41 protein-coding genes and 1 pseudogene (2 of these 42 running past the window's edge) are annotated in these 57,671 nt (G+C 73.7%); 17 read left to right on the forward strand and 25 right to left on the reverse strand.

The annotated features are described in order from the left end of the window. Window positions 1-298, reverse strand: partial view of a mannitol dehydrogenase family protein gene (locus ACH436_RS13805; protein ID WP_430560766.1) — the 5' portion only. Its footprint begins 1,190 nt before the window's first position; only the first 298 of its 1,488 coding nucleotides appear in the window; the start codon lies at window positions 296-298; its stop codon lies off the left edge, out of view. Window positions 299-454: 156 nt separating this feature from the next. Here ACH436_RS13805 and ACH436_RS13810 point away from each other — a divergent pair, with 156 nt between their 5' ends. Then, window positions 455-1,810 (forward strand): M20/M25/M40 family metallo-hydrolase, encoded by a 1,356-nt coding sequence (locus ACH436_RS13810; RefSeq protein WP_430560767.1) that lies wholly within the window; start codon window positions 455-457, stop codon window positions 1,808-1,810. Window positions 1,811-1,815: 5 nt separating this feature from the next. Further along, on the forward strand, window positions 1,816-3,297 hold the full coding sequence (locus ACH436_RS13815) for an MFS transporter (RefSeq protein WP_430561026.1): 1,482 nt from the start codon (window positions 1,816-1,818) through the stop codon (window positions 3,295-3,297). Here ACH436_RS13815 and ACH436_RS13820 read toward each other — a convergent pair. From ACH436_RS13820 to ACH436_RS13835, 4 genes are read right to left on the reverse strand one after another with little or no spacing between them, the layout of a single operon-like run. Beyond that, window positions 3,269-4,444: a VanZ family protein gene (locus ACH436_RS13820; protein ID WP_430560768.1), complete on the reverse strand. Its 1,176-nt coding sequence runs from the start codon at window positions 4,442-4,444 to the stop codon at window positions 3,269-3,271. The genes ACH436_RS13815 and ACH436_RS13820 overlap by 29 nt on opposite strands. A gap of 18 nt (window positions 4,445-4,462) precedes the next feature. After that, on the reverse strand, window positions 4,463-5,218 hold the full coding sequence (locus ACH436_RS13825; RefSeq protein ID WP_430560769.1) for a GH25 family lysozyme: 756 nt from the start codon (window positions 5,216-5,218) through the stop codon (window positions 4,463-4,465). A 57-nt stretch (window positions 5,219-5,275) separates the two neighbouring features. After that, window positions 5,276-6,187, reverse strand: a complete 912-nt coding sequence (locus ACH436_RS13830) for a carbohydrate ABC transporter permease (protein WP_430560770.1) — start codon at window positions 6,185-6,187, stop codon at window positions 5,276-5,278. Next, window positions 6,180-7,124 (reverse strand): carbohydrate ABC transporter permease, encoded by a 945-nt coding sequence (locus ACH436_RS13835; protein ID WP_430560771.1) that lies wholly within the window; start codon window positions 7,122-7,124, stop codon window positions 6,180-6,182. Before ACH436_RS13835 ends, ACH436_RS13830 begins: the two co-directional genes overlap by 8 nt. Window positions 7,125-7,331: 207 nt before the next feature. Between ACH436_RS13835 and ACH436_RS13840 the strand changes: the two genes are divergently transcribed. From ACH436_RS13840 to ACH436_RS13850, 3 genes are read left to right on the forward strand one after another with little or no spacing between them, the layout of a single operon-like run. Beyond that, window positions 7,332-8,630 (forward strand): ABC transporter substrate-binding protein, encoded by a 1,299-nt coding sequence (locus ACH436_RS13840; protein WP_430560772.1) that lies wholly within the window; start codon window positions 7,332-7,334, stop codon window positions 8,628-8,630. Continuing rightward, window positions 8,627-10,627, forward strand: a complete 2,001-nt coding sequence (locus ACH436_RS13845) for a DUF6807 family protein (RefSeq protein WP_430560773.1) — start codon at window positions 8,627-8,629, stop codon at window positions 10,625-10,627. Before ACH436_RS13840 ends, ACH436_RS13845 begins: the two co-directional genes overlap by 4 nt. 11 nt (window positions 10,628-10,638) lie before the next feature. Beyond that, on the forward strand, window positions 10,639-12,774 hold the full coding sequence (locus ACH436_RS13850) for a hypothetical protein (RefSeq protein WP_430560774.1): 2,136 nt from the start codon (window positions 10,639-10,641) through the stop codon (window positions 12,772-12,774). Window positions 12,775-12,799: 25 nt separating this feature from the next. Here the strand turns inward: ACH436_RS13850 and ACH436_RS13855 are convergent, their stop codons facing one another. Both ACH436_RS13855 and ACH436_RS13860 read right to left on the reverse strand, forming a co-directional pair. Beyond that, entirely contained in the window at window positions 12,800-15,784 is a 2,985-nt protein-coding gene (locus tag ACH436_RS13855) for a fibronectin type III domain-containing protein (RefSeq protein ID WP_430560775.1), read from the reverse strand. Window positions 15,785-15,957: 173 nt separating this feature from the next. After that, entirely contained in the window at window positions 15,958-16,965 is a 1,008-nt protein-coding gene (locus ACH436_RS13860) for a LacI family DNA-binding transcriptional regulator (RefSeq protein ID WP_430560776.1), read from the reverse strand. A 168-nt stretch (window positions 16,966-17,133) separates the two neighbouring features. Here ACH436_RS13860 and ACH436_RS13865 point away from each other — a divergent pair, with 168 nt between their 5' ends. After that, window positions 17,134-17,553, forward strand: coding sequence for a transferase (locus tag ACH436_RS13865; RefSeq protein WP_430560777.1), 420 nt, complete (start codon window positions 17,134-17,136; stop codon window positions 17,551-17,553). A 46-nt stretch (window positions 17,554-17,599) separates the two neighbouring features. Here the strand turns inward: ACH436_RS13865 and ACH436_RS13870 are convergent, their stop codons facing one another. Both ACH436_RS13870 and ACH436_RS13875 read right to left on the reverse strand, forming a co-directional pair. Next, complete coding sequence (locus tag ACH436_RS13870) at window positions 17,600-17,875, reverse strand: GlsB/YeaQ/YmgE family stress response membrane protein (RefSeq protein WP_430560778.1); 276 nt, start codon at window positions 17,873-17,875, stop codon at window positions 17,600-17,602. 131 nt (window positions 17,876-18,006) lie between these two features. Then, the gene (locus ACH436_RS13875) at window positions 18,007-25,839 is read right to left on the reverse strand and encodes a DUF5979 domain-containing protein (protein ID WP_430560779.1); all 7,833 of its coding nucleotides are present in this window, start codon (window positions 25,837-25,839) and stop codon (window positions 18,007-18,009) included. Window positions 25,840-26,106: 267 nt separating this feature from the next. Between ACH436_RS13875 and ACH436_RS13880 the strand changes: the two genes are divergently transcribed. Together ACH436_RS13880 and ACH436_RS13885 are read left to right on the forward strand one after the other, a co-directional pair. Beyond that, window positions 26,107-26,532: a hypothetical protein gene (locus ACH436_RS13880; protein ID WP_430560780.1), complete on the forward strand. Its 426-nt coding sequence runs from the start codon at window positions 26,107-26,109 to the stop codon at window positions 26,530-26,532. A gap of 56 nt (window positions 26,533-26,588) precedes the next feature. Continuing rightward, complete coding sequence (locus tag ACH436_RS13885) at window positions 26,589-28,475, forward strand: alkyl/aryl-sulfatase (RefSeq protein ID WP_430560781.1); 1,887 nt, start codon at window positions 26,589-26,591, stop codon at window positions 28,473-28,475. Window positions 28,476-28,497: 22 nt separating this feature from the next. Here the strand turns inward: ACH436_RS13885 and ACH436_RS13890 are convergent, their stop codons facing one another. Beyond that, window positions 28,498-28,866, reverse strand: a complete 369-nt coding sequence (locus tag ACH436_RS13890) for a DUF202 domain-containing protein (protein ID WP_430560782.1) — start codon at window positions 28,864-28,866, stop codon at window positions 28,498-28,500. Window positions 28,867-28,875: 9 nt separating this feature from the next. After that, window positions 28,876-29,238, reverse strand: coding sequence for a YidH family protein (locus ACH436_RS13895; protein WP_430560783.1), 363 nt, complete (start codon window positions 29,236-29,238; stop codon window positions 28,876-28,878). Window positions 29,239-29,340: 102 nt separating this feature from the next. On the opposite strand from ACH436_RS13895, the gene ACH436_RS13900 reads away from it, so the two are divergent. The 6 genes from ACH436_RS13900 (at window position 29,341) to ACH436_RS13925 (ending at window position 34,156) form a co-directional block, all read left to right on the forward strand. Beyond that, complete coding sequence (locus ACH436_RS13900) at window positions 29,341-30,126, forward strand: isocitrate lyase/phosphoenolpyruvate mutase family protein (protein WP_430560784.1); 786 nt, start codon at window positions 29,341-29,343, stop codon at window positions 30,124-30,126. Window positions 30,127-30,255: 129 nt separating this feature from the next. Continuing rightward, window positions 30,256-30,915: a fasciclin domain-containing protein gene (locus ACH436_RS13905; RefSeq protein ID WP_430560785.1), complete on the forward strand. Its 660-nt coding sequence runs from the start codon at window positions 30,256-30,258 to the stop codon at window positions 30,913-30,915. A gap of 203 nt (window positions 30,916-31,118) precedes the next feature. Beyond that, window positions 31,119-32,030 (forward strand): DUF4397 domain-containing protein, encoded by a 912-nt coding sequence (locus ACH436_RS13910; protein ID WP_430560786.1) that lies wholly within the window; start codon window positions 31,119-31,121, stop codon window positions 32,028-32,030. Beyond that, the gene (locus ACH436_RS13915) at window positions 32,027-32,716 is read left to right on the forward strand and encodes a class F sortase (RefSeq protein ID WP_430560787.1); all 690 of its coding nucleotides are present in this window, start codon (window positions 32,027-32,029) and stop codon (window positions 32,714-32,716) included. The genes ACH436_RS13910 and ACH436_RS13915 overlap by 4 nt, the downstream gene beginning before the upstream one ends. A 140-nt stretch (window positions 32,717-32,856) precedes the next feature. Next, entirely contained in the window at window positions 32,857-33,396 is a 540-nt protein-coding gene (locus ACH436_RS13920; RefSeq protein WP_430560788.1) for an RNA polymerase sigma factor, read from the forward strand. Then, window positions 33,380-34,156, forward strand: coding sequence for an anti-sigma factor domain-containing protein (locus ACH436_RS13925; RefSeq protein ID WP_430560789.1), 777 nt, complete (start codon window positions 33,380-33,382; stop codon window positions 34,154-34,156). The genes ACH436_RS13920 and ACH436_RS13925 overlap by 17 nt, the downstream gene beginning before the upstream one ends. A 15-nt stretch (window positions 34,157-34,171) precedes the next feature. On the opposite strand, the gene ACH436_RS13930 is transcribed toward ACH436_RS13925, so the two are convergent. From ACH436_RS13930 to ACH436_RS13955, 6 genes are all read right to left on the reverse strand, one after another. Further along, window positions 34,172-36,304 (reverse strand): beta-galactosidase, encoded by a 2,133-nt coding sequence (locus tag ACH436_RS13930; RefSeq protein WP_430560790.1) that lies wholly within the window; start codon window positions 36,302-36,304, stop codon window positions 34,172-34,174. A 53-nt stretch (window positions 36,305-36,357) separates the two neighbouring features. Continuing rightward, window positions 36,358-37,281, reverse strand: coding sequence for a carbohydrate ABC transporter permease (locus ACH436_RS13935; RefSeq protein ID WP_430560791.1), 924 nt, complete (start codon window positions 37,279-37,281; stop codon window positions 36,358-36,360). Next, a complete protein-coding gene (locus ACH436_RS13940; protein ID WP_430560792.1) occupies window positions 37,278-38,231 on the reverse strand; it encodes a carbohydrate ABC transporter permease in 954 nt (317 codons plus the stop codon). Before ACH436_RS13940 ends, ACH436_RS13935 begins: the two co-directional genes overlap by 4 nt. An 8-nt stretch (window positions 38,232-38,239) precedes the next feature. After that, entirely contained in the window at window positions 38,240-39,571 is a 1,332-nt protein-coding gene (locus ACH436_RS13945; protein ID WP_430560793.1) for an ABC transporter substrate-binding protein, read from the reverse strand. Next, window positions 39,568-40,707, reverse strand: a complete 1,140-nt coding sequence (locus tag ACH436_RS13950; RefSeq protein ID WP_430560794.1) for a LacI family DNA-binding transcriptional regulator — start codon at window positions 40,705-40,707, stop codon at window positions 39,568-39,570. Before ACH436_RS13950 ends, ACH436_RS13945 begins: the two co-directional genes overlap by 4 nt. 194 nt (window positions 40,708-40,901) lie before the next feature. Next, on the reverse strand, window positions 40,902-41,948 hold the full coding sequence (locus tag ACH436_RS13955; RefSeq protein WP_430560795.1) for a S66 peptidase family protein: 1,047 nt from the start codon (window positions 41,946-41,948) through the stop codon (window positions 40,902-40,904). A 170-nt stretch (window positions 41,949-42,118) separates the two neighbouring features. Here ACH436_RS13955 and ACH436_RS13960 point away from each other — a divergent pair, with 170 nt between their 5' ends. Then, window positions 42,119-43,627 carry a DUF222 domain-containing protein gene (locus ACH436_RS13960; protein WP_430560796.1) on the forward strand — a complete coding sequence of 503 codons (1,509 nt, stop codon included), beginning with the start codon at window positions 42,119-42,121 and terminating at the stop codon, window positions 43,625-43,627. Between the two features lie 36 nt (window positions 43,628-43,663). Here the strand turns inward: ACH436_RS13960 and ACH436_RS13965 are convergent, their stop codons facing one another. The 6 genes and pseudogenes from ACH436_RS13965 to ACH436_RS13990 form a co-directional block, all read right to left on the reverse strand. After that, window positions 43,664-44,119: a DUF2255 family protein gene (locus tag ACH436_RS13965; RefSeq protein ID WP_430560797.1), complete on the reverse strand. Its 456-nt coding sequence runs from the start codon at window positions 44,117-44,119 to the stop codon at window positions 43,664-43,666. 60 nt (window positions 44,120-44,179) lie between these two features. Then, window positions 44,180-45,442 carry an arginine deiminase gene (locus ACH436_RS13970; protein ID WP_430560798.1) on the reverse strand — a complete coding sequence of 421 codons (1,263 nt, stop codon included), beginning with the start codon at window positions 45,440-45,442 and terminating at the stop codon, window positions 44,180-44,182. A gap of 49 nt (window positions 45,443-45,491) precedes the next feature. Next, complete coding sequence (locus ACH436_RS13975; protein ID WP_430560799.1) at window positions 45,492-46,940, reverse strand: basic amino acid/polyamine antiporter; 1,449 nt, start codon at window positions 46,938-46,940, stop codon at window positions 45,492-45,494. 643 nt (window positions 46,941-47,583) lie between these two features. Continuing rightward, window positions 47,584-48,579 (reverse strand): annotated as a pseudogene (locus tag ACH436_RS13980) (proton-conducting transporter membrane subunit); the annotation flags it as partial. Window positions 48,580-48,592: 13 nt separating this feature from the next. Then, the gene (locus tag ACH436_RS13985) at window positions 48,593-49,432 is read right to left on the reverse strand and encodes an SDR family oxidoreductase (protein ID WP_430560800.1); all 840 of its coding nucleotides are present in this window, start codon (window positions 49,430-49,432) and stop codon (window positions 48,593-48,595) included. 46 nt (window positions 49,433-49,478) lie between these two features. Then, window positions 49,479-50,018 (reverse strand): hypothetical protein, encoded by a 540-nt coding sequence (locus ACH436_RS13990; RefSeq protein WP_430560801.1) that lies wholly within the window; start codon window positions 50,016-50,018, stop codon window positions 49,479-49,481. Window positions 50,019-50,120: 102 nt separating this feature from the next. On the opposite strand from ACH436_RS13990, the gene ACH436_RS13995 reads away from it, so the two are divergent. Both ACH436_RS13995 and ACH436_RS14000 read left to right on the forward strand, forming a co-directional pair. Continuing rightward, window positions 50,121-51,461 (forward strand): MFS transporter, encoded by a 1,341-nt coding sequence (locus ACH436_RS13995; RefSeq protein WP_430560802.1) that lies wholly within the window; start codon window positions 50,121-50,123, stop codon window positions 51,459-51,461. Continuing rightward, on the forward strand, window positions 51,458-54,097 hold the full coding sequence (locus tag ACH436_RS14000) for a family 78 glycoside hydrolase catalytic domain (RefSeq protein WP_430560803.1): 2,640 nt from the start codon (window positions 51,458-51,460) through the stop codon (window positions 54,095-54,097). Before ACH436_RS13995 ends, ACH436_RS14000 begins: the two co-directional genes overlap by 4 nt. Here ACH436_RS14000 and ACH436_RS14005 read toward each other — a convergent pair whose 3' ends face one another. Next, a complete protein-coding gene (locus ACH436_RS14005) occupies window positions 54,098-56,854 on the reverse strand; it encodes an HAD-IC family P-type ATPase (RefSeq protein ID WP_430560804.1) in 2,757 nt (918 codons plus the stop codon). Between the two features lie 33 nt (window positions 56,855-56,887). After that, window positions 56,888-57,671, reverse strand: partial view of an FAD-dependent oxidoreductase gene (locus tag ACH436_RS14010; RefSeq protein ID WP_430560805.1) — the 3' portion only. Its footprint extends 965 nt past the window's final position; 784 of the gene's 1,749 nt are visible here — the last part of the coding sequence; its start codon lies off the right edge, out of view; the stop codon is at window positions 56,888-56,890.

Consider the following 57,671-nt stretch of genomic DNA (forward strand, 5'->3'; position numbering starts at 1 on the left):
CCTCGAGCGTGCCGTCCGGGTGCTTGAGGACCAGCGTGTACAGGCCGTCCTGCGAGGTGAGCGCGTCGCGCATGCGCGCGTCGTGGGGCAGCACGCCGACCCCGCAGATCGCCCAGTCGAACGCCTCGCCGGCGTTCATCAGCCGGTCCAGGTACATCGCCTGGTGCGCACGGTGGAAGCCGCCCACCCCGAGATGCACGATGCCGGCGCGCAGGCGGCTGCGGTCGTAGGTCGGCACGGCCAGGTCGAGCTCGCGGCCGGTCAGGGTCGCCACGGTCTCGTCGCTGAGTGCGGTCATGGTGCGTCCTCGCTCCCGTCGGGGTCCGACTCACCGTACCAAAGCGACGACAGATGAGCGGATCACGCGCCGCAGATGAGCGCGTGGGATCGACCGGGTGAGACCGAGTACCAGAACTGTGACTCCGGCGTGACACGGAGGCTCTACGGTGTGCCCATGAACCAGCCCGTCGTGACCCAGGTCACGCCTCGCCCCGGCGCCGCCGAACGCCTGTCGCGCCTGATCCAGCTGCCCACCGTCTCCGCCGAGCTCGAGACCCGCGGGCTCGGCCCGTTCCGGGAGCTCGTCGCGCTGCTGCCCGAGCTCTACCCGCTCGTGCACGAGCACCTGGAGCTCGAGCGGCACGGCGACCTCGGCCTCGTCTACCGGTGGCGCGGACGGGCGGAGGCCCCGGACGGGCCGCTCGTGCTGATGGCGCACTTCGACGTCGTCCCGGTCGACGAGTCGGACGACTGGACCTACCCGCCGTTCGAGGGGCGGATCGCCGACGGCTGGGTGCACGGGCGAGGCGCCCTGGACGACAAGGGACCCCTGGTCGTCGTGCTCGAGGCCGTCGAGAACCTGCTGGCCTCCGGCTTCGTCCCGGCCCGCGACGTCTACCTGTCGTTCGGGGGCAACGAGGAGTCCCACGGCGCCGCGGCCGCCGCGATCGCCGCGACCTTCCGCGAGCGCGGCATCGTCCCCTGGATGGTGGTGGACGAGGGCGGCGCCGTGGTCGACTCCCCGCTGCCGTTCGTGCCCGGCACGGCCGCGATGGTCGGCGTCGGCGAGAAGGGCGTGATGAACCTGCGGCTCAAGGCGCGCGGCGACGGCGGCCACGCCTCCATGCCGCCCACGACGACGGCGGTGCGCCGGGTCGCGCGCGCGGTCGACCGGATCGGCCCGCGCACGTTCCCCGCCCGCACCCCCCGCGCCATCACGCAGATGCTGCGCATCTTCGCCGGGCGGGCGCAGGGGCCCGCCCGGGCGGCGCTGAACGCCATGGCCGCGGTCCCGGCCGCGACGGCCCAGGCCTTCGTCGCCCGGGGAGGCGAGACCGCGGCGCTCGTGCGCACCACCGTCGCGCCGACGATGCTCTCCGGCGGCACGGCCGCGAACGTCCTGCCGTCGCAGGCGTCCGCCACGGTGAACCTGCGCATCGCCCTCGGCGAGACCGTCGCCTCGACCGTCGAGCGGCTGCGCCGCCGCATCGACGACCCGCTGGTCGAGATCGAGGTCATCGAGTCCAGCGAGCCGTCGCCCGAGTCCCCCACCGACGACGCGCGGTTCGGTCTCCTCGCCGAGGCCGTCGGCGTCTCGCACCCGGACGCGCTCACCGTGCCGTACGTGGTCATGGCCGCCACCGACTCCCGGTACTTCCACGAGTTCTCGCCCGCCGTCTACCGGTTCGCCCCGCTCGCCATGTCGACGGCGCAGCGCAAGTCCATCCACGGCGTCGACGAGCGGGTGGAGATCAGCGAGCTCGGGCGCGGGGAGCTGTTCCACCGCACGCTGCTGGAGCGTCTCCCGTGAGCCTCCTGCGCCGCCCCGTCCCGCCGGCGGGCCCGGGCGCGCGAGCCGCCGGGGTCGCGGGCGGGACGCTGGCGACCGTCGTCGGCTTCCTCGCGTTCGTCGAGCTCACCAGCGGCGTCATCCAGGGCTACTACACGCCCATGCTCACCGACATCGCCCGCCACCTCGGCGTGCACGACGCCGACGTGAACTGGCTCGAGGGCACCCAGCTCATGGTCTCGGCGCTCGTCGTCCCGGTGCTGGCCAAGCTCGGCGACATGGTCGGCCACCGGCGCATGCTGCTCGTCTCGTCGGGCGTCACCGCCGTCGCGACGCTCGCCCTGCCCTTCATGCCGTCCTTCGGCCTGTTCCTCACGGCGTGGGCGATCCAGGGCTTCTACTCGGCGTGGCTGCCGCTGGAGATCGCCCTCGTGTGGAGCCGTTCGCGCGGGCTGCCGAACAGCGCCGCGCTCACCGCGCAGGCGGCGGGCATCCTCGTGGCCGCGCTGGAGATCGGCGCCATCACCGGCGCCCTCACCGGCGGCGCGCTCGTCGACGCCCTGCCGCTGCAGGTCGTGCTGCTCGTGCCCGGCGTGCTCGTCGCGGCCTGCTTCGTCGTCGTCTGGTTCGGCGTCGCGGAGACCCCGGAGCCCACGGGCGGGCGCCTCGACCTGCGGGGCCTGGTGCTGCTGTCCCTCGCGCTGCTGGCCTTCACCGGCGGCCTCAGCATGCTGCGGCTCAACGGGGTCGGGTCGGCGTTCGCGTGGGCCGTCGTCGCCCTCGGCCTGCTGCTCCTGTGGCCTTTCGCGCGCTGGGAGCTGCGCCAGACCGACCCGCTCGTCGACGTGCGGATGTTCCGCTCCCCGGCCCTCGGCCCGGTGTTCCTCACCGCAGGCCTGTTCGGGGTGTCCGTGCTCGGTGCCCAGGCGCCGCTGTCGACGTTCGCCCGGACCGACCCGACCGTGCACGGCTACGGCCTCGGCACGACGGGCTTCCAGACGTCGCTGCTCATCGGCATCTACCTGGTCGCGATGATCGTCGGGGCGCTGACCTTCCCCCGGGTCGCGCGTGTCGTGACGCCCCGCATCACGCTCGTGGGCGCGGCCGGGTGCGTCGGCGCCGGCTTCCTGCTGTTCCTGCCGTTCCACGGCACCTACCTGCAGGTCGCGGTGAACATGGTGGTCGTGGGTATCGGCTCCGGGGCGCTGATCGCGGCGCTGCCGTCGGCCGCCGCCGCGGCCGCCCCGCCCACGCAGACCGGTGTCGCCACCGGTCTCACCAACTCGGTGAAGACGCTCGGCGGCGCGGTCGCGTCGTGCGTCTTCGGCATCGCGCTGCTGGGCACGGCGGGGGCCAACGCCGCGGGAGCCGCCGAGAGCACGGCGGGCTCGTTCGCCGGCTACCTCACCGTGTGGGTGGTGTGCGGCGCGACGGCGCTGGTCGCCGCGGCGCTCCTGCTCGTCGTGCCGAAGCAGGCGTTCACCGACCGGGCGGCCCACCCGGTCTGACGGGCTCGGGCACCTCGACGGGCGCGCGGGAGTCGACCATCCGCGCGCCCGTCAGCACGCACGACAGGCCCCGCCGGTCGGGGGTGACGACCACGCCGACCAGGGCGGCGAGCATGACGACGCCCTGGAGGGTGCCGGCCCAGGCGTTCGACGCGTCACCGGGAGGCACGGCCTCGACGATCCCGAGGGCCCCGTACAGGCCCAGCAGCACGTACCCGCGGGCCAGGCGCCGCACGAGCGACCCGCGCACCAGCCGGCCCGCGCCGTCGGGCCAGCGTGGCTCCAGCCACACGGCACGCTGCCCCAGCGACGCGCCCGACCCGCGCCACGGCGGCACGCCGAGCACCAGGACGGTCGGCAGCACCGTGCCGAGCAGCACGTCCGCCCAGGTGACGGTGGCCGGCAGGTCCCGCCCGGTCACCGCCAGCCCCACGCGGTAGGCGAGCTGGAGCGCCGCCCCGAGCACCGTGACCGCGGCGAGGTCCGTGACCATCCCCAGGAGCCGCCGCCAGGCGCTCACCGGGCGGGGCTCCAGCCGCGCGGCCGCGAGCTCGCGGGACTGGGGCATCCAGCGCAGCACCACCGGCGCGACCAGCGCGCCGAGCAGCCCGCCGAGGGTGTTGGCGAGCACGTCGTCGACGTCGGCCACGCGGTACGAGCACGGGATGAGGCCGAGCACGCCGGTGTACTGCACGGTCTCGACACCGATCGACGCCACGCACGCGCTCAGGGTGGACGCGAGCACCCCCCACCCGAGGTACCGGCGGGCGAGCACGCCCCACGGCACGAAGAGCAGCACGTTGAACGCGACCTGGAGCACGGCCACGCTGCGCAGCGTGGCGAGCGTCCCCAGCCCCGCCGTGTCCCGGCGGATGTCGTCCCACGAGTGCCCGGGCACCAGCTCGGCACCGGCCACCCCGTGCTCGGCGCACCACTGGGTGAGGTCGCCCGAGGGCAGCGGCAGCAGCGTGTAGGCAAGCAGCGTCACCACGTACACCGCGAGCGCCGCCGCGCCGAGCACCCGCCGGGCGTCGAGCCGCCCGTACCGGCGCTGCTGCACCAGCAGCACGGGGACCAGCACCGCGACGAAGGCGGCCACCCCGAAGCCGACGCCGATCACGGCCGGCCACGTCCATCGATCGATCACGCCGCCGACGGTATGCGCCTACGGCTGGGTCAGCGCGCGGAGGTCCTCGAGCGTGCCGTCGAACACGTTCATGTCGATGTGCTCCTCCTCGCCGGCGTAGCCGGGAAGGGTGTCGCGGTCGGAGTACTGCCAGAACTCCCAGTCCCGCCGGGGCACCTCGGGGGTGGCGGCGACGGACCGGATCCACAGCGGGTACCGGTCGTAGTCGTCGCCGAGGTAGTCCGCCCGGATCTGCTGCGTGGTGTAGATGATCGGCGGTACCCCGTAGTGCTCCTCGAGACCGTCGAGCATCGGGTCGAGGATCCCGCGCAGCTCGTCGACCGTCGGCGGCGCGGCGGCGAACTCGCCGTAGTACTCGACGTCGACGACGGGCGGCAGGGTGCCGGTCGCGGCGGGCACGACGTCGATCATGTGCGCCGCCTGGTCGGCGCCGGGGCTCTCGAAGCTGAGGAAGTGGTACGCGCCGACGAGCAGGTCGGTGGCCCGCGCCCCCTCCCAGCTCGCGACGAACCGCTCGTCCACGTGCGCGGAGCCCTCGGTGGCCTTGACGAACGCGAAGTCCAGGTCCTGCGCCGCGAGGACGGGCCAGTCGATCTCGCCCTGGTAGGCGGAGACGTCGACGCCGCGCACGGCGTACTTGTCGGCGGCCAGCCGGTTGGGCCAGAGCACGCCGTTCCACACCAGCAGCGCCAGCACGCCCAGCAGCACGACGACGGCCCCGGCAGTGATCCCGAGGACCCGCCAGGTGCGACGTCGGGGGCGTTCGTCGCTCACCCCGTGATCCTGCCGCACGGGTGACGGCGAGAGCCAACCCGCGCCGTCACCCGGCCGTCACTTGATCCCGGTCGTGGCGATTCCGCGCACGAGGAACCGCTGACCGAAGAGGAAGACGAAGAACACGGGCAGCAGCGAGACGATCGACATCGCGAACATGGCTCCCCAGTTGCTCTCGCCCTGCGAGTCGACGAACAGCCGTAGAGCCACCGGCACGGTCATCATGTCGGTGTCGGTGAGGTAGATGAGGGCGCTGAAGAACTGGTTCCAGGCGCCGATGAACGTGAAGATCGCCGTCGTCGCCAGCGCCGGAGTCATCAACGGCAGGATGATGCGCAGGAAGATCCGCGCGTGACCCGCGCCGTCGATCCGGGCCGCCTCGTCCAGTTCCTTGGGCAGCCCCCGGATGAACTGGACCATCAGGAAGATGAAGAAGGAGTCGGTCGCCAGCATGTTCGGCCCGACCAGCGGCCAGAACGTGTTCACCATGCCGAGCTGGGAGAACAGCACGTACTGCGGCACCAGCGTGACGTGCCCCGGCAGCATGATCGTGATGAGCATGATCGCGAACAGCAGCGTCCTCGCAGAGAAGCGCATCCGCGCGAACGCGTAGGCAGCCATCGAGCACGAGACGAGCGTGCCGAGCACGGACCCGGCCACCACGACCGCCGAGTTGAGCATGTAGCGGCCGAAGGGGTGGCTGAGCGCGTTCCACCCGTCGGGGTAGTGCGAGAGGTCGACGTCGCTCAGCCACAGGCCGGGCTGGCTGAAGATGAGGTGGTCCGGCCGCAGGGACGAGACCACCATCCACAGGAGCGGGTAGATCATCACGGCGCCCGTGACGATGAGGACGAGGTGCTTGAGGACACTCCTCAAGGGACGGGAGGAGCGCCGCCGTGGCGCACGGACCGGGGCGGGCTCCTGGGCGGCCGGGGCCGCGTCGACGTCCCGCTGGATGGTGTCAGTCATCGTAGTAGACCCAATACTTCGAGGCGATGAAGTTGACGGCGGTGAGGGCGCCCACGATGAGGACCAGCAGCCACGCCATCGCGGAGGCGTAGCCCATCTCGAAGTCCTTGAACCCCGTGTTGTAGAGGTACATCGTGTAGAAGAGCGTCGAGTCGGACGGGCCGCCGATCCCGCCCGAGATGATGAACGCCTGGGTGAAGGACTGGAACGCCCCGATCGTCTGCAGCACGATGTTGAAGAAGATGATCGGCGTGAGCATCGGCATGGTGATGCGCCAGAACTGCTTCGCCTTGGTGGCCCCGTCGACCGCGGCGGCCTCGTAGTACATCGTCGGGATCTGCCGCAGCCCGGCGAGGAAGATGATCATCGGCGACCCGAACGTCCACACGTGCAGCAGGATGATCGTGCCGAGCGCGGTGTCGGGGCTGGAGATCCAGCCCATCCCCTCGATGCCGAACAGCCCGAGCACCTGGTTGACCAGGCCGGTGGTGCCGAAGATCTGCCGCCACAGGATGGCGATGGCCACCGAGCCGCCCAGCAGCGACGGCAGGTAGAACACGGAGCGGTAGAACGACAGCCCGCGCATCCCCTTGTTGAGCGCCACCGCGATGAGGAGGGCGACGACGAGCTGCAGCGGGACGCCCACGACGACGTACGTCAGGGTCACCTTCAGCGACTGGTGCAGTCGCTCGTCGCTCAGCATCCGGAGGTAGTTCTCCGCGCCGACCCAGTTCGGGTCCTCGAGCAGGTTGTAGTCCGTGAAGGACAGGTAGAACGACGCGATCATCGGTCCCGCCGTGATGATCACCAGCCCCAGGAGCCACGGGAGCAGGAAGACGAGGGCCGCCTTGTTGTCCCGGCGCGCTGCCTTCCGCTCCCGCGGGTCCAGCGCGCGACCGCTTCGCCTCAGCTTCGAAAGCTCGGTGATCGCGCTCATCCGGGCGAGCCCGTCGGCACCTTGGAACGATTCATCGCGTGGACCTCCTTGACCACGGAGTGCTGCGCTCCAGCGCGCAACTTTTGGGGTAACCGTTGACCACAGTATCGAATTCTTCGTAGTCTGGGAAGCGCCTTCCCGCTCGCCGACGCCGACCGTCGCGAGCCTTCCAGGGGACGGGCTGCTCGTACAGGGAGGTACGACACCATGCAGAGACACAGCTTCAGGACGACCGTCGCGACGGCCACCGCCGCCCTCGCCGTGCTGACGGTCGCCACCGGGTGCGCCGTCGACCAGCCCGGGGCCGACGCCGCCCCCTTCGACCCCGACGAGGAGGTGACGATCACCTTCGCGTGGTGGGGCGGCGAGGAGCGCAACCAGATCACCAAGGAGGCGATCAAGGGGTTCGAGGAGGATCACCCGAACATCACCGTCGAGACCCAGAGCAGCGACTTCGGCAGCTACTGGGACATGCTCGCGACGCAGGTCGCGGGCGGCGACGCCCCCGACCTGATCACCATGGGCGGCTCCTACCCGAGCGAGTACGCCGGCCGCGGCGCGCTGTTGGACCTCGCCACCGTGTCCGACCACCTCGACACCTCGAAGGTGCCGGCCGACACGCTCGAGATCGGCCAGATCGAGGGCAAGCAGTACACGGTCCCGTCCGGCGTCAACGCACTGGCCGCGTTCCTCAACCCGGCCGTCTTCGAGGCGGCGGGCGTCGAGCTCCCTGACACGTCGACCTGGACGTGGGACGACTTCGCCGCGGTCACGCAGCAGCTGTCCGACAAGAGCCCGAAGGGCACCTACGGCACCGTGCCGTTCGCCAACTCCTCGCTGCTCGACGCCTGGGCGCACCAGCACGGCGAGGCGATCTTCGCCGAGGACGGCACCGTGGGCGTGAGCCCCGAGACGGTGTCGGCCTGGTTCCAGCTCTGGCTCGACGCGCAGAAGAACGGCGCCACCCCGGAGGCCAGCATCTTCGTGGAGGACTCGACGGCCGTGCCGGAGCAGTCCTTGTTCGGCACCGGGAAGTCGGGGATCACCTTCGCCTGGAGCAACTTCAAGGCCGACGCGCTCGGCGACTCGGTCATCGAGGCGAACCTGCCCGGCGAGGCCGAGGCGCGCGGCAACCGCGTCGGCTCGACGATGGAGTACGCCATCACCTCGAAGACCGCGCACCCCGAGGCCGCGGCGATGCTGCTCGACTACCTCATCAACGACCCGCGGGTGGTCGACGCGATCGGCACGGACCGCGGCGTCCCGGCGAACGAGGAGGTGCGCGACCACCTGCGCGGGAGTCTCACCACCGTGCAGCAGAAGGAGGTCGACCTCATCGACGAGATCACCGCCTCCGACGCTGGCGCGCGCATGCCCGCGCCCGAGGGCGCCAGCAGCACCGGGGACATCTTCACCCGGCTGATGCAGGACGTGCTCTTCGAGCGGACGACGCCGGACGACGCCGCCGAGCAGTTCATCTCCGAGGTCGAAGGCTCGCTGAAGTGACCGCCCCCGGCGTCGCCCTCGTCGGCGGCCACGGCTACGCGACCCGCCACCTGGAGCACCTGCGGAGCGCCGAGCGCTCCGGACGGGCCCGGCTGCTCGGTGTCGCGGACCCTCGTCCGCCCGAGGGCGACGCCGGCGGCGTCCCCTGGTTCGACTCGCTCGACGACCTGCTGGATTCCGGCGTCGAGCCCGACGTTGTGGTGGTCTCGACCCCGCCGCACACCCACGCCCCGCTCGCGCTGCGCGCGATCGCGGCCGGCGCGGACATCTACGTGGAGAAGCCGCCGGTCGCGTCGTGGGCGCAGTACGTCGAGCTCGAGCGCGCGGCCCACGGCGCCGGCCGCGTCGTGCAGGTCGGCTTCCAGAGCCTGGGGTCCGAGGCGCTGGGCGTCATCGACGACGCCGTCCGCGCGGGCGAGATCGGCGACGTGCTCGCCGTGGGCGCCGTCGGCACCTGGTCGCGCACCGTGGGCTACTACGACCGCTCCCCGTGGGCGGGCAAGCGGGTCCTCGACGGCGTCGACGTGGTGGACGGCGTGGCCACCAACCCGCTCGCGCACGCCGTCGTCACGGCGCTGCGCCTCGCGGGCGCCCGACGGGCGGACGACGTGCTCGGCGTCGACGCCGACCTCTACCGGGCGCACGCGATCGACGCGGACGACACCTCCGTCGTCCGCGTCCGCACGACGAGCGGCGTCGCCGTGACCCTCGGCCTCACGCTGTGCGCGCAGGAGCAGGCCGCGCCGGTGATCCGCGTGCGCGGCACCCGCGGCACGATCGAGCTGAGCTACACCACCGACGAGCTGACCATCGACGGCGTCGGCGGGCACCGCGTCCTCACCACCGGCCGCGCGCACCTGCTCGACGACCTCCTGGACCACCGTGCGACCGGCGCGGAGCTCCTCAGCCCGCTGGTCGACTCCGGCGCCTTCATGCGCGTGCTCGAGGCCGTGCGCGTGGCCGACCCGCCCCGGCCGATCCCCGCGGACGCCGTGACGTGGACCGGCGACGGACGCGACTGCCGGCCCGTCGTGCACGACGTCGACGCGATCCTCGCGCGGGCGGTCACCGCGCAGGCGACGCTCGCCGAGCTGGGCGTGCCGTGGGCGCGGAGGCGACCCGCGCGCGACGTGCTCGACGTCGGCGGAGTGCCGGTCACCGAGCTCCGCGACGGCGCCGAGGTCGCGGCGGCCCTCTCGCCGCGGCCCTACCTGCACCCGGTCTCCACGCTCGACGGCGTCGTTGTGACCGACCACCTGCCCGCCGACCACGCCTGGCACCTCGGCGCCGGCATGGCGATCCAGGACGTGGACGGCACCAACCTCTGGGGCGGCCGCACGTTCACGGCCGAGGACCGCGAGTACGTCTGGCGGGACGACCACGGGCACGTGCGCGTCGACCGGCACTCCCGCGACGGCGGGGTCGTCGAGCAGGCGCTGACCTGGTGCGACCCCGCGGGCGCCGCCCTGCTGACGGAGCACCGCCGGTGGGAGGCGTCGCCCTCCCCCGACGGGTGGTGGCTCGACCTGCGGACCGAGCTCCGCAGCGCCACCGGCTCCCCGGTCTCGCTCGGCGGCCCCGGCAGCAACGGCCGGTCCGGCGGCGGCTACGGCGGCTTCTTCTGGCGGGTCGCGCCCTGCACCGATGTCCACGTGCGGACCGCGGACGCCGACGGCGAGCAGGCCGTGCACGGCACCACGTCCCCGTGGCTGGCCTGGACCGCCACGTTCGCCTCGGGGCCCGCGACGCTCGTCGTCGTCGCCGCGCACGACGACGACACGGACCCGTGGTTCGTCCGCGTCGCCGGCTACCCCGGAGTCGGCCTCGCGCTCGCGTGGGACCGCCGCACCACCGCGCCGGTCGACGAGCCCCTGCGCCGGCGCGTCCGCGTGCTCGTCGCCGACGGCGTCCTCGACGACGACCGCGTCGCGCGGCTCGCCGCCGACGCCCTGGCGCGCGACCTCGCGCCCGCACCGCTCGCCGCCCGACCCGCCTGAAGGGGCCCACCGTGCACTCCCAGCCCATCGACCGGCGCGCGCTCGTGCGCCGGCACGACGTCGTGCAGACCACCCTGGACCCGCGCAGCCCGGTGACCGTCGGGAACGGCGAGCTCGGCTTCACCGTGGACCTCACCGGCCTGCAGTCGATGCCCGCCGAGTACCCGGTGCACAAGCGGGGCCACGAGCCCGACCGCGACGTCCCGGGCACGCTCCTGGGCACGCAGTCGCAGTGGGCCTGGCACTCGATCATGGGCGAGCGCGAGTACTCGCTCGAGGAGACCACGCGGCGGTACGAGGTCGACGGCCGCCTCGTGCCGTACCTCGAGGAGAGCCGCCGGGGCAACCCGGGGTACGACGCCAACCGGTGGTTCCGGGCCAACCCGCACCGCCTGGACCTCGGCCGCATCGGCTTCGTCGCCATCCCCGAGGGCGAGAACGACGGCGACGGCGAGCACCTCGCCGCGCTGCGCCCGCACGACCTCGCCGACACGCGCCAGGTGCTCGACCTGTGGTCGGGGACGGTGGACAGCGCGTTCTCGCACCGGGACGTCCCGGTCCGGGTACGGACCGCCGTCCACCCGACCCGGGACCGCATCGGCGTCACGGTCACCTCCGCCCTCGCCGCCGGCCTCGCGATCGCGCTCGACTTCCCGTACGGCTCGTCGGACTGGCACAACGCCGCCGACTGGGACTCCCCCGACGCCCACACCACGACCGTGACGGCCGCGCCCGGCGGGTGGGTGGTGGACCGACGGCTCGACGACTCGACGTACCAGGTGCACGTCGTCGCGACCGGCATGGAGCTGGACCACGTCGCGCCGCACCGCGTCGTCCTGCGACCCACGGCGGACGACGTGGACGTCGTCGTCGAGCTCACCACGGACGGCCAGGGCGACATGGTGCTGCTGCCCTCCCGGGCCGGGAACGCGGACACCGCGGCGACCGCGGGCGACGCCCGCGAGGTGCACCGGGCGAGCGCCGCGCACTGGCAGCGCTTCTGGGAGTCCGGTGCGGCGCTCCAGCTCGCGGGGACGGACGACCCGCGCGCCCGCGAGCTCGAGCGGCGCGTGGTGCTGTCGCAGTACGTCACGGCCGTGAACAGCGCGGGATCCCTCCCGCCGCAGGAGACCGGGCTGGTGTGCAACTCGTGGCGCGGCAAGTTCCACCTCGAGATGCACTGGTGGCACGCCGCGCACTTCCCGATGTGGGGGCGCCCGGAGCTGCTCGAGCCGAGCCTCGGGTGGTACCGGCACGCGCTGCCGCTGGCCCGCGACACCGCGCGCGCCCAGGGCTACGCCGGGGCCCGCTGGCCCAAGCAGCTCGGCTCCGTGCTGCGCGAGACGCCCAGCTCGATCGGCGTCCACCTCGTGTGGCAGCAGCCGCACGTCGTCTACCTCTCCGAGCTGGTCCACCGGGTCACCGGCGACGACGCGTTCCTGCGCGAGCAGGCGGAGGTCGTCTTCGCGTCGGCGGAGTTCATGGCCGACTTCGCGCAGGAGGGTCCGGACGGGTTCACCCTGGGGCCCCCGCTCGTGCCCGCGCAGGAGAGCTACGCGGGCGAGCGCGCCCGCCTGTCCAACCCGCCGTTCGAGCTCGCGTACTGGCGCTGGGCGCTGCGCACCGCCAACGCGTGGCGCGAGCGGCTGGGGCTGCCCGTCGAGGAGCGGTGGGCCGAGGTCGCCGAGGGGATGACGGCGCCGCACGTGCGCGACGGCGTCTACACCGGCGTCGACGTCGAGCCGTACACGATCCGCACCGACCACCCCTCGATGCTGGGGGCGCTGGGCATCGTCCCCGACGTCGGGCTGGTCGACGCCGACGTCATGCGCGCCACGTACCTGGACGTGCTGCGCGACTGGGACTGGTCGTCCACCTGGGGCTGGGACTACCCCATGATGGCGATGACCGCGACGCGCCTCGGCGAGCCCGGCTGGGCGGTCGACGCCCTCATGGACGCGGCGGGCAAGAACGTCGTGCTGCCGAACGGGCACAACCACCAGACGGACTCGCTGCCCCTGTACCTGCCGGGCAACGGCGGCCTGCTCGCCGCCGTCGCGCTCATGGCGCGCACCCACCTCGACGGCGGGGCGGGGTTCCCCTCCGGCTGGGACGTCCAGCTCGAGGGGTTCCCCGCCACGGTCTGACGCCGGTCCTGGCCGGCGCCGCGCCTCACTCGCTCAGCGTGCGGACCTGCAACGGCTCCGACGGCGCCGACGTGCCGGCCGCGTTCACCGCCACCACCCGGTAGGTGTACGCGGTGCCGGGCTCGAGGTCCCGGTCGTAGGTCGTGTGCACCTTCGCGGAGCCGACCTCCTGCAGCTCGCCGCCCGCCTCGGACCGCAGCACGCGATACTCCGTCGCTCCGCCGGCCGAGGTCCAGACCAGGCCCATGAACGTGTCGCCCTGGCGGCCCACGCGCAGGTCGGTGGGCGGCGCGGGCGCCGGCAGCGCGACGGCGACGGCCTCGCTGCGGTCCGACTCCCCGAGCTCGTTCACCGCCGTGACGGCGTAGTCGTACGACGCGACCGACGCGCTGATCCTGTCGTCGGTGTACCCGGGCTCGGTGGTGGTGCCGACCAGAGCGAACGCGCCCCCGCCGTCCCGCCGGTACACCCGGTACGTCTCGGCGCCCGGCACAGCCTCCCACCCCAGCGCGACCTCCGTGGCCGACGTCTCCAGGGCCCGGGCCTCCCCCGGAGCCCGGACCGGGTCGAGCGGCCCGCCCGTCGTGGCGGCGACCGGGGCGGAGCGCTCCGACTCCCCGCCCGGCGAGAACGTCGTCACGGCGTAGCGGTAGGACGACGACGGCTCCGCGGTGTCGTCGGTGAACCCCGGGTCGGGCACGTGGGCGAGCAGCTCGAACGTGCCGCCGTCCGCGGGCGCGCGGTAGACCCCGTACGCGGTGGCGCCGTCGACGGTGGACCACCCCAGGTCGACGGAGTAGCTCCGCTCGGCGGTGACGGCTGCGTCGCCGGGGGCGGGCGCCGTCGTCGTGCCCGAGGTGACAAGCACCCGCACATCAGCTGACGCGTCCGAGGCCCCGCCGGGCCCGACCGCCGTCACCTGGTACCGGTACGGCACACCGGCCTCGACGTCGGCGTCGCGGAACGTCGTGCCGGCGGTGCTGCCGACGACCCGCATCGCGGGCTCGGACGGCGACCCCCGCGCCACGAGGTAGGCGGTCGCGCCGCCGGACCCGGTCCACACGAGGTCGACCCCGGGGTCTCCCGCGGTCCCTGAGGGCTCGGCCCGGACGTCGGCCGGGGCGGTGGCCACGGGCGGGGCCTCGCCCGTCACCGGGTCCACGGCGACGAAGTAGTTGAGCACCGTGCCGCCCGCGTTGGCCCCGGTCACCACGTGCGACCCGGCGGGGAACCGCGCCTTGAACAGCTTCCACGACCCGCCGTGGTCGTCGCCCACACTGAGGTCCGTGGCCTCGTAGACCTCGGTCAGCCAGGCCGGGCGGGGCGAGACGCGCGTGTCGTGCGCGACCCAGACGTCGGCGTCCACGGGCAGGTAGAAGGAGAGCAGGTCGTCGTTCGTGGCGGCGCGGGACTCGACGGCCGACCGGACCCACTCGAGCCCCTGGATCTCCTCCGGCACCGACGTGAACCGGTAGGCCTTGCTCCCCGTCATCCGGTCGCCGGCGACGAAGTCGCCGACCTGCAGGTCCTGCTGGATCGACCAGAGCGCGGCGTTGGCGGCGCCGTTGCTGCTCGTGTCCGTGACGACGGCGCTACGGATCGCCTCGCCCTCCAGCGGCGCCGCCGGGGCGGCCTCCGGGGCCTCGGGCACCGGCGGCTCGAACACCTCGCCGGACCACTCCACCGGCGTCATCGGGTAGCCCTTCGGGAAGCCCGGCGCCGCGAGCTCGTTGAGGTACTCCTCGAGGTTCGTGTACCTGTCGCCGTCGTCGTCGCCGTTGCGGTCCTCGGGGTCGGTGGGGTCGAGCCCCCGCGCGAGCTCCCAGTCGTCGGCCATGCCGTCCCGGTCCGCGTCCTTCGCGGGGGTGCCCTCGTCGAGCTCGGGGTAGCCGCCGACGTCGGACTCGTGCCCGATGATCGCGCCGGTCTGGTGGCGCACCTCGTCCACGACCCGCGCGTCCACCGCGTCGCGTACGACGGAGGCGCCGGCGTGGTCGAGAGTCAGGTCGAGCGCGCGGCGCGGGCTCTGGGTGTGCACGGGCGGGTAGGCGAAGCGTTCGTCCACGCGGACGGCCGGGCGGGCCGCCTCGATCATCCCCGATCCGGTGTTCCGGCCGTTGAGCACGCCGTCGCGGTTGCTGTCGATCCGGTTGTCGTCGAGGAAGACCTGGTAGTTCTCGTTACCCCGCACCACGGCAGAGGTGGGGTTCGCGGAGTTCACGCCGGCGACGAAGTAGTTGCCCACCACGTTGCCGTACCCCTTGGTGCCCGACTCGCCGCCGGCCACGTAGGGGAAGTCGCCCCAGTTGTAGACGACGTTGTTCACGAAGTCCATGACGCCCTTGGTCTTCGGGTTCCGGTCATTGTTGTGGGCGTAGAGGTTGTGGTGCATCGAGATGGTGTTCATCTCGACGAGCCCGCCCATGGAATGGGTCAGTCGGCCCTCCGACATGATCGACCACTGCACCGTGATGTTCTTCGACCGCGGGTCGTCGTAGTCCTTGCTCTTGATCGAGAGGACCTCGTCCCCCGCCCAGGAGAACGACGAGTGATCCACGATGACGTCCTGCGAGTCCTCGATGTACATCGCGTCGTCCGAGGAGGCGGAGCCGAGCCGGAACCGCATGTTCCGGATGACGATGTCGCTGCTGTCGACGAAGCGCACCGTGTTGCCCCGGATCGTCACGCCGTCACCGGGCGCCGTCTGGCCGGCGATCGTGATCCCGTGCTTGTCGCGCGCGACGATCGGCGGGATCGTCACGTCCCCGGCGATCTCGAAGACGATCGTGCGCGGCGTGTCGCCCGCCGTCGTCAGCGCGTCGTGGAACGTCCCCGGGCCCGTCAGCTCCTTGCTCGTGACGTGGTAGACCTCCCCGCCGCGGCCGCCCGTCGCGGCGTACCCGAACCCCTCCGCCCCGGGGAACGCCGGCAGGGCGTCGTCGCCCGCCGACGCCGGCGCCGCGGGGACCGCGACGGCCAGGACCGCCGCCACTCCAGCGGCGGCTGCCACCGCGGATCGTGCTGCTGACCGTCGTGCCCTCATCGTCCGTACCTCTCTGTACGTGCGCAACATTGTGGGAATGCGGTTTCCTGAACGTAGCGCCGACGGTTGTGCTCGTCAACAGGAAGGCGTGGTGCTCGTCGACAGGAACGCAGGTGGGAGGGCCGTCGGCGGCCCGCGCGTCAGAGACCCGACGTCGTCGAGCCGCGCGGCACCAGCTCGCACGGCATGGCGACGACCCCGGGCTCGAGGCCGCCGCCCGCGAGCGCGCCGTGCAGCAGCCGCGCCGCCTCGCGCCCCATCTCCTCGAGCTTCATGTCCACGCTCGTGGTCGCCGGGTCGGAGTTCCAGACCAGCGGGCCGAAGTTCTCGTACCCCACGACCGCGACGTCCTCCGGCACGCGCAGCGACTCCCGCCGGAGCCGGTCGATGACGCCGAGCGCGATGGCGTCGGAGTCGCACACCACGGCGTCGACGCCGTCACGACCGACGCTCTCGAGGATGCGGAGCATCGCCGCGCGCCCCCAGAGCGCTGTCCGCGGGCCGTCGGCGAGCTCGGCGACGAGGTGCAGCCCCAGGGCCTCCGCTGCCTCGGCGACGCCAGCCTTGCGGTCGGCGGCCACCCGGTACTGCGGCCGGCCGCTGACGTGCGCGACGCGGGTCCGCCCGAGCGCCGCGAGGTGCTCGACCTGGAGGCGGCCGCCCTGCGCGTCGTCCACGACCAGCGAGGTGTCCCGGGGGTCCCGGGATCGGCTGTGCACGTAGACGACCGGGACGGGGAGGTCCTCGCCGACCGGGTCGCGCTCCTCGGTGCGCCCGCCCACGACGATCAGCCCGTCCACCCGGCGGTCTAGCAGGGCGTTGAGCTGGTGCCGCTCGCGCAGGCGGTCCCCGCGGGCGTTGACGAGGTGCACGAACGAGGACGACGAGCTCAGCCCGTCCTCCAGCCCGTCGAGGATCGGCAGCGAGAACCGGGACTCGAGGTCGGCGGCGAGCACCCCGACGGACGTGACCGGCTGCCGCCCCGGGCCGCTGCTGGCGACGAAGCCGAGCTCGCGCGCGCTGTCGAGGATGCGCCGCCGGGTCGCGGCGGAGATCCTGCCGCGCCCGTTGATGGCCTTCGACGCGGTCGACATCGACACACCCGCGGCCTCGGCGACGTCCGCCAGCCTCGCACGATGTCTGCGCACGCCAGCGCTCCTTTTCGTCGACGCGCCACCTGGGAGCGTTCTCGCTGAGGACCCGACCGTACTGCACACGGGAACGCGCAGCCGCGCGATCGGCGGGCCCTGCCCGGGAACACCTGACGCCGCTTGCGCGTTATGTCACAAGATTTACCCGCACCATGAGGAGCACTCTTGCGACGCATCCCCCGAAAGGTCGAGGTCGAGCACGAGCCGGGGAAGTTCACCCGCTACCTCCGGCACGACAACGGCGAAGGCTTCGTCTCGCCGCACGCCAGCGTCCACCCCGACGCCACCATCAGGCCCGGCGCGTACGTCGAGGCCGGCGCCCGCGTGGGCGCGCACGCCAAGGTGGGCCGCTTCAGCTGGGTCGACGTGGACGCCGTCGTCGGCCGCGGCGCCCGCGTGGACGAGAACGTGCACGTCGGCGTCCGCGGCGTCGTCGGCGACGACGCCCGGGTGGGCGCCGGCACCCGGCTCGGCACGGACAGCCGCGTGCCCGCCGGCATCGTCGTCCCGCCCGACGCGATCGTCCCCGACGGCGAGACCGCCCACGGCTCGCGCCGTCGCAAGGACTTCGGCACGGCCGCCTGACCCGCCGCCCGGGCCGTGCGGCGGCCCGGGCTGAGCGGCGGAGGGATCAGGTCACGTTCTTGCGGCGGCCGCCCATCCCGGCGACGATCGAGACGCCGATGGCGGCGAGGACGATCTGGAAGAGCAGCTCGATCCAGTCGATGCCACCCGTGTCGCTGACGTTGATCAGGCTGGCGATCCAGGTGCCCAGCAGGGCCGCGACGATGCCGATGAGGATCGTCACCAGGATCGAGATGTTCTGCTTGCCGCGGACCACCAGCCGCCCCAGGGCCCCGATGATGGCGCCGATGATGATCGCTGTGATGATGCCGGTGACAGTCACGGTGGTGCTCCCTCCTCCGACGACGGCGCGGGTCGCGCCTACGACGAACGTACGGCGGACACCCGGTGCACGCGCTGCGGACGACGACGGCGCCGACCCCGTGACCAGGGTCGGCGCCGTCGTGGCGGGCGTCAGTGCTGGTGCCGACGCCGCACCGTCACCAGGGCCACGCCCGCGGCGGTCGTCAGCACCGCGAGCCCGATCAGCCACATCACCCCCGCGCCGGTCTGCGGCAACCAGCCGGACCCGGCGTCGCCGCCACCGGGCCCCGGAGGCGCCGGCGGGGCGGGCGGGGCCGGCGGCGGGCCGAACGTGTTCGTGACCGTGACCTCGGCGACGGCGCCCAGCGACACCGTCACCGCACCGGGCTCGCCGCCGCCCACGCTCGAGACCTGCACGGACGCGGCACCGCCGTCGTCCGTCTCGGTCACGACGCAGTCGGCGCCCACCGGCAGCCCGGCCCACGTCACGGGGGTCCCCGGCGTGATCTCGCGGTTTGCGCCGTCCGGGATCTCGAGGTCCGCGCCCTGGAACGTGCAGGCGAGGGTCACCTCGAACGGGCCGACGTCGTAGGCGTCACCCTCGAACTCGACCACCTTGTCCGCCGTGACCGCGCCGGCGTCGAACGTGTTCGTCACCGTGATCACCGGGGCGTCGACGCCCGACTCCGGCACCACGACCTGGCCCGGGTCGCCACCGTTCACCGCGGTGGAGACCGTCGAGGAGGTCGCGCCGCCGTCGTCCGTCTCGGTGACGACGCACTCGGCGCCGATCGGCAGGTCGCCGTAGGTGACGCTCCCCCCGGCCTCGAGCTCGCGGGTCGCGCCGCCCGGCACGTCGATCTCCTCGCCGCGCAGGGTGCACGCGGCGGTGACCTCGAACGGCCCGACGCCGAAGTCCGCGGCGTCGCCGTCGACCACCTTCTCGACGGTGAACCCGCCGAGGTCGTAAGTGTTCGTGACGGTCACCTCGATCGGGTCGAGGACGTTGGCGGCGCCGTCGACCGTCACCGGGTTCGGGTCGATCGTCACGTGGTCGGCGTCGCCGGTCCGCGTCTCGGTGAGCGTGCACTCCGCGCCGTCCGGCAGCCCGAAGTACAGCCCGGGGAAGCCCGGCCCGAAGGCCCGCGTGCCGCCGCCCGGGATCGGCACCTCCGCACCGGTCACCGTGGTGCACTCCATGCTCACCTGGTACGGGAACTCGTCGAACGGCACGTCGTCGAGGTACTGCTGCACCTGCGCCAGCAGCTCCTCCAGCAGCTCAGGCGTGATCGGCCCCTCCGGGATCTCCGGCAGCGGCGGCAGCTCGGGCATCGTCGGCGCGTACGCCGCGCCGTCGCCGTCCACCACCTTGCGCACCACGAGCGGGGCGGTGTCGAAGGTGTTCGTCGCCGTCACGGTCACGGTGGTGGGGTCGCCGTCGTCCGCGGGCGGCACGACGACGTCGACCGTGGTGCCGTCCACCGGCTCGCCGTCGTCCACCGTCATCGTCGTGGACGAGGCGCCGAACGTGTTCGTCTCCGTGACCGTGCACTCCGCCCCGACGGGGAGCCCTTCGTAGAGCACAGGCTCGCCGGGCACGAGCTCCCGCACGGCGCCGCCGGGGATCGGGAGCGGCACGGGATCGCCGTTCTCGTCCAACCCGTAGGTGCAGGCCAGCGTCACCTCGAACGGGCCCGGCCCGTACAGGGCGCCGAGGCCCTCGAGCTGCTTGTCCACCTCGATGGTGCCCACGTCGAAGGTGTTGGTGACGACCACCTCGACCGGCTCGTCCGAGCCGACCGTCACGGTGTCGGGGACGACGACCGCGCCCGTGGCACCGCCGTCGTCGATCTCGGTGACCGCACACTCCGCGCCGGTGGGCAGGTTCGGGATCTGCGCCTCCAGCGGCCCGCCGCCGCCGAGGGTCACCGTGCCGTCGTAGACGGTCGCCGGGTCGCCGGTCCCCTGTCCGAACGTGCACACCACCTGGACGGTGAACGGGCCCTGTCCGTAGGCGTCGGCCCCCTCGCCGTCGACCACCTTGAGCAGGTCGATCGCGCCGACGTCGAACGTGTTGGTGACCTCGACGGCGGTCCCCGCCGCGCCGTCGTCGCCGTCGGGCGTGACCGTGGCGTCGGCCTCCGGCCCGTCCGTCTCGACGGGGTCGTCGTCACCGGCGGTGACGGTCATCTCCTGCGACGTCGACCCGCCGGTACCCGTCTCCGTGACCGTGCACTCCGCGTTGACGGGCAGGCCCGTGAGCTCGACCGTCTCGCCGTCGGCGATCTCGACGACCATCGGCGCGTCCGGGCCGTACCCGTCCGCGTACACCGGCTCGCCGAGGAACGTGCACTCCACGGTGACCTCGTAGGGGCCGGGGAACGCGACCGGGTCGCCGTCCTGGTCGAGCGCGTCCGAGACGACCTGCTTGGACAGCTCGAGGCTCGCGAGGTCGTACTCGTTGGTCACGGCGATCTGCGTGACGTCCGGCTCCTCACCGATCGTGACGGACTGCGGCGTGACGGTGTAGTCCGTCTGCCCGTTGGTCGCGTCCTCCGAGAGGGTGCACACCGCCCCGTACGGCAGGTTCGGCACCGTCACCGGTTCCCCCGGCGTGACCGTGATGGTGATCGGGTCGAGCTCCGTCTCCACCCACGTGCCGACCGCGGACGTGCAGTTCACGATCACCTGGAACGTCTCGGGCGCGTACTCCTGCCCCTCGCCCGTGACGAACTTGTTCACCGCGAGCGGCCCGCTCGCGGTCGCGACGCCCACCTTGGTGCCCTCGGTGGGCAGCAAGTTGAACGATGACCCGTTCTGGGCTTCCACGACGGCGGACGCGGCGGCGGAGTTCCAGGCGATCGACCGGTCCCCGGCGTCCGGCACGAGCGCCGGCGTGGTGGACGTCCCCTCCAGCGCGACGTAGTCGCCGGGCTGGAACATCGCGTCCTCGGGGAACGTGATGACGACCTTCAGCGCCGCGATCTGCTCGTAGACGTCCTCACCGGTGCCCGCGGTGAGCGGGACCCAGCCGGTCTGCGGGTCGTCGGTCGGGCAGATCGGCTCGTTCGTCGGGTCGTTGATGTCGTCGGGGCAGTAGTCGTCGGCGGTCGTGTAGTAGAAGGTCGCCGTGGCGCCCTCAGGCGCGTTGACGAGCTGCGGCGGTGGGTCGTTGGTGAGGATCGCCGCCCACTGGGACCCGCGCTGCGAGTCGGAGTTCGGCGACGAACCCGTGTCGCCCGGCGTCGGCAACCGGTCGTAGATCACGAGCTTGCTCATCGGCAGGTTGCCGACGTTGTCGACGCGCACCCGCCAGGTCTCGTCGTGGCCCGGCGGGATGACGGGCGTGCACGGGTAGGAGTAGAAGCCGTCGTCGTCCGGCGTGCACTCGACGCCCGGGTCGGGCGCGGCCGGGTCGACGATGACGTCGAGCTGGTCGTCGTCGGTCGCCTTGACCTGCTTCGACTGGCGCAGCACGCCCGACGGGATGGTGACCACGTCGGAGTCGGCCTCGCAGGCCCCCGTCTCGTCGTCGAGGCGCGTGAGGCACTCGTCCCAGGGCCGGTCGCCGGTGACGCCGGCGGTGTTGCGTACGACCGTCCCCGCGGTGAGGCCGAGGCGGAACCGGACCATCACGGTGATGGTGTACGTCTGGCCCACCTCGAGCACCGTGCCCTCGGGGAAGCCGAAGGTCAGCCGTTCGAGGTCGCCCGTCCGGTCGACCGTGACGTCCGCCGGGTCGGTCGGCAGCGGGTCGCCGTTCGCCGGGTCGGGCGCGGCGCCGGCGAGCGCGTACGAGTACGGCTCGGCGACGTCCGCCAGGCGCAGCTGCGCCCCCGTGCCGTCCGTGGGCATCGGGTCGTCGACGACCAGCTCCGAGATCGGCCGGTTGCCGGTGTTCTCCACCGTGATGTTCATGGGGAACACCGCGTCGGGCGACTCGGAGCCGCCGGTGATGACGCCGTCGAAGTCCTTGACCACCTCGACGCCGTTCTCGGCGTGCGCGTAGAGGATCTCCGCGTCGGCGGAGGCGTCGTCGGTCACCGGGCCGAGCTCGCCGGTCTCAGGGTCGACGACGAGGTCCGCGCCCGTCGTCGTGCCGTCGAGGGTGTTGCTCGCGACGCCGGGCTCGGTCTCGCCCGGCCCGGGCGGGTTGGCGGCGAGGTCGGGCAGCACGTCCCCGCCGGTCCGCATCTCGTCGCGGCGCAGGATCTGGACGGGCACCGTCTGCGTCGGGGTGGCGGGGTTCTCCCAGACCGACCCGTCGGTGCGCGTGAACGTGAACCGCAGGCCCTGCACGTCGGCCGGGTCCACGCCCGCGGGCAGCGCGAACGTGCTCGACGGCGTGCCCTCCACCCAGGCGCCGCCCGTCACCGTGACCGGGTCCTCCGACCCGGCCGTGCCGCTGAAGGTGCCGCCCGTGAACACGTCCACCTGCACCTGCTGGATCGGGGTCACGAGCGCGGCGGACGGGTCGAAGCCCGCGAAGTCGTACTGGTTCCAGAACTGCGGGTCGTCGTCCGTCAGCACCATCTCGACGCTGCGGGACGGGCCCTGCGGCGTGCCGCTCAGCGTCATGACGACGGGGGTGTCGGAGCCGTCCGCGCCGTGGTTCGGCTCGACCACGGTGTCCGGGTCGAACGACTTGCTCACCTCGAGCGCGATGTCCGCGTCCTGCAGCACCATGTCGTCCGAGGCGTTGTCGAGCCGGTCGTCCTCGGCTGTGCCGCCCGGGTCGGTGATCGTCGCGGCGGACGTGTTCGGGACGGGGCTGTACTGCGACACCGTCACGGGGTCGCCCGTGTAACGGTCGGTCTCCCGGAGCTGGACCGTGAGGGCCATGCTGCCCTCGGCCCCCGGCATCACGAGCCCGTCGTAGGCGACCTCGACGCCGATCACGTCGGCCAGGTCCGCGGCGGTCAGAGCCTCCGCGGCCGCCTCGTCGAGATCCGCGGTGCTGCCGTCCACGTAGTGCAGGGTCACGGTCGTCGTCTCGGCGCCCTCGGGCGGGGTGAGGTCGATCGCCGTGAGGGTGAACGCGTCGAACGGGGAGGCGCCGTCGGCCGTCACGACGTCGCCCGAGCCGGTGGCCGTCGGGTCGGCCAGGCGCAGCTGCTCCACCTTGGCGTTGGACTCGTTCGTCCCCGTGACGGTCACCGTGGTGGACGGGTAGAACTCGTCCGGCGTCTCCGCCGGCGGCACGGAGATGGGCCCGCCGGACCAGTCCTTGGCCACCGACACGTTGATCGGCTGGTCGAGGATGAGCACGTCGGCGTCGTCGGTGTCCGTGTACTCGTCGCCGTCGAACGTGGCCGTGCCGCGGGCCGTGTCGTTCACCAGGCCGGGCTCGTCCGGCACGTTGTAGAGCGTGCCGTTCGTGGAGCCGAGCACCGCGTCGCCGTTGCTGCGCTTGTAGTCCCGCACCTGGAAGGTGAGGTTGAGGTGGCGGCCGTCGGCCTGCGTGGAGCGGGCGACGCCGTCACCGGCGGCGGGCGTCGTCGGGTCGTCCGGGTCGTCGGTGCGCGACGGCGACTCGGTGTACGTGAGCCGCACGGACGTCGCGTTCGCGCGCTCGTCGGCGGTCAGCGTGTAGCCCGGGAACGACCCGTCGCAGGGCGCGGCCACCGTGCACGGGGACCCCGACGCCGCGACCCACGTCCCGTCGACGAACAGCTCCACCCCGGTGATCGCGTCGTACTCGATCAGGGGGTCGACCGAGGGGTCGATCGCGCCGATGCTCACCAGGTCGAACGCGTCGTAGAACGAGTCGGCGATCGGTGTGGTGGCCGGGTCGGCGATGTCGGAGATGACCATCGGGTCGACGCCCGAGAAGCCGTTCGTGGACCAGGTGATCTGGGCCGTCACCTGGTCGTCCGACCGGGCCAGCACGGTGTCCGGGTCCCCGCCGAGGAACGTCTTGGAGATGAAGTCCAGCGTGCCCGGGTCCACCGGGTACGGGTCGACCGTGGCGCAGCCCTCGGCGGGCTCGGTCGGGGCGACGGTGCCGGACGACGCGGACGAGGCGCCGCAGTTCGTCAGCGGGTCGTCCTGGTCCGGGTCTCCCGTGTACTCGGCGATGAAGTTCGGCTGGAACTGGGTGCCGGGCGGGAAGCCGTCGGCCGTGGAGTCGTAGACGAACTGCACGCCCTGGGCGTCGGCGGGCAGGTCACAGCTCACGGTGTCGGGGCCGGTGTACGGCCCGCAGCCCGGCGCCGCGACCCACGCCGTCCCGTTCCAGTAGTTGATCGTCAGCGTCGCGTTCGCGGGCACGTCGGTGCTGCGCACCTGGGTGGCGGTGAAGCTGCCCCAGAAGTCGCCCGGGTCCGCCGGGTCGGTCGGGTCCTGGATGACGACCTGGTCGGCGTTGGCGGTCGAGCCGTCCGGCCCGAAGGGCAGCAGCTGGGAGGGGAGCTGCACGACGACGTTCTGCCCGGGCACGGCCGGGATCGTCGAGGGCGAGATGACCTTGTTGGTCTCGGTCGCGAGCCGGTCCACCAGGGTCACCAGGTCGGCGGACGCCGTGTCCTCGGCGTTGGGGACCTCGGCGTGGATGGTGTTGGTGTGGGTGAGGTCGTCGACGTCCTGCTCGGGGTCGGTGTCGGCCGTGAACGGGATGCTCGCCTCGCCGCCGGTGACGATGTCGCCGGTGAACGTCACGGAGAACTCCGTGACCACGCAGTCCGCGGGCGGGTTCGGCAGCGTGCCCGCCGTCGTCGTGTCCTCGCTGGGCGTGGACCCGTCGGCGCAGGTGAACGTCACGGTCGCGGCGTCGGCGTCGGCCGGCCAGGTGACGCCCGTGCCGTCGCCGTCCGGGCCGAACCCGGTGAACGTCAGCGGGCTGTCGCCCTCGAACGGGCTGTCGGTGTCGGGCGCGGGCTCCGTGATCGTCATCGTGCCGACCGGCGTGCCCGTGTTCGTGGCGCCGATCGTCACCGTGGTGGGGTCGCCGGCGCTCACCGTCGCCGGGTCGAACGACTTGGAGGCCTCGACGCTGTTGTCCGGCGGGGTGATCACGTAGTCGTCGTCGGCCGTGACCTCGTCGGACTGGTCGTCGCCGTGGGTCACGTACGAGGACGCGTCGTTGGCGATCGTCGTGGTCTCCGTGAGCTCGGTGACGGCCTCGCTCTGCTGCACCTCGACGGGGATCGTCGCCGTCGCGCCCGGCTGGATGTCGCCGCTGAACGTGTACCGCACGCCCTGGACCGTCGACGGGTCGACCGAGTCGTCGAGGGGCAGCCACTGCGAGCCGTCCCAGTACTCCTGCTCCACCTCGGTCGCGTTCGGCGGCAGGTCGATCTCGCCCGTGCCCGTGTACTCGAGGTACGTGAACGGGTTGGGGTCCGCGGTCGGGTCCACCGGGTCCTGCACCACGAGGGTGTCGACCGGGTCGTTCGACGTGTTCGTCGCACCGAGGGTGATCGTCGCGGGGGTGCCGGGCTCGGCGAGCGCGCCCGACGGCTCGATCGACTTCGTGACCTCGGAGTCGAGCACCAGGGGGACCGTCGGCGTGATGGAGTCGGACGCCGACTGCTCGTTCGCGTTGTCCGAGACGACGGTCGCGGTGTTGGTGATCGGCACGCCGTCCTGGCTGTACGGCAGGTCGGGGTCCACCTGGGCGGTGACGAGGATCTGCACCTGGCCGCCGTTGTTCACCTGGTCGGCCGTGTAGGTGACCGTGTTGGTCCCCGTGTCCGCGTCGATCGCCCCGTTGGTGGCACCGGACTGGTTCTGGATCGAGGCGCTGACGAGCACCATGCCCTCGGGCAGCTCGTCGGTGATCGTCGTGGGCGTGCACGGGTCGGCGTTCGGGTCCGAGCAGGACACCGTGACGACCCACTGCACGTTCTGGCCCGGCTGGTACGGCGCGGAGCTGACCTCCTGCTTGCTGATGCCCCACGTGGCCGCGGACGCCGTCGTCGCCGGGATGATCGCGCCCGCCAGGCCGAGGGCGAGGACGCCCAGTGCCGACGCGGCGCGGCGCACCCGCCGTCGTGCGCGATGACGCGCCTGCCGACGGCTCCGCTCCCCCGGCGCTCCCCGACCGTGCGTCATCCGTGCCCTCCGCCCGTCCCACGCGTCGCCCCGCGCGCGAGGTGTGCGCGCAGACCCGCTCCGACGGTGTCAGAGTTCGCCGCGATCGGCGCGGTGAACGGCAGATTCGTCCCGCTTTCCCGGAGCCCGAGCGAGCGGGGCGGGGTGCGACGAGAGTCAGGAGGAGAGGCGGACGACAGACGCACGAAGGAGTCGACGATGACCCGCACCACGACGCACGGGCTGGCGCTCCTCGGCGCGACGGCGCTGCTGCTCACGGCGTGCGGCGAGAGCAGCACCGACGCCATGGGGGACGACACCGCACAGGTGTGCGACGACCTCGACGCCTACGTCGCGTCGCTGCGCCACCTCGCCGGGACGATCGGCCCCGACGCGACCGTCGCGGAGGTGCAGGCCGCGCGCGACGAGGCGCGGGAGGCCGAGCAGACCCTGACCGACAGCCTCTCCGAGGTGACGGACGACCGGACGGACGACGTCGCCCAGAGCTGGGACGCCCTGGTGACCGCTCTCGACGGCGTGGACGACGACGCCACGCTCTCCGACGCGGCCGCCGAGCTGCGGACCGCGGCGCAGGGCGTCGTCGACGCGACGACCTCCGTGGGCGAGGACCTCGACTGCAGCTGACCCGGCCGGTGCGCGGACGGCGCGCGCTCCGCCGTCCGCGATGCCATCGTGGCGGCATGCCGACGACACCGAAGCCTGCCTCGTCCACGATCCTCGGCCAGCAGCGGGCGGTCCTCGACAGCCTCCCCTTCTCCGACACCCGGGACGTCGAGGACGCCACCCGCGGCCTCCTCGGCCGCCGCACACCGAACGCGATCACGGCCGACGACGGCCGGGTGGTGTGGGACAACGACACGTACGCCTTCCTGCGAGGCGACGCCCCGGACACCGTGAACCCGAGCCTGTGGCGGCAGTCGCAGCTGGTCGCCGAGCAGGGCCTCTTCGAGGTGGTCGAGGGCATCTACCAGGTGCGCGGCTTCGACCTGTCGAACGTGACGTTCATCGAGGGCACGACGGGCGTCATCGTGCTCGACCCCCTGATCTCCACCGAGACGGCGGCCGCCGCCCTCGCCCTGTACCGCGAGCACCGCGGCGACCGGCCCGTCACCGGGATCGTCTACACGCACTGCCACGTGGACCACTTCGGCGGCGTCAAGGGCGTCACGACGCAGGAGGACGTCGACGCGGGCCGCGTGCCCGTGATCGCACCTGCCGAGTTCACCGAGCACGCCGTCGCGGAGAACGTCTACGCGGGCACCGCGATGGCCCGCCGTGCCGGCTACATGTACGGCGCCGCGCTGGCCCGCGGACCGCAGGGTCAGGTCGGCGCGGGCCTCGGCCAGACCACCTCCACGGGCACCGTCACCCTCATCACCCCGACGCTCGACGTCACGACGACGGGCCAGACCGAGACGGTCGACGGCGTGCGCATGGTGTTCCAGATGGCGCCCGGCACCGAGGCCCCCGCGGAGATGCTCGTGTACTTCCCGGACCACCGGGCCCTGTGCACCGCCGAGGACGCCACGCACACCCTGCACAACCTGCTGACGCTGCGCGGCGCCGTCGTGCGCGACCCGCACGCCTGGGCCAACTACCTCACCGAGACGATCGACCTCTTCGGGGCCGACCTCGACGTCGTCTTCGCGTCGCACCACTGGCCCACCTGGGGCCGCGAGCGCGCCGTGCGGTTCCTGGCCGAGCAGCGCGACCTGTACGCCTACCTGCACGACCAGACCCTGCGCCTGCTCAACAAGGGCTGGACGGGTATCGAGATCGCCGAGCACCTCCAGCTGCCGCCGGCGCTGGAGAACGCCTGGCACACGCGCGGCTACTACGGGTCGGTCAGCCACAACATCAAGGCGGTCTACCAGCGGTACATGGGCTGGTACGACGGCAACCCCGCCCACCTGTGGCAGCACCCGCCGGTCGAGCAGGGCAAGCGGTACGTGGAGTTCATGGGCGGCGCCGACGCCGTCGTCGAGAAGGCCCGCGCGTCGTTCGACGCCGGCGACTTCCGCTGGGTGGCGGAGGTGCTGTCCCACGTCGTGTTCGCGCAGCCCGACCATGCGGCGGCGCGCGAGCTGCTCGCCGACACGTTCGAGCAGCTCGGGTACGGCGCGGAGAACGGCACCTGGCGCTCGGTGTACCTGTCGGGCGCGACCGAGCTGCGCAGCGGCAGCTTCGGCACGCCGACCACCGCCGCCGCTCCGGACATCATCGGCGCCCTCTCCCCGACCATGCTCTTCGACGCCATCGCCATCCAGGTCGACGGCCCGCGGGCGTGGGACGAGCGCCTGACGATCGACGTCGTCGTCACCGACACCGACGAGCGCTTCCGCGTCCGCCTCGCCAACGGCGCGCTCACATACAGCGCGGCCGCGCAGGAGGGCGACGCCGACGTGACGCTCACCGCGACCCGTGCGGCGCTGCCGGCGCTCGCCGCGGGATCACGCGACGCGCTCGTCGCCGCCGGCATCGTGATCGACGGCGACGTCACCGCCCTGGACCGCCTCACCGCCGTCCTCGACCCGGGCGACCCGGGCTTCGACATCGTGACGCCCTGATCCCGCCGGCCCCCTCGGGGCGTCAGAGGACGACGACCGACACCAGCCCGGCGAGGCCGAGCAGGGCCGTGCCCGCGCACATCACCGCGATCCTGCGGCCGTGCCGCAGGCGGGGCTCGGTCGTGTCGAGGTGCCGCGACGTGTGACGGGCGTGCCGCGTCGCGAACCACCACAGGGGCGGCGTGAGAGCCAGGGCGATCGCCGCGGCCACCAGGAACGACGTCGCACCGTCCACGCCCGGCAGCGTCTGCCACGCCACCGCGCACGCCGCCGTGAACGACAGCAGCGTGCGGCGCCAGGCCAGGGCGGTGCGCTCGGCCTGCAGGCCGCGGTCGCGCTCGGGGCCGACGAGCGGCGGGTCGTACCGGTTCTCGGGCGTCTTCTCGGGCATCGCGGGGCCTCAGTACAGCAGCAGGGCGAGGAGCACGAGCACGCCCACGACGGTGATGGTCGCGACCAGCAGGAACCCGGTGAGCGCGCCGGGCAGCGGGCCGTGCTCGCGCATCGCGCGCTCGGACCTGGCCCACTCGACCGCTGCCGCGACGGGCACGACGGCGCCCGCCACGAGCAGCACGATCGACGCCGCGAAGCGCAGGTGCGGCTCCATGGGCAGGTCCAGCGCCTCGAGCGCCGTACCGCCGGCGATGAGCCCCAGCGCGGTGCGGAGCCACGCGAGGATGGTGCGCTCGTTCGCGAGGGAGAACCGCGGGTCCGGCTCGGTGCCCTTCTCGTACACCCAGCGGGGGAAGCGTTCGCGGCTCACGAGGCCCGAGCCTAGCGACCCTCCCCACCGCGGGCTCGCCCGCCCACCGGGCCACGCCGCGCGAGGGGGCAGGCGTCGGTGGCGGTGGCTAGCGTCGGCCGCATGACGACGGACTTCCTCGCGCTGCACCGGCCCGGCGACCCGCTGCTGCTGCCGAACGCGTGGGACGCGGGGTCCGCGCGCATCCTGCAGTCGCTCGGCTTCGCCGCGGTCGCGACGACGAGCAGCGGGTTCGCGGCGACGCTCGGCCGCGCGGACGGGGCGGTGACCCGCGACGAGGCGCTCACGCACGCCGCCGCCCTGGCGGCGGCCGTCGACGTCCCGGTGAGCGCCGACCTGGAGAACGGCTTCGCGGACTCCCCCGCCGAGGTCGCGCGGACCGTGGCCGACGCCCGCACGACCGGGGTGGCGGGCGGCTCCGTCGAGGACGCCTCCGGCCGCGTCGACGAGCCGGTGTACGACCGCGCCCTCGCCTTCGAGCGCGTGGCGGCCGCGGCCGAGGCGTCCGGCGACCTGGTGCTCACGGCCCGCTGCGAGAACCACCTGCTCGGCCGCGACGACCTCGGCGACACGATCGCGCGCCTGCAGGCCTACCAGGACGCCGGGGCCGACGTGCTCTACGCCCCCGGCCTGCGTGACGTGGACGCGATCGCGACGCTCTGCCGCGAGGTGGACCGCCCCGTCAACGTGCTGCTGGTGCGCGGCGGTCCCGGCCCGGCCGAGCTCGCTGAGGCGGGCGTCGCGCGGATCTCCGTCGGCGGCACCTTCGCGTGGAACGCCCTGTCGGGGCTGGTCACCGCCGCCCGGGAGCTGCTCGCCGGCGACGTCGGCTTCCTCGACCGCACCGGCCCGGCGCGTGACGTGATGGCCCGGGCGTTCCGGGACTGACGCGCGACCGTCGACCCGCGTGCCGGTCGCTGCATCCGCGACGCCGCCAGCGGCGGAAGAGGAGTCGGGTGCACCGGCACCGGCGGCCCGCACCGGGCCGTCCCTCGTGGTTCCACGAAGGAGTCGATGATGATGAAGCTTCGATCTGCGGCCAGGACGACCTGGGCCGCGGCATGCGTGGCGGCCCTCGGGCTGGTGGGGACGGCGGCGACGGCGGCGCCGGCCGCAGCGACCGCCCCGGCCGGCACGACCAGCCTGGCCTCGGTGCTCGCCGCCGACGGGGACACCTTCGACCGCAACTGGTACGACTTCGATGTCGTCGACCAGGCGGTCGCCGCCGTGCTGAAGGCCAAGCCGGACAGCCCGGTCGCGGTGCTCGCCGACGGCACGGTGCCGCTGACGGCCTTCCTGCCGAACGACCGCGCCTTCCAGCTCCTCGCGTTCGACCTCACCCATCGGTGGGAGCGCACCGAGCGCGGCGTGCTCGATCGGATCGCCGGCGCGGTGGGGGTCGACGCGGTCGAGCAGGTGCTGCTGTACCACGTGGTTCCGGGCGCGACCATCGACGCACGCCAGGCCGTGCGGTCGGACGGCGCCCGCCTGACGACCGCGCAGGGGGCCACCTTCCGTGTCGACGTCCTGAGCCGCTGGGTGCCGCTGGTGCGGCTCGTCGACCGGGACCGCAACGACGTCGACCCGTTCCTCGTGCGGAGCAGGCTCGACCTCAACCGCGGCAACGTGCAGATCGCCCACGGCATCAGCGCCGTGCTGCGGCCGCTCGACCTCTGACGGGCTCCGCCCCCTCGCGTGAGGGCCCCGCCGCGGGGACGGCGGGGCCCTCGCTCGTGCCACGACGACTCGTCCACCAGACCGCTAGCCAGGAAAGAAATACAAGCATCAACCACAGTGCATCCAGGGGCCGCCTCCCGCCGGAAGAAGAGGTGTCAGGACCGGGCCGCCGCCGACGGGGGCCACCACATCGGGAGGACACCATGGAACGCACCGCACGACGCAACGCCGCACTCGTGGGAGCAACCACCCTGGCCGCGCTGGCGCTGTCCGCCGCAGGCGCCGCAGGGACGGCCGTCGCGGCCACCGACGACGGGGCCGTGCTCTCCGTGATGCACGGCGTCCCGGACACCCCCGTGGACGTCTGGGTGGACGACGAGCTCACGGTCGACGACTTCCAGCCCGGGGACATGGCGGGTCCGCTCGACCTGCCGGCGGGGACGTACTCCGTCGCGATCACCGCCCCGGACGCCGAGGACACGAGCGATCCCGTGATCGGCCCGATCGACCTCGACCTCGAGGCCGGCGGGAACTACACCACCGTCGCGCACCTGGACGCCGACGGCGGGCCGACCGCCACGCTCTTCACCAACGACACGTCCGCCACGGCCGCCGGCGAGGGCCGCCTCACCGTGCGGCACGTCGCCGCCGCGCCGGCCGTGGACGTCCTCGCCGGGGGCGAGGCGGTGGTCAGCGGGCTGGCGAACCCGGAGGAGAAGTCCCTCGACCTGCCGGCCGGGACCGTGTCGGCGGCGGTCGCCGCCGCGGGCACGACCGAGCCCGTGCTCGGGCCCACGGACGTCGAGGTCGCCGAGGGCGTCAACACGATCGTGTACGCCTGGGGCAGCCTCGACGACGACACGCTGGCCCTCGCCACCCAGACGGTCGACGGGCTCCACTCCTCGCCCGACGGCGTGCCCGCGGGCGTGTCCGGCCTCGCGGCCGGTGCCGCGTCCGACCTCCAGGCGCCGAGCAGCACCTTCAGCACGGTCGCCCTGCTGACGGGCAGCGCGTTCGTGGTCATGTTCCTCGTGATCGCGGCGTACGAGCTCGTCCGGGCGACCCGGGTGCACGCCCGCGAGCACGCTCACCGGCCGGGTGCGACCCGCCGATGACGTCGCACGCCCGCTCCGCCGCGGCGCGGGAGGTCGGCACCGCCGCCTCCCGCGCCGTGGCGGTCGCGCTCGCGCTCGTGCTGTCCGCGTGCGCCCCGCCCGCCGAGCACCGGCCCGTGGCCGTGCAGGACCCGCCTCCGCAGGTCACCAGCACGCCCGCGGCGTCGCCCGGCGCCGCACCCGCCGGAGGGGTCGCCCGCGTGCCCGTCCGGCCCGCGCGCGACGTCCCGGCCCCGCCCCCGGCGGCGCCGACCCGCGTCGAGGTCCCCGCGCTGGACCTCGACGTCCGCGTGCGCGCGGTCGGCGTCGACGAGCAGGGCCGCATGGACCTGCCCGGGTCGGCCGACGTCGCCGGCTGGTACCGGTTCGGCTCCGCGCCCGCCAGCACCGCCGGCGCCACGGTCGTCGCCGCGCACGTCGACGACGAGGACAGCGTGGGGCCGTTCGCCCGCCTCGTCGCGGCCGAGCCGGGCACCACCGTGCGCGTCCGCACCTCCGACGGCGCCACGCACACCTACACAGTGGAACGGAGCGAGTCCACGGCGAAGGCCGACGTCGCGACCGACCGGCTGTTCGACCGGTCCGGCCGGCCGCGCCTGCTCCTCGTCACCTGCGGCGGGCGGTGGGACGCGGACGCCCGCTCGTACACGGACAACGTCGTCGTCACCGCGGTGCCCCGCCGGTGAGCGGAGCGCTGGCCGGCCGTGCCGGCCGGTCCTACGATCGGCCGTGTCACCGCGGACGTCCGTCGGCCGCGGACCCTGGCCCACCCCGAGGACACGCCCTGAACCGCGACGACGCCGAGACCGAGGACGCGGGCGTCGACGTGCGGCGGCTCGGGGAACGGTTCGCGGCCGGGGACGAGGTCGCGCTCGCGGAGGCCTACCGCCGGTGGGCGGCGCTCGTGCACACGATGGCGCTGCGCTCGCTCGGCTCCCGCACGGACGCCGAGGACGTCACGCAACAGGTCTTCGTCTCGGCCTGGCGCGGGCGCCACCGGTACGACCCTGAGCGGTCCCGGCTGCCCGCGTGGCTGGTGGGGATCACCCGGCACGCCGTCGCCGACGCCCACGAGGCCCGGGCCCGGGTGCGCCGCTCGCAGGACGCCGCCACGCTGGCGACGCCGGCGCCGGTCACGGAGTCGCCGGTGGACCGTGTCGCCGACCGGATCGTGATCGAGGACGAGCTCCGGCTGCTGGGGGACCCCGCCGGCACCATCCTGCGGCTGGCGTTCTTCCGGGGGCTCACGCACACGCAGATCGCGCAGGAGACCGGTCTGCCGCTCGGTACCGTCAAGAGTCACGTACGGCGGGGCCTCCTGCGGCTCCGGGACCGGTTGGAGGTGGACGATGCCGCACATCGATGACGAGACGCTCGCGCTCTACGCGCTCGGCGAGGACGTGCTCGAGCCGGAGCAGCGCGCCCACCTCGACACGTGCCCCACCTGCGCGCGGACGGCCCAGGACCTCACCCGCGTCACGACGGGAGCGCGGCGGTCGGGGACCGCGCCCGAGCTGGTGCCCCCCGACCCCGCCGTGTGGGCCCGCGTCCACGACGAGCTCGCGCTGACCGCGGTCCCCGCCGTCCTGCCTCCCCCCGACGCACCGCGCACGCCGCCCGGCGAGGTGGACGCCGCCGTCCCCGACGAGCCGGCCGCCGTCCCCGACGAGCTGGCCGCCCGGCGCGGCCGCCGCGCCTGGTGGCCCGTCCTCGTCGCCGCGTGCACGGCGCTCGTCCTCGGGGTGGCGGGGGGCGTGCTCTGGGAGCGCCGCACCCTCGAACCGGCGGAGACGACGGTCGCGAGCACCGTCCTCGACCCGCTGCCCGACTGGGCGGGCTCCTCGGGGGAGGCCGTGCTGCAGACCACCGCGGACGGACGGCGCCAGATCCTGGTGACCGTGGACGCTCCCGCGCCGGCGGGCACCTACCGCGAGGTGTGGCTCCTGAAGCCCGACGTGAGCGGGCTCGTGAGCCTCGGCGTCCTCGAGGACGACCAGGGACGGTTCGACGTGCCCGAAGGGCTGGATCTCGCTGCCTACTCCGTGGTCGACGTCTCCGAGGAGCATCTCGACGGCGATCCCGCGCACTCCGGCGACTCGGTGGTCCGCGGGTCCCTCGCCACGTGACGGGTCCGCGGCCCGTCAGGCCCCGGTGACCTCCCGCAGCACGCGCACGTCCCAGTCGCCGAGGACCAGCTCGGTGCCGGCCGCGAGCACGGGGCGCTTGCCGTCCGTGCCGCGCTCGGCGAGCAGGTCCTCGACGTCGACGGGCAGGGTGAGCGTCGCCGTCCCCCACGCCCAGTGGTGCACGAACCGCACCGGCCCGTGCTCGCCGTCGGGGTCGAGGCCGCCCGTGACCGTCACCGACTCCGGCCGGTCCGTGGCCGCCACCCACGCGTCGGCGGCCGCCTCCGGGACCGCCCAGCGCACCAGCGCCTCGCCGAGCGCCGGGTCCGGGTGGGTGCCGACCACCGTGATGCGGCCGTCGCCGTGCGCGCGGGTCGTGGCGGCTGGCCACCGGCCGAAGTGCGGGTGCTCGTAACCGGCGAGCACCTCCGTGCCCTCGTCGGCCACCAGGCCGTCCACCCAGCGGCCGGCGCTCGCGCCGTCGGGCAGGTCGAGGGCCCCGCCCCGCACGGGCAGCGAGCCGACGGTGGAGAACTCGTCGTACGACACCCCGGCGGCCTCGGCGAGCCGGGCCGGCTGGCGGTCGGCGCGCGCGCGGGCCTCGGTGTCGGCGTAGCCGGTGCGGATGCCGAGCACCAGGTGCCCCCCGACGGCGGCGTAGTCCCGCAGCCAGTCGAGCTGCTCGTCGGAGGCCACGTAGAAGCCCGGCACCACGAGCACGGGCAGCTCGGCGACCGCGTCCGCCGGGGTGCGGTCGAACAGGTGCCGCGGGTGGATCACGCGCGCCTGGCGGCGGGCGTCGAACGCGGCGCGGTACCAGGCGTCGACGATGCGCTCGTACGAGCGGGCGTCGGGCTCGGTGCCCCCGAACGGCGGCTGGAACGCGAGCGCCCACTTGGAGTCGTTGGCGTAGAGGATGCCCAGGTCCGCCTCGGGCAGCAGGCCGACGACGTCGCCCCCCGCACGCTGGAGGTCCTGGCCGAGGTCCGCGACCTGCCGGTAGACGCGCCCGGGCCGGTTGCTGTGCGGCAGCACGCCGCCCCAGTAGGTCTCCGTGCCGTAGGGCAGGGTGTGCCAGTGCCAGTACTCGATGGCGCAGGCGCCGCGGGACACCAGCGCCCAGGCGGCCTGGCGCCACTGCCCGTCGTACGCGGTCTCGTTGAGGCTGGAGCCCCAGATCGACGCCGCGTCCGTCTCCGTGACGAGGAACGGCTCCTGCCGCGACGACCACATGCGGTCGGCGGTGCGGTAGACGGTCCAGGTGCCGGCCGTGTGCCACGACTGCTCGGTGTCCGGGTGGGCAGGGTCGGGCAGCGCCAGGTGGTCTTGCATCCGGTAGTACGCGTTGCCCGACGTGAGGTCGAGGACGTCGCCCACGGCGTCGTCCTCGAGGGCGGGACGGTCGTAGGCCATGCACGTGGTGACGAACTGGCCGGGTCGCGCGTACTCCTTGACGACCGACGCCTGCCACTCGATGAGCTCGGTGGTGAGCCGGGCCTGGAAGCGTCGCCAGGCGAGGTCGTACTGCGGCTGGGCGTTGTTGTCGGGCGTCCACAGGTCGGCCCACGTGGAGAGCCGGTGCGACCAGTAGGTGAGGCCCCACTCGGCGTTGAGGCGGTCCACCGTGCCGTAGGTGTGCCGCAGCTCGTCGACGAAGCGCTGGAAGACGCCGTGGTTGAAGAAGAGCTCGTTGCCGGGCTCGTTGTCCACCTGGTACCCGATGACGGCCGGGTGGTCCGCGTACCGCCCGACGACCTTGCGCACCACGCGCTCGGCGTGGAACCGGAACGCCGGGTGCGTGAAGTCGGCCTCCTGCCGGGCGCCCCACCCGATGCGGTCGCCCGTGGACCGCTCCCCTGCGATCTCCGGGTACTTGCGCGCCAGCCACATCGGCACCGCGTACGTGGGGGTGCCGAGGACGACGGCGATCCCGCGCTCGTGCGCGCCGTCGAGCACCGGCTGCAGCCAGTCGAGGTCGAACCGGCCGTCCTCCGGCTCCCACGTCGACCAGACGGACTCCCCCACGCGGATGACGGAGAAGCCCGCCTCGACCATGAGGTCGAGGTCCTCCTCCAGGCGGGGCGTGGGCTGGTACTCGAGGTAGTAGGCGGCGCCGAAGAGGACCTTGGGCGGCGGGTGGTCGGTCATGGTGTCCTTCGTGACGGGGGACGGTGGGGCAGGTGGGTGGCGGGGCAGGGCGGTCAGCCCTTCACGGCCCCCGCGGACAGGCCCTCCAGGAGCTGCTTGCGCAGCAGGAGGAAGACGATGATCATCGGCACGGACGCGAGGACGGCGCCGGGCAGCACGAGGTCGAACGCCTTGTTCTCCGACGCGTAGAGGATGTTGAGGCCCAGCGGCAGCGTGTACTGCTGCACGTCGGAGACCATGACCAGCGGCCACAGGAAGCTGTTGTACGACTGCAGGAAGCTCCACACGGCGAGCGCCCCGAGCGACGGCCGCAGCAGCGGCAGCACCACGCGCAGGAAGATGCGGAACTCCGAGCAGCCGTCGATGCGGGCGGCCTCGAGGATCTCGTCGGGCACGGACTGCACGATGTACTGCTGCATCATGAAGATGCCGAACGCCGGCGCCACCCACGGCACGATGAGCGCGAACCACGGCGTGCCGAGCCCGGTCTTGACGAGCAGCACGAACAGCGGCACGAGGATGACGGCGAACGGCACCGCGAGCGAGCTGAACATCACCGTGAACAGGGCCTGCTTGCCGCGGAAGCGGTACTTGGCGAAGCCGAAGCCGGCGAGCGCACAGACGAACACGGAGACGACGGTCGCGACGGTGGCGACGCCGACGCTCATGCCGAACCAGCTCCAGAACGGCTGGCTGCTCAGCAGGTTCGCGTAGTTCTCCAGCGTCGCCGTGGTGGGGATCAGGCGCAGCGGCTCGCCGAAGATGTCGGCGCGCGGCTTGAACGACCCGGACAGCGCGAACAGCAGCGGCAGCACGAAGACGGCGAGCAGCACGACAAGCAGGCAGTACAGCGCGACCCGGCGCGGGGTGAGGAGGCTGGTGCCCTCCGGTCGGCGCGGTCGGCGCGGGCGGTGCGGCGCCGGGCCGGACGTCGCGCGGGCCGGCCGGGCGGGGGTGGTGACGGTCGTGGCGCTCATGCGGCCCTCCCGATCTGCAGCGCCCGGTTGAGCAGCTGGCTGACGGCGAACACGATGACGAACAGGACGACGCCCGCGGCGGCGGCGTACCCGAACTGCTGGCGCTCGAACGCGGCGCGGTAGATGAACATCGCGACCGACAGCGTCGCCTCGCCGGGCCCGCCGCGGGTGAGGAGGTAGGGCTCGTCGAAGAGCTGGGCGGCGCTGATGAACGAGGTCACGACGACGAACGCGGTGACGGGCTTGATGGCCGGGAGCGTCACCGTGGTGAACTTCCGGACGGCGCCCGCGCCGTCGAGCTCCGCCGCCTCGTAGAGCTCGCGCGGCACCGCCTGCAGGCCGGCGAGGAAGAAGATCGTCAGGTAGCCGACCCAGCGCCACAGGAGCACGAAGCTCACCGACGCCTTCGCCCAGCTCGGGTCGGTCAGCCAGTCGACCCCGGGCAGGCCGAACAGCGCGTGCAGGATGCTGTTGACCAGCCCGTACTCGGTGTCGAGCAGCATCGAGAAGATCAGCGCGACGACGATGGGCGAGACGACCATCGGCACGAAGTACGTGACGCGGAACAGGTCGCGTGCCCGCAAGCCCTTCGCGTTGAGCGCCTGCGCGACGAGCAGCGCGCACGGGACGACGAGCACGACGGACACGAGGACGTAGATCCCGGAGTTGCCCGCCGCCGTCCAGAAGCTGGAGTCGGTGAGCAGGCCCGCGTAGTTGCGCAGGCCGACGAGCTCGGGCGTCCCGAGGCCCACCCAGGAGGTCAGGCTGAGGTACAGCGCGGCGAGGATCGGCACGATCATGAACAGCACGTACAGCAGGTAGAACGGCGCGATGAAGAGGTAGGGCGCACGCTGGGTGGCGGCCGACGGCGCGGTGCGCCGGGTGCCGCGGACGCTCCGGGGGGCAGGGGCGACGGCGCGCGCGGGGGCGGTGGTCGTGGCGGTGGACATGGGGACCCCTATCGGGCGGCCTGGCTGCGGAACGTCTCGGCGGCGCCGGACAGCGCCTCCGCGGGCGACCGGCGCCCGCGGTAGGCGTCGACGAGCGCGCCGGACAGGACGGTCTGCAGGATCTGGATGTCAGGGCTGAGGTAGACGGCGGGCGCCTCGTCGACGAGGTCGGCGAACACCTCGAACGTGCGCTGGCCGCCCAGGTACTCGTCCTCGACGGCGAGCAGGCGCGGGTCGTCGTAGACCGAGCGGCGGGTGGGCAGGTAGCCGAGCTCCGCGAACCGGCGCACCTGCTGGTCCGGGTCGAGGTAGGCGGCCGCGACGAACTGCGTGGCGGCCTCGGTGGACGGCGACCCGGTGATCGCGGCGAAGCCGGTGCCCCCGCCGACGGCGGTGCGCCCCCCGCCGCCCTCGAACGGCGGGAGTGGCCCGATGCGCCAGGCCCCGGCCTGCTCGGGGACGTTGGGCTTGAGCCCAAAACCCTCGTACCAGTTGGCCATCCACAGGCCGATGACCTTGCCCTGCTTGAGCGCGGTCTGCATGGACGGGCCGTACACGTCCGAGACGGTGGTCAGGAAGCCCGACTGCACGCCGTCCACGAGGAACGCCAGGACCTCCTCGGCCTCCGGCGTCTCGATCGTGAGCGCGCCGTCGGCGTCGAACAGGCCGCCGCCGCGCTGGAGCAGCAGCATCCAGAACAGCTGCACCACCTGGTTGAGGTCGGTGCCGGTGGCGACCGCGCCGAGCGACTGCCCGGTCTTCTCGTGCAGCCGGGCGCCGACCTTCGCGAGCTCCTCCCACGACTCGACGTCGGTGGGGATGCCGTGCTCGGCGAACTGGTCCTCGCGCCGGTAGTAGACGACCATCGGCACGTCGGAGTCGAGCGCGTACAGGTGGCCGTCGCGGCTGAACGGCGCCAGCCGGGCCTCGATGAGGTCGTCACGGACGTCGGCGACGGCGTCGTCCATCGGTGCGAGCAGCTCGGGGGCCAGGTCGCCGCGCAGCAGCCGCGCGAAGTTGCCGATCTCCAGGCCCGCCACGTCCGGCGTGCCGCGGCCGGCGACCGCCTGCGCGATGAGCTTGGTGACGAGGTCGTTCGCGCCGATCTGCGTCGGGTCGAGCGCGTAGCGGAAGGACGTCGCCCGGTCCGCGACCTCGATCGCCTCGGTGAAGAAGTCGACGTAGCCCTGGTCGTGGGTCCAGAACTTCAGGTCGACGGCGCCGGAGGCCAGGGGGGCGGCGGCGGTGCGCGTCGCGCAGCCCGCGACGGCCGGGCCGAGGGCGGCGGCGGAGCCGAGCGCGAGCGCGCCCCGCAGCAGGTCGCGCCGGGAGAGCGTCATGAGGGGTCCTCCTCGTCGAGGATGTCGGTGGGGATGCCCGCCAGGGGGCTCGCGATGCTGAGCCCGGCGCCCGCGCCGGGGTGTGCCGGCCGCACCGGGCCGCGGTCGGGGTGCGGGGCCGCCGTCGAGTCGCGCACGACCAGGTGCACGGGCACAGCGGTCCGGCGCGACGGGACGGGACGGCCCTCGATCGCCGCGAGCAGACGGCGCATGCCCTGGCGGGAGATCTCCGCGAAGTCCTGCCGCACGGTGGTGAGGGGTACGTGCTGGTAGGCCGCGGCGGCCACGTCGTCGAACCCGACGACGCTCACGTCGCGCGGCACCGAGAGCCCCGCGCGCTCGAGGGCGCGGACCAGCCCGATCGCCATGTCGTCGTTGGCGACGAAGACGGCCGTGAGGTCCGGCCGGGTGGCGAGCACCACGCCCGCCTCGTAGCCCGAGGCCGGGCTCCAGTCGCCCCGGATCACCTCGGGGACCGGGCAGCCCGACTCGACGAGCGCCTCCTCCCAGCCGATGCGGCGGTTCTGGGTGGTGCCCCAGCCCTGCGGCCCCGCCACGTGCCAGACGGTGCGGTGCCCGAGCCCGAGCAGGTGCTCCGTCGCGGCGCGCGCACCGGCGCGGTCGTCCGCGCCGACGAGGATCCATTCGTCGGACTCCTCGGGACGGTGCTCCAGGGCGAGCACGGGCACGCCGGCGGGCGTGCGGTGCACGGGCCGCAGGCTGTCGGCGGGCTCGGAGACGACGATGCCGTCGACGCCCCGGGCGGCGAGCTCGTCGAGGGCGTCGCCGACGTCGCTCGGGTCGCCGGAGCGGGTGTGCACCACGGCCACCGCGTAGCCCGCCTCGCGCGCCGCCTGCTCGACCCCGACGGCCATCTGGCTCGGCCCGAACAGGGCGCTGCCGGTGGAGACGAACCCGATGACCCGGGAGCGGGCGGTGACCAGGGCGCGGGCGGCACCGTTGGGCCGGAAGCCCAGCTCCTCGATGGCTGCCTGCACGCGCTCGCGGACGTCCGCCGAGACGTTGGGCTCACCGTTGACGACGCGCGACACCGTCTTCTGGGACACCTCGGCCAACCGCGCCACGTCGACCATGGCGGGCGGGCGCACCGCTCCCCTGCGTGCTCTCTCGGACATCCTGGCTCCTTCGCCGCCGGAGCCTGACTACGTAGTCAGACCGTCATAGGGAGGGAGACTGGCACGGCGCTGACTACGTAGTCAAGCCCTGGTGGCATGTTCGTTGGTCGACGCGGTCGCGCCTCGTCGCACGCACGACGCCGTGCTCGACGCGGTGCTCGACGGCGTGCTCGACCATGTCGCGGGACCGTCGGCTACGGCACCAGGCGCTGGGTGATCACCGACGCGCCGGCCCCGTGCTGCACGCGCGCGAGCGCGCCGTTCACCAGCGCGAGGTACGGGGGCACGTGCCCGCACTCGACCTCGGCGAGCAGCGGGATCCCGAGGTCACCGAGCGCGTCGCGCACCGCGTCGTGCTGGGTGAAGCCCTCCGAGTCCGGCGCGTACGTCCGGCTCACCAGCACCGCGTGCGCGGCGTCGAACCACCCGGCATGGCGCATCGCCCACAGCGCCCGGCCGACCTCGAGCGCCTCCCACTCGAGGATGTCGAGATACACGACCAGCCCCTCGGGCGCGTGCTCCGCCGCGAACCGCCGCACGTCGCCGTACGGGGTGCCGGCCAGCAACGACACCGTCTCCAGGCAGCCGCCGACCAGCCTGCCCCGGACGTCCACCGGCGCGGCCGGGTCCGCGCCGTCGAGACGCAGCCAGGGGCCCTCGGCGTCGAGCGTCCACGTCGACACCTCGGGCTCGTTCTCGTAGTCGTCCCAGCCCTGCGACCGCGACCGGAACCGCCGCGGCGAGCGCTGCACCAGCGCCTCGCCCGCCCGGGCCGACGCCGCGACCTCCCACCAGCCCAGGACGCCGTCGGGCACGGTGTACGGGGTGTCCATGAGGTTCTGGCCGTGCAGGGTCGCGACGCCCGTGCGCAGGGTCAGCGGCAGCTGGAGCGTCGAGGTGTCGGAGAAACCGACCAGCCACGTCGGGTCGGCAGCGAGCGCGTCCCAGTCGAGCCGACCCAGCAGGTCCGTGGCGAGCTCGCCGCCCCACGGCGGCACGACGGCGCGCACCGCCGGGTCCGTGAGCATCGCGGTGAGCTCGGCGGCCCGCACCTCGGCAGGCGCGCTGACGATCCCCGCACCCGAGAGCGTCTTCCCCAGGCGCACCTCGTACCCCTCGGCCCGCACTCCGTCGGCCGCGTGGCGCAGCCGTGCCTGGAGCCGCGGCTCCACGCCCGCTGACGGCGCGGTCACCCCGATCGTGTCGCCGGGACGCAGGGGCCGGGGGTAGCGGATCGTCATGTGCGGACTGTGCCCGACGCCGGCTGCCGCGGCAACGAGATTTGGCCGCCGAGCGTCTGTCCACAGGCGGACGTCGGGCCTGGCCACAGGGCCTCGGCGACGGCTAGGATCGAACACATGTTCGACCCGGAGCGAGGTTCCCGAGCGACAGAGAGGTGGTGACGACGAGCATGACCGCTGTGCTAGACGGTGTGCCCGACGTCGTGCTCGACGAGCTGCCGGTGACGACCTCCCCGTGGGACGGCGTGCTCTCCCCGAGCGGCCCGACGACGGTGCACGACGTCGCGGCCGCCCTCACCGACGCGGCGCACCTCCAGGCGCGGATCAACGCCCTGGAGGGTGAGAAGCTCCTCGCCGTCGAGCGGGCCCGTCGAGCGGCTGTCCGGTGCGAGCCGGACCTGCTGGCGGGCGAACAGCTGCGGGTGCAGCGGGCAGGTGTGTCCCGGCGGCACGAGCTGGCCCGGCGGGCGTTCAACGCCGACGTCGCGACCACGCTGCACCTCTCCGAACAGCAGGCCGACCACGTCGTGGAGACCGCGCGGATGCTGACCTCGTCGGGCGCCGCCACGCTGGCCCAGCTCTGCCGCGGGCGGATCGGGGCCCGGCACGCCACGGCTCTGGCCGACGTGCTCGCCGACCTCCCCGACGCCCAGGCCCGGGCCGCCGTGCAGGCCGAGGCGCTGCCGCGAGCCGCCACGGCCACCCCCGCCCAGTTCCGGGCCTTCCTCCGGCGCGCCCGTGACCGGGCACACCCGGAACCGTTCACCCTCCGGCACGACCGAGCCGCTCAGAAGCGCGCGGTGTTCGTCGACCCCGCGGCCGACGGCATGGCCTGGCTCAGCGCCTACCTTCCGGCCACGAGCGCCCACGCAGCCTTCGACCGGCTGACGGCCGCCGCGCGGTCCGCCCGCGAGGCCGGGGACTCGCGGACCGTCGCACAGCTCCGCGCCGACGCGTGCGCCGCCCTGCTGCTGGCCGGGGCGGAGCCCTCGCCCGCTCCCCGCCACGGCAGCGCGGGGCCCTCGGCCACCACGCCTCCCGTCGCGAGCGCCGCAGGGCGGAGCACCCCCGGGCCCGACACCCCGGGCCTGGCGGACGAGCTGGCCGCCGGGCTCGTCCCTGATCTTGCCGACCACACCCGCCGGATCACCCCGCGCGTCCAGGTCACGGTGCCGGTCATGGCGCTGCTGGGCCGCACGGACGAGGCGGCAGAGCTGGCCGGCCACGGTGCGATCAGCTGCGAGGTCGCCGCGTTCCTCACGGCCCAGGCGCCGTCCCTGCGCCGGCTGCTGGTCGATCCTGTCTCCGGCGAGCTGCTGACGACCGACGCCGGCACGTATGCCGTCCCTGCTGCGCTGCGCACCTACCTGGAGGCCCGCGACATCACCTGCCGGTTCCCGGGCTGTACGCGCCCCGCGGCACGCTGCGACGTCGACCACACGGTCGCGTGGGCCGACGGCGGCGGGACCACGGCCGACAACCTGGCGCACCTCTGCCGCCGCCACCACGTGATGAAGCACGAGACGCGCTGGCGGGTGCGACAGGAGCCCGACGGCACCCTGGTGTGGACCTCACCGACGGGACGCGTCTCTCGCGACCCTGTCGCCGACCCTGTGGACCTCACCGGCCGGGAGCTGATCCCACCGGATCCCGCGGATCTCCCCGAGCCACCGTTCTGAGTCGCCCGGCCCGCACCTCTGGCCTGCTCGACGCGGCTAGCAGGTCGGGCAGGGCCGCTCGGCGGGCTCCCTGCGCGCGGCACCGCGCACGGCGTCGAGCGCGGCGTCGACCCGCTCGGCCCACGACGCCCGCCGCGGGCGCACCCGGAAGGTGCTCGCGGCCGCGGCGTCGGACGTCACGGCGGCGACCTTCTCCGGCGCGCAGCGGCCGTACTTCGCGAGGTAAGCGTCGTCGAGCAGCGCGTGGAGCTCGGGCGCCACCTCGGCGAGCAGCACGGGTCGGCGCGCGCCGTCGACCTGCAGGTGCGCGCGCCCGCCCGCCACGCGGGCCCCGCCCGGGGCGGAGCGCACGTACAGGTCGCGGCCGAGGCGCACCACCCAGCCGCGTGCCGCCGTCCCGGGTTCGCCCGCGGGCACGATCCGCACGGCCGGCAGGTCGCCGAGGGGGTCGAGGTCGAGCGCGGCAGGGGCGGTGCGGGTCAGCAGGCTCACGACAGGTCGAACCGTGACCTGCGCCACGGTTATTCCGGGCCGGGCGCCGGGCCGCCTGCGTCAGTCGATCGGGTCGCGCGAGATGGGGCAGGTCATGCAGTGCCCGCCGCCCCGCCCGCGGCCCAGCTCGGCCCCGACGATGGTGATGACCTCGACGCCGGCACGGCGCAGCGCGGCGTTGGTGAGCGTGTTGCGGTCGTACGTGAAGACGACGCCGGGCTCGAGCGCGACGGCGTTGTTGCCAGAGTCCCACTGCTGGCGCTCGGAGGCGTACACGTCGCCCGCCGTCTCGACCACGCGGAGCTTCGGCAGGCCGAGCGACCGGGCGACGACGTCGACGAACGGGGTGTCGCCCTCGTCCGTCACCTCCACGCCGGGCGCCGCGTCGGACGGGCGGAGGGTGAAGGCGTGGATGCCGTCGACGATCGTCGGGTGCACGGTGACGAGGTCGCGGTCGGCGAACGTGAACACCGTGTCCAGGTGCATCGCGGCGCGCAGTCGCGGCATCCCCGCCACGACGACCTGCTGCACCTCGCCGCCGTCGAACAGCGCCTTGGCGAACTGGGTGATGCCCTGCCGCGAGGTGCGCTCGCTCATGCCCACCAGGACGGTGCCGTTGCCGACCGGCATGACGTCGCCGCCCTCGATGGTGGCCTGCGCCCAGTCCTGCTCGGGGTCGCCCCACCACACGCGCGAGCCCACGTACTCCGGGTGGAAGGAGTAGATCGCCTTCATCAGCAGCGTCTCGTCCTTGCGCGCCGGCCAGAACAGCGGGTTGAGCGTGAGCCCGCCGTAGATCCAGCAGGTCGTGTCGCGGGTGTACAGGGTGTTGGGCAGGGGCGGAACCAGGTACTCGGGGGTGCCGGTGGACTCGCGGGCCAGGTTCACATAGTCGCTGCGGAAGTCCTCGGGCAGGTCGTGCGTCGACAGCCCGCCGATGAGGAAGCGCGACAGCTCGCGGTCGGCCAGCGAGTCGAGGTAGGCGCGCGTGCCCTCCACGAGGCCCAGCCCCACCTGGTTCGGCACCACCTTGCGGTCCAGCAGCCACGAGCGCGCCTGGGGGATGGCCATCGTCTGCGCCAGCAGGTCGTGCAGCTCGACGACCTCCACGCCCCGGTTGGTGAGCTTGTTGACGAAGTCCAGGTGGTCGCGCTGGGCGGACTCCACCCACATGACGTCGTCGAACAGCAGGTCGTCGGAGTTCGTGGGGGTGAGCCGCTCGTGGGCCAGCCCGGGCGAGCAGACCAGCACCTTGCGCAACCGGCCGACCTCCGAGTGGACGCCGTGGGCCGGGGGCGAGGGCACGGAGGGAGCGGTGGTCATGGGGAGTGCCTTTCGGTCGGACGGCGGACGGTGACGGCGGTGGTGACGCTCAGATCGAGACCCAGCCGGCGACCAGCCCGGTCACCGCGACGACGGCGATCGCCGCCACCACGACGAACAGCACCAGCTCGCCGGGGGTGAAGACCCGGCGCCCCTGCTCACGCCGGGTCATGACGAACAGGACCGTGGCGGGGGCGTAGAAGAGGAACGAGACGAGCACGAGGCTGAGGCCGGCCGCGAAGACGAGGAAGGCCGTGTAGAGGGTCGCCAGGACCGTGATCACCAGGTCCCCGCGCAGCGTGGACGGAGGATCGCCCGCGTACGTCTCGCGCGTGGCGCGCAGCTTCACCGCGTACAGCGCGGCGAGCAGGAACGGGATGAGCGTCATGACGGCGGTCATGTCGAGCGCGAAGTCGAACGCGTCCTCGGAGAAGTACGTGAGGATCAGCACGACCTGCGACAGGGAGGTGCTGAGCAGCAGCGCGTTGACGGGCACGTCCCGGTCGGTCGAGCGCGCGAGGAAGCGCGGCATGTCGCGGTCCTTGGCGGCGACGAACAGCACCTCGGCGGCCATCAGCGTCCACGCCAGGTAGGCGCCGAGGACGGAGACGATGAGACCCGCGCCGACGAAGACGCTGCCCCACTCGCCGACCGCCGCCTCGAGCACCCCCGCCATCGACGGCTGGCGCAGCTCGGCGATCTCGGCCATCGGCATGATGCCGTACGACACGATCGTCACCGACGCGAAGATGGCGAACACGCTCACGAAGCCGAGGATCGTGGCCCGACCGACGTCCTCGCGCCGTCGCGCGTGCCGGGAGTAGACGCTCGCGCCCTCCACCCCGAGGAACACGAACACGGTCACCAGCATCGTGCCGCGCACCTGGTCGAACAGGGAGCCCGCGTAGTCGGCGCCGCCCCAGTTCTCCGCGAACACCCGGGGGTCGAAGACGAACAGCGCCAGCAACACGAACACGATGATGGGGATGACCTTGGCGACGGTGACGATCCGGTTGATCGCCGTCGCCTCCTTGATGCCGCGGCGCACCAGCAGGAAGAACAGCCACAGCCCGACGGTGGACAGCGCGAGCGCCAGCACCGTGTCGCCGGCGCCCAGCGCGGGGACCCACTCCCCCAGCGTCGACATGATGAGCACCCAGTAGGTGACGTTGCCGACGCACGCGCTGGCCCAGTAGCCGGCGGCGGCGAAGAAGCCCGTGTACTCGCCGAAGCCCGCCTTCGCGTACGCGTAGACGCCGGCGTCGAGGTCGGGCTTGCGCGTCGCGAGCCGCTGGAAGACGAAGGCCAGCATGAGCATGCCCGCGCCCGCCACGACCCAGGCGATGAGGGCGCCCATGACGCCGGTCTCCTGCGCGAACCGGCGCGGCAGCGAGAACACCCCGGCGCCGACCATGGACCCGACGACCATCGCGGTGAGGGTCAGGAGCGACACCTTGGTGGTGCCGCCCGTCGACGTCGCGGGGTCCTGCTGCGCCATGCGCCATGCCCTCCTGGGTGGTCCGACCGTGGGCCCACCGGGTGGCCCTACTGGGTGCTGCGGCCGATCGTTCCACCGTCGCGCCTGGTCCGCGCGTCGGCGGGGCGATCCCACCGGCGCGCGACGGCGTCCACGATGTCCCCCGCGGGGATGCGCAGCGTGCGTGTCCACGCGGGCAGGAGGCCGGCCTGCGCGCGGCGAGGACGAGCCCGGCGACCGCCAGGCCGAGGAGGATCGGCCACGCCGCGCTCCAGGCCGTGACCGCGTCGAGGTCCGGCACCTTCTCGGGCGGCAGCCACAGGCCTGCCAGTGCCCAGGTGCCGATGGTCCCGCCCACGGCGAGCGCGACCCAGGACCACAGCCCGCCGTCCGGCGCGGCCATCCCCGCGTGCCCCGAGGCCCGTAGCAGCACGAAGGCGCGCACGAGCAGCAGCGTCGAGACGGTCGCGACGAACGGGAGAGCCGCCGTGACGTCGACGAGGAACGGCGCCTCCCCGACGGCCCGCTTGGCGGCGTACTTGGCCACGGCACCGCTACCGAGCGGAGCGCCGGTGATCCCGAGCGCGAGCACGAACGCGCCGCCGAGCACCACGGCGCGGGCGCGCCCGGCGCCGTACCGCTCCCACACCTCGACCGCCATGATCAGGCCGCCCTTGGCCATGCCGTGGTGAACGGCGTAGACGACGGCGGTGAGCATGCACGCCTCCGCCAGGTCGGGCGCGCCGAGCGCCACCCCGACGACCATGGCGAGGAATCCCATCTGGCCCACCGTGCTGTACGCGAGGGAGACCTCCGGGTCGTCGGTGAGGACGCCGGGCACGAGGACGCCGAACGCCCCGACGAGGGCGACGACGACCAGCGCGGTGCCCCAGCCCGGCATCGCCTCGTGCCCCAGGGGCAGGAAGCGGAGCCAGCCCACCAGGCCGACCTTGACCACGGTGCCGCTCAGCACCGCCCCGACCGGCACGGACGCCGCCGCCTCGTCGATCGGCAGCCACCCGTGCAGCGGGAAGGTGGCCGCCTTGATGCCGAACGACAGCAGGAGGAGCCCCACGACCACCCCGCCGGTGGGCGCGGCCGCGACCGCCGCCGGCGCGTCCGCCAGACGGAGACCGCCGGCCGCGACCACGAGCACCACGGCGGCGGAGAGCACGACGTCGCTCGCCGCCGCCAGGACGAGGTAGAGCCGGCCCGCGCGACGCGCCGTCTCCGTCCGCGGGTGCAGGATCAGCCGGTGCGTGGCGACCGTCGTCACGACGCACCCGGCGAGGAAGGTCACCGCGTCGGCCGCGACCAGCACGGTCGCGGTGCCGACGAACGCGACCAGCAGCAGCCCGCTGCGCGACGCCGTCCGCGCGTCCGCCGACCGCGCGGTGAGGGCGAGCGCCGCCGCGTACAGCACCCCGACGAAAAGGAGCAGGGGCCGCCCCACGAGGTCCAGCTGCAGCACCGAGCCGCCGACGGGGCCGAGCAGGTCCACCACCACGACCGGGACGAGGGCGAGCGGCGCCGCGCGGAGCAGGCCGTCCGGGCCCGGGTCGGTGCCTGGGTCCGGGTCAGGGCCGCGCGACGAGCGCACCAGCAGCGTCGCGGCCACCACCGCGGGCACCGCGAGCGCGACGAGCAGCAGCCAGGTCATCCGCGGGCCGGCATCAGGCGCCCGGCAGCGTGAGCGCCCCGGACCGGACGGCCGCGACGACGCCGCCGTCGACGAGCAGGTCCGTGCCGGTGACGAAGGACGCGCCGGGCCCGAGCAGGAACTCCACGGCCGCGGCGACGTCCTCCGGCCGGCCGAGCCGGCCGGTGCCGGACGCCTCGACCATCGCGCGCATCCCCGCCCCGGACTCGCCCTGGAGCTCCTGCTCCCCCATCGGGGTGCCGATCACGCCGGGGCTCACGGAGTTCACGCGGGCCCCGCGCCGCCCCCAGGCGAGGCTGGCCGTCTGGACGCGCAGCTGGTTGGCGCGCTTCGCGATGCTGTACGCGGCGCCCGGGTCGGCGATCGCGTCCCCGCGGAGGAACGGGAGGTCGAGCAGCGCGTCGGTGGGGGTGCTCGCGAGCGCGGCCTCGACGCCGGCGGGCAGCCGCCCGACGGTCATCGACCCCGCCATGGACGCGATGACCACGCCGGCGCCGCCGTGCGCGACCACGGCGCCGAGCTCGTCCAGGCTGTGCGCGACGCCCAGCAGGTCGACGGCCAGGATCGGCCCGACCGCCGCCTGGGTCGGCGAGAGCCCCGCGGTGTGCACGACGGACGTCACCGGCCCCAGCGACGCGGCCTCGGCGGCGAGCTCCGCGACCGACTCCCGCTCGGACACGTCGACGACGCGCACCCGCACGTCGTGGGTGTCGCCGAGCGCGTCGGCCACGCGCGTCACCGCCGCGTCGGAGTAGTCCGCGAGCAGCAGCGTCCGGCCCGCCGGCGTGCGGCGCGCGATCTCCTCCCCCATGCCGCCGACCCCGACGACGACCGTCACCTCGTTGCCCGCCATGCGTCGCTCCCTCGCTCGTCCTCGTCCGTCATCCTGCCCCGCGGGCTCAGCCGTGCGCGAGCACCTCGAGGGCCACGACCACCATCCCGAGCGCCACCTCGGCGAGCAGGAGGAGCCACTTCTGCCAGGTGGGGATCGCCGCACGCCGCACGGCCACGTAGCCGACGAGGCCCAGGCTCGCGACCAGCGCGACGGTCGAGGCGGCGAGCGCGCCGTCCGTCGTCCATGCCCCGCCCGCGGCCACCCACAGGAACACGAGCGGCAGGACGACGACGCCACCGGCGCTGGACACGACGCCCACCATGTGGCGGCCCTCGGCGCGCGTCGGGAGGTGGTTGTGCACCACGACGTGCGACACGAGGTCGGCGAGGAAGACGGCGAGCAGCGTGCCGCCGACGGTGATGAGCAGGGTGGTCGCGGCCCGGCCGGGGGTGAGGCCCTCGGCGTGCCCCCGCAGCGCCAGCACGACGGCGAGGGCCGCGAACGTCACGTACACGCGCTCCTTGAGCCGGTCGGCGCGCTGGTCGGGCGTGAGCTGGTCGCGGCGGGCCCGGCGGCGCTCGCGTCGGTCGGAGGCTCGGGTCATGCGTGCACGGTAGGCCCGTGGTCGGCTGTTGACACGCGGGCCCGGCCCGGGCATTCTGAAACGACTCAATTTGAAGCGCTTCAAAGTAGAAGTGGGAGAACGATGACGACCTCGACGGCACCGGGAAAGATCCCGGGCAGGACCTGGTACCGCACCACGGTGGCGGGCATGGCGTCGTACCTCGACGCCGGCGCGATCATCACCACCGGCACGGCCCTGGTGCTGTACAAGGAGCCGCTGGGCATCAGCGACGCGCAGTTCGGCCAGTACTCGGCCCTGCTGACGTTCATGATCGCGGCGGGTGCGCTCGTCGGCGGCCGGCTGGCCGACCTGTTCGGCCGCAAGCGGGTCTTCCTCGCCACGATGGCGGTGTACGTGGCCGGCGCCGCGATCCTCGTGGCCGCGCCCGGCACCGGGGCGCTCTACGCCGGCGTGGTGCTGCTGGGCCTCGCGGTCGGCGCCGACCTGCCCGCGTCGCTCGCGATGATCGCCGAGGAGGCGCCGCCCGAGCACCGCGGCAAGCTCATCTCCTTCTCCCACATCCTGTGGCTCGTCGGCATCATCGCCGCGCAGCTGTTCGGGATCGTCGTCGGCGGCATGGGCATCACCGGCGGCCGGATCATGTACGGGCAGCTCCTCGTGCTCGCCCTCGTGGTGCTCGTGCTGCGGGCGGGCATGCCGGAGTCGTCGCGCTGGCAGGCGGCGCACGCCGACGCCGCGGGCACTGCGGGCACGGCGGGCACCGCGGGCGACGGCGCCGAGTCCGTCGACCTCGGCACGCTCAAGCGGCTGCTGCGCGGGCCGTACCTCGCGCCGATGGTCGCCGTCGCGCTCTTCTACGCCCTGGTCAACGTGGGCGCGAACACCGGCGGCCAGTTCTCCACCCTCATGTACACGGAGATCGCGGGCACCACCGTCCGGTTCGCCTCCACGGTCGGCTTCGTCACCTTCGCCATCGCGTTCGCCGCGACCTACCTGCTCATGCGGATCGTCGACGGGGCGCACCGCATGCGCTGGTTCGCCGTCATGGCCGTGTTCTACACGCTCGGCTACCTCGTCCCCGTCGCGTTCGGCGTCGAGGTGTGGACGCTGGTGACGATGGGCGTCGTCGGCTCGATCGCCGGCGCCGTGGCGGGCGAGCCGATGTTCAAGGTCTGGGCGCAGGAGCTCATCCCCACCACCTACCGCAGCACCGCGCAGGGCGTGATGATCGCGTTCACCCGCGTGGTCGCCGCCGTCGTCGCGCTGTGGACGCCCACGCTGCTCGCGGCGAGCCCGGACGTGCTGTTCGTCTTCGTCGCGGCGTGCATCGCCGTGGGCGGCGTGATCGGGTACTTCTGGATCACCCGGTACCCGCGCGTCGCCGACGACGAGCCCGTCGCCCCGGCGCCGTCCACCACCGCTGCGTCCACCGCCGTCCGCACCGACGAAGGAGCCCGATGACCGTCACGCCGCCCGTCCTGCGCGTCGAGCACCACGCCCAGCCCGCCCTCGGCGTCGGCGAGGACCGCCCCCGGCTGTCCTGGCACGTCGACGCCGCGCACCCGGCCTACCGGCAGGGGGCGTACGAGGTCGCGTGGCGCACGACGGCGCCGGACGGCGCCGTCGTCGAGGAGGCGACCTCCGTCATGGACGGCGACGCGCAGGTCCTCGTGCCGTGGCCCGGCGCACCGCTCGCCCCCCGCGCCCGCGCCGAGGTGCGCGTGCGCACCCGGGACGGAGGTGCGGACGGCGCGGGCTGGGGCCCGTGGAGCGAGCCGGCCGTCGTCGAGCGCGGCCTGACGCCGGACGACTGGACGGCCGAGCTCGTCGGGCCCGGGTACGACGAGGGCCCGGCCGAGGCGCGCCGCGCGCCGCTGCTGCGCCGCGGGTTCGACGTCCCGGGGAGCACGGTGCGCAGCGCGCGCCTGCACCTCACCGCCCACGGCCTGGTCGAGGCGGAGCTCAACGGCCGGCGGGTCGGCCGCGACGAGCTGGTGCCCGGCTGGACCCCCTACGACGACCGCCTGCGCGTGTACGCCTACGACGTCACCGACCTCGTGCGGCCCGGCGCGAACGCGCTCGGCACGTGGCTGGCCGACGGCTGGTTCCGCGGCCGGTACGGCTTCGACGGCGGCCACCGCGACCTCTACGGCGCGCACGTCGGCGTGCTGGCCCAGCTCGAGGTGGTGACCGACGCGGGCACGGTCGTGGTGGGCGGCGACGCCGCGTGGCGCAGCGCCCCCGGGCCGCTGACCCGCGCGTCCCTGTACGACGGCGAGACGTTCGACGCCCGCCTGCTCCCGGCCGGGTGGTCGGAGCCGGGCTTCGACGACTCGGCCTGGTCGCCCGTCGCCGTCCTCCCCCTCGACCGCGCCGTGCTCGCCGCGCCCGACGGCCCGCCGGTGCGCTGCACGGGCGAGCTCCCGCCCGTGAGCGTGACCCGCGCCCCGGGCCCGGACGGCGAGGACGGCTGGCTCGTCGACTTCGGCCAGAACCACTCGGGCCGCCCCCGGCTCACCGTTCCCGCCGCGCCCGCGGGCACGGTGGTGCGAGTCCGGCACGCCGAGGTGCTGCAGGACGGCACGCTGTACACGCGCACGCTGCGGGACGCCGCCGCCACGGACGAGGTCGTGCTCGACGGCGCGGGGCTCACCTGGGAGCCGCGGTTCACCGTGCACGGCTACCGGTACGCGCACGTCACGGGCTGGCCCGGCACACCCACGGAGAAGGACGTCGCCGCGGCGATCGTCTCCCGCGTGCTGCACAGCGACATGGCGCGCACGGGCTGGTTCGCCAGCAGCGACCCGGCGCTCGACCGGCTGCACGAGAACGTCGTCTGGAGCCTGCGCTCCAACTTCGTCGACATCCCCACCGACTGCCCGCAGCGCGACGAGCGCCTCGGCTGGACCGGCGACATCCAGGCGTTCGCGCCCACCGCCGCCTTCCTCTACGACGTGCACGGGATGCTCGCCGACTGGCTGCGCTCGCTGTCCGCGGAGCAGCGGCGGTTCGGCGGCACCGTGCCCGTGTACGTGCCGTGGATCCCGGGCGGCACCTACTGGCAGCCCACGCAGGACATCGCCGGGTGGGGCGACGCCGCCACCCTGGTGCCGGAGGCGCTGCACCGCGACTCCGCGGACCGCGCCCTGCTCGAGCGGCAGTACGCGAGTGCCGTCACCTGGGTGGACAAGGTGGCCGGGCTCGCCGGGCCCGACCGGCTGTGGGACACCGGGATGCAGCTGGGCGACTGGCTCGACCCGACGGCGCCGCCCGAGGACCCGCTGCGCGCGCAGACCGACCCGCATCTCGTGGCCACGGCCTACCTCGCCCGCTCCGCGCGGTCCGTCGCCGAGACGGCCCGCACGCTCGGCCGCGACGACGACGCCGTCCGGTACGCGACGCTCGCCGACGAGGTCGCCGCCGCGTACCGCAAGCGCTACGTCGACAGCGGCGACGCCACGCACGACACCCAGACGGCCCACGCGCTGGCGATCGTCTTCGACCTGCTCGACGGCGACGACGCGCGCGCCCGGGCGGGCGAGCGGCTCGCCGCCCTGGTGCGCGACGGCGGGGACACCGTCGGCACCGGGTTCGCCGGCACGCCCCTGGTCACGGACGCCCTGAGCAGCACGGGGCAGCTCGACGCCGCGTACGCGCTGCTGCTCAGCCACGCCTCACCGTCCTGGCTGGCCATGGTGGACCTGGGCGCCACGACCATCTGGGAGCGCTGGGACAGCATGCTCGCGGACGGCACGGTGAACCCCGGCGAGATGACGTCGTTCAACCACTACGCCCTGGGGGCGGTGGCCGACTGGCTGCACCGCGTGGTCGCCGGCCTCGCCCCGCTCGAGCCCGGGTACCGCAGGTTCCGCGTGGCCCCGCGCCCCGGGGGCGGGCTCACCCACGCCTCGGCCCGGCACGTCACGCCGTACGGCACCGCCGAGGTCGCGTGGCGGGTCGAGGACCGTGCGGACGGGACGGAGCTCGTGGTGCGCTGCGTCGTGCCCGTCGGCGCGACCGCCGAGCTGGACGTGCCGGGCGCGGAGCCGACCGTCGTCGGGCACGGGGAGCACGAGGTGCGCGTGCGCCGCGGCTGATCAGGCCCGAACCCGCCGCTGCCGCGCCCGGCCGACCGCCTTGACCACCTCGACGAGCAGGAAGACGACGACGGCGAGGCCGAACGTCTTGCCCCACTCCTCGAGGCCGATGGGGGCGGCGTCGAACCAGTCGTGCATGAACGGGGCGTAGACGAACACGCACTGCAGGGCGATCAGCGCGACGGCGGAGAGCCAGATGACCCGGTTGCCGCGCAGCACGTCCACGGTGAGGCTCGACCGGTCCAGGAACCGGCAGTTGAACAGGTAGGCGAGCTGGCCGAGCGCCAGCATCGTCACCGCCGTGGTCTGTGCCTCGGCGAGCGGCGCGCCCTGCGCCCGCTCGGCGTAGAACACGAACAGCGTGGCGCCGCCGATGAGCACGGACACGACGAGGATGCGGCGCACGAACACGGCGTCGAGGATCGACGCCTTCGGGTCGCGCGGCGGGCGGGACATCACGTCGGGCTCCGCCTTCTCGTAGGCGAGGCCGAGGGACAGCGTGACGGCCGTGATCATGTTGATCCACAGCACCTGCACGGGCGCGAGCGGCAGCACCAGGCCGAAGAGCACGGCCACGAGGATGACGAGCGACTGCGCGCCGTTGGTGGGCAGCAGGAAGAGCACCGACTTGCGGATGTTGTCGTAGATCCGCCGCCCCTCCTCCACGGCCCGCTCGATGGTCGCGAAGTTGTCGTCGGCGAGCACCACCTCGGCCGCGTCCTTGGTCGCCTCCGTGCCCTTGATGCCCATCGCGACGCCGACGTCCGCCTGCGTGAGCGCGGGGGCGTCGTTGACGCCGTCGCCCGTCATGGCGACCACCTCGCCGTGCGCCTGCAGCGCTGAGACGATGCGGATCTTGTGCTCGGGGCTGGTGCGCGCGTACACGTGCACGTCCTGCACGACGGCGCGCAGCTGCTCGGTGGTCATCGCCTCCAGCTCGGCGCCGGTGAGGACCGCGGGCCCCGTGCCGTCGGAGGAGTCCTCGTCGCGCACGATGCCCATCTCGCGGCCGATCGCCACGGCGGTGCCCGCGTGGTCGCCGGTGATCATCGTGACGGCGATGCCGGCGTCGCGGCACTGCGCGATGGCGTCGATCGCCTCCGGGCGGGGCGGGTCGACGATGCCGACCAGGCCGCACAGCTCGAGGCCGGTGAGGGAGTCGGCGAGGTTGCCGGACGGCGCGGAGCCCACGACCGGCCGCCGGGCCGCCGCGAGGACCCGCAGGCCGCGACCGCCGATCTCGTCGATCTGCGCCTCCCAGAACGCGCGGTCGATCGGCTGCGGGCTGCCGTCCGGGCCGGTCTGCGTGGTGCAGCGGTCCAGCACCCGGTCGGGCGCACCCTTGACGTGCACGACCTCCGCGCCGTCGGGGGCGCGGTCGAGGGTGGCCATGTACTTGTTCTCGGACTCGAACGGCACGAGGTCCCGCCGCGACCAGCCCGTCGTCTCGAAGCCGGCCTTCATGCCGAGGCTGCGCAGGGCGCCCTCCGTCGGCTCGCCGACCAGCCGCCATGCCTCGCCGCCCTCGCCGCCCGCGTCGCCGGGCACCACGCGCGCGTCGTTGCACAGCATCATCGCGGCGACGACGGCCGTGAGGTCGTGGTCCTCCGCGAGGTCGGCGTGCCGCGCCCCCTCGCCCGCGAGCGTGAGCTCGCCCTCGGGCGCGTACCCCGCGCCCGCGACGTCGAACGACCGGCCGGCGGTGCGCACCAGGCGCGCCGTCATCTCGTTCTTGGTGAGCGTGCCCGTCTTGTCCGAGCAGATCGTCGTGACGGAGCCGAGCGTCTCGACGGCGGGCAGCTTGCGCGTGATGGCGCGGCGGCGGGCCATCTGCTGCACGCCGAGCGCGAGGGTGATCGTCACCAGGGCGGGCAGGCCCTCGGGGACGGCGGCGACCGCGAACCCGATGGACGCCGACACGAGCTCCGGCACGGAGAAGTCGTGCACCACGCGGCCGATGACGACCATCACCACGGCCATGCCCAGGATGAGCACCGCGAGCAGCTTGCCGAACCGGTCGAGCTGCTTGGTCAGCGGCGTCTCCAGGCTGGTGACCTCGGAGATCATCGTCTGGATGCGGCCGATCTCGGTGCGCTCTCCGGTGGCCGTGACGACGCCCACGCCCTGGCCCGCGGCCACGAGTGTGCCCGAGAACAGCATGCTGGTGCGGTCGCCGACGCCGGCGTCGGGGTCGACGGCGTCGACCCGCTTGCTCGCCGCGACCGACTCCCCCGTGAGGGCCGACTCCTCGACGCGCAGGTTGGTGGCCTGCAGCAGCCGCACGTCCGCGGGCACCCGGTCGCCCGAGCGCACGCGCACCACGTCGCCCGGCACGACGTCGTCGGCGTCGATCTTGGCCCACGCCCCGTCGCGGCGGGCCTCCGCGTGCACGGACAGCATCTGCCGGATGCCGTTCAGCGCGCTCTCGGCCCGCCCCTCCTGGATGAACCCGATCGCCGCGTTCACGACCGCGACCAGCAGGATCACCGTGAAGTCGACCCAGTCGCCGAGGATCGCCTTGAGCACCGCGGAGACCAGCAGGATGTAGATGAGCACGTCGTCGAAGTGCACGAGGATCCGCTTCCACAGCGGGTCCTTCTCCGGCGGCGGCAGCCGGTTGGGGCCCACCTCCGCGAGCCGTGCCGCGGCGTCGGCGGCGGCCAGGCCGCCGTCGTCGGTCCGGAGCGAGGCGAGCACGTCCTGCGGTGGCGACGCCCACGGCGCCTGCTGGTCCAGCGCGGTTCCCATGGCGCCCATTCGACCCCTGTTCAGCGCCGGGCGCGCGGCGGGTCAGCGACCTGTGTCGTACGACACCGACCCGCCGCCGAACTCCTGCGCTCGCAGCCAGGCGAGGTGCGCGTGCACCAGCGGCAGCACGGACGCGCCCTCACCGCTGGCGGACGCGACCCGCTTCATCGAGCCGGCGCGCACGTCCCCGACGGCGAACACGCCGCGCAGCGTCGTCTCGAGGCTGGCCGGCGGACGACCGTCCACCCAGCCGTCCTGCGGCACGTCACGACCGGTGAGGACGAAGCCGTGGTCGTCCAGCGCGACGCCGCCCGGCAGCCAGCCGCAGTCGGGGTCGGCCCCCAGCAGGCAGAAGAGGCCGTCGGCGTGCGTCTTCGACCGCTCGCCCGTGTCGAGGTCCTCGGTGACGAGCCACTGCAGGCGACCGTCTCCCCCGCCGTCCACCACCGCCGTGCGCGGGCGCACCGCGATCGTCGGCGTCGCGGCGATCTCGCGGACCAGGTAGTCCGACATCGTCGCGGCGAGGTCCTCCCGCCGCACGAGGATCGTCACCGAGCCGGCGAACTTCGCCAGGTGCACGGCGGCCTGCCCCGCCGAGTTCCCCCCGCCGACGACGACGACGTCCCGGTCGGTCATCTCGCGCGCCATCGAGCTCGCCGCGCCGTAGTGCACGCCGGCGCCGACCAGGTCGTCGACGCCGGGCACCCCGAGGCGGCGGTAGGACACGCCGGTGGCGAGCACGACCGTGCGCGCGCACAGCTGCGCGCCGTCCACGTGCACGTGGTGGTGCTCCGGCTCGTCGGCCGGTCCGGGCTCGATCCGCACC

Origin of the sequence: Isoptericola sp. NPDC019693 (assembly GCF_044389085.1) — a bacterium.
GTDB lineage: Bacteria > Actinomycetota > Actinomycetes > Actinomycetales > Cellulomonadaceae > Isoptericola.

Coding starts and splice junctions, on each gene's coding strand:
- ACH436_RS13810 (WP_430560767.1), top strand. CDS start 455: ATGAACCAGCCCGTCGTGACCCAGGTCACGCCTCGCCCCGGCGCCGCC.
- ACH436_RS13830 (WP_430560770.1), bottom strand. CDS start 6,187: ATGACTGACACCATCCAGCGGGACGTCGACGCGGCCCCGGCCGCCCAG.
- ACH436_RS13835 (WP_430560771.1), bottom strand. CDS start 7,124: ATGAGCGCGATCACCGAGCTTTCGAAGCTGAGGCGAAGCGGTCGCGCG.
- ACH436_RS13840 (WP_430560772.1), top strand. CDS start 7,332: ATGCAGAGACACAGCTTCAGGACGACCGTCGCGACGGCCACCGCCGCC.
- ACH436_RS13880 (WP_430560780.1), top strand. CDS start 26,107: ATGACCCGCACCACGACGCACGGGCTGGCGCTCCTCGGCGCGACGGCG.
- ACH436_RS13885 (WP_430560781.1), top strand. CDS start 26,589: ATGCCGACGACACCGAAGCCTGCCTCGTCCACGATCCTCGGCCAGCAG.
- ACH436_RS13890 (WP_430560782.1), bottom strand. CDS start 28,866: ATGCCCGAGAAGACGCCCGAGAACCGGTACGACCCGCCGCTCGTCGGC.
- ACH436_RS13900 (WP_430560784.1), top strand. CDS start 29,341: ATGACGACGGACTTCCTCGCGCTGCACCGGCCCGGCGACCCGCTGCTG.
- ACH436_RS13905 (WP_430560785.1), top strand. CDS start 30,256: ATGATGAAGCTTCGATCTGCGGCCAGGACGACCTGGGCCGCGGCATGC.
- ACH436_RS13910 (WP_430560786.1), top strand. CDS start 31,119: ATGGAACGCACCGCACGACGCAACGCCGCACTCGTGGGAGCAACCACC.
- ACH436_RS13915 (WP_430560787.1), top strand. CDS start 32,027: ATGACGTCGCACGCCCGCTCCGCCGCGGCGCGGGAGGTCGGCACCGCC.
- ACH436_RS13925 (WP_430560789.1), top strand. CDS start 33,380: ATGCCGCACATCGATGACGAGACGCTCGCGCTCTACGCGCTCGGCGAG.
- ACH436_RS13930 (WP_430560790.1), bottom strand. CDS start 36,304: ATGACCGACCACCCGCCGCCCAAGGTCCTCTTCGGCGCCGCCTACTAC.
- ACH436_RS13935 (WP_430560791.1), bottom strand. CDS start 37,281: ATGAGCGCCACGACCGTCACCACCCCCGCCCGGCCGGCCCGCGCGACG.
- ACH436_RS13940 (WP_430560792.1), bottom strand. CDS start 38,231: ATGTCCACCGCCACGACCACCGCCCCCGCGCGCGCCGTCGCCCCTGCC.
- ACH436_RS13945 (WP_430560793.1), bottom strand. CDS start 39,571: ATGACGCTCTCCCGGCGCGACCTGCTGCGGGGCGCGCTCGCGCTCGGC.
- ACH436_RS13950 (WP_430560794.1), bottom strand. CDS start 40,707: ATGTCCGAGAGAGCACGCAGGGGAGCGGTGCGCCCGCCCGCCATGGTC.
- ACH436_RS13955 (WP_430560795.1), bottom strand. CDS start 41,948: ATGACGATCCGCTACCCCCGGCCCCTGCGTCCCGGCGACACGATCGGG.
- ACH436_RS13960 (WP_430560796.1), top strand. CDS start 42,119: ATGACCGCTGTGCTAGACGGTGTGCCCGACGTCGTGCTCGACGAGCTG.
- ACH436_RS13970 (WP_430560798.1), bottom strand. CDS start 45,442: ATGACCACCGCTCCCTCCGTGCCCTCGCCCCCGGCCCACGGCGTCCAC.
- ACH436_RS13975 (WP_430560799.1), bottom strand. CDS start 46,940: ATGGCGCAGCAGGACCCCGCGACGTCGACGGGCGGCACCACCAAGGTG.
- ACH436_RS13985 (WP_430560800.1), bottom strand. CDS start 49,432: ATGGCGGGCAACGAGGTGACGGTCGTCGTCGGGGTCGGCGGCATGGGG.
- ACH436_RS13990 (WP_430560801.1), bottom strand. CDS start 50,018: ATGACCCGAGCCTCCGACCGACGCGAGCGCCGCCGGGCCCGCCGCGAC.
- ACH436_RS13995 (WP_430560802.1), top strand. CDS start 50,121: ATGACGACCTCGACGGCACCGGGAAAGATCCCGGGCAGGACCTGGTAC.
- ACH436_RS14000 (WP_430560803.1), top strand. CDS start 51,458: ATGACCGTCACGCCGCCCGTCCTGCGCGTCGAGCACCACGCCCAGCCC.
- ACH436_RS14005 (WP_430560804.1), bottom strand. CDS start 56,854: ATGGGCGCCATGGGAACCGCGCTGGACCAGCAGGCGCCGTGGGCGTCG.